The organism is Catellatospora sichuanensis (assembly GCF_007483665.1).
Classification (GTDB): domain Bacteria; phylum Actinomycetota; class Actinomycetes; order Mycobacteriales; family Micromonosporaceae; genus Catellatospora; species Catellatospora sichuanensis.
Map to the genome: position 1 here is coordinate 114,292 of NZ_ML660188.1, position 55,933 is coordinate 170,224.

Consider the following 55,933-nt stretch of genomic DNA (forward strand, 5'->3'; position numbering starts at 1 on the left):
GACAACATCTCGTGGGATCAGGGCGGGGTCGCGGCCGACCAGCGCAAGGCGGCCCGCAACGCGTTCGCGTTCCTGATGCTGTCGGGCGGCACACCGATGATGACCGGCGGTGACGAGACGCTGCGGTCGGTCAACTGCAACAACAACCCGTACAACGTCGACTCGTCGGCGAACTGGCTGGACTGGTCGCTGACCGCGGACGAGACCAACTTCAAGACGTACACGTCTCGGCTGCTCGCCTTCCGCAAGGCGCACCCGGCGCTGCGGCCGGCGAACTTCTACACCGCCGCCGACGGCAACGCCAACGGGATGGGGCAGCTGGAGTGGTTCACCCCGGCCGGGGTCGCGCCGGACGGCGCCTACTGGGGCAACGCGGGCAATCACGCGCTGGCCTGGCGCATCGACGGCACGGAGTTCGGCGACAGCGCGAGCGCGCTTTACACCGCCTACAACGGCTGGTCCGGCGACGTGGTGTTCACGCTGCCCGCCCCGCCGGCCGGAAAGCAGTGGTACCGGGTCACCGACACGTCCCCGTGGGCCGAGGGCGCGAGCCAGGTCGCCGCGCCGGGCGGCGAGGCCGTCATCGGCGGGGCCGGGACGGCGTACACGCTGCGCGGGCGCGCCGTGCTGCTGCTCATCGCGAAGTGACCGATCGTGGTGTCGGCCCCGGCCTGCCCGGGACGGGGCCGACACCACGGCTGTCTTCGCCGGGCGTCAGTCCGTCGGGAAGGCGAACGACGACGTCACCGCCCGGTGATCGGTCCCCGGGGTGCGTCGCACGCCCGCGTCGGTGGCGGTGAGGCCGCGGTAGAGGACCTGGTCGGGGCGCAGCACCGGCAGCGCGGACGGCCAGGTGAGGCCGAATCCCCAGCCCGCGTCGGCCTGGGCGTCGTGCAGCAGCGCGGACAGCGGGGCGAAGGCCCGGTCCTCGGCGGAGGTGTTCAGGTCGCCGAGCACCAGCACCCGGCTCGCGTCGTCGCCGCGTACCGCGTCGGCGAGGGCCTGGATGTTGCGGTCGCGGCTCGCGGTCTCGTTGAGGCGAGCGGAGCGCAGGTGCGCGACGTACACCGCGACGTCGCCCTGCGGCGTCTCGACCACCGCCCGCAGCCCGCGGATCCAGTTCGTTTCGCTGTCGAGGCTGCTCACCTGTCCGATCGGGTGCTTGCTGAGCAGGCCGACCGTGCCTCTGATCGCGTGGTACGGGTAGGACTCGCGCAGCCGCCCGGCGGCCGTCGCGGCGACTCCTTCGACGGCCTCCTGGATCGCGATGAGGTCGGGTCCGTCGGCGGCCAGCGCCTGGACGGTGGCGGCCGGGTCCGGGTTGTCGGCGTAGAGGTTCTGCGAGACGACCCGCAGCTCGGCCGGACCACCCTGGGGTGGCAGCAGCGCGCCGCCGAACTGTGCCGCCCACACGGCCGCCGGCAGCGCGACCGCGAGCAGCGCGGCCCGGGACCGGGCCGCCAGCGCGGCGAGCGCCAATACGGGCACCCCGAGGCCGAACAGCGGCGTGACGGAGTCGAGCAGGCTGCCGGCGCTGTAGACGTTGGGCACGAGGCGATGCCCGGCCAGCACCGCGCCCAGCGCGAGCGCGGCCAGGACCACCACGGCGGCGCGCCATCGCGGTCGGGAGGTGCGGGGTGCCGCCTTCACCAGCTGAGTCGTCACTGTGCGTACGCTACCGGCGGGACGCCCGGATTCCCGTCCCGTGCGCGGAGTCTGCCGTGTGACAAGAATCCACGCGCGATTAACGGTGTCTTAACACTGCTCCCGGTATGCAGGTAGCCGGACGTCGCCGTCCCCGTGGACCCTGTTCGAGCGAGCCCTGCCGACGAGCCCACCACCGCCTCGCGGTCACCGAGCGTGACCATCAAGCAAGGCATCTGTGACGGTAAGTCCGATAAACCTCATACAGCGGATATGCCGATTACATAGCATCGGCTGCATGAGGCCCGTGGTCGTCGGCATCGTCACCGCCCTGGTCCTCTGCGCGGTGATCTACCTGGGCAGCAGAAGGCTGCACGACTTCGACTCCGCGCTGGCCCCGTACGCCATCGCCAGCGTGTTCCTCGCCTTCGGCATCGCCTACCGATACACGGTGTGGATCTCCTCCCCCGGCGCCCGGCGGCTGTTCCGGAAGGGCTGGGGCGCCGCGCTGTCCTGGCAGAACCTGCGCCGCACGCCGACCGCGCTGCCCCGCATGATCGCCACCTACCTCGGCTTCCAGAAGTTCCTCGGCGCTCGCTCGCGCTCCCGCTGGGCCGCGCACCAGCTGATCTTCTGGGGCTGCCTGCTGGCTGCGGCGATCACCTTTCCGCTGACCTGGGGCTGGTTCACGTTCACCGCGAACACCGGGGCCGGACCGCAGTACACCATGAACATCTGGGGCTTCGGGGTGGCCGACTTCAACGCCCTGTCGGTGCTCGGGTGGCTGCTGTTCCACGGGCTGGACCTCGCCGCGGTGCTGGTCATCGCGGGCGCGACGTACTTCCTGATCCGGCGCATGCGCGACCGGGAGGCGAGCACCGGCCAGCGCTTCGGCTACGACCTGGTGCCGCTGCTCGCGCTGATCATCATCTCGGTGACCGGCCTGCTGCTGACGTTCTCCAGCGTCGCGCTGCACGGCGGCGGCTACGAGTTCCTGGCCGTGCTGCACATGGCCGCGGTGGTGCTGACCCTGCTGTACCTGCCGTTCGGCAAGTTCTTCCACATCGCCCAGCGCCCGGCGGCCGTCGGCATGCAGCTGTTCAAGTACACCGGGCACGGCGAGATCCGGCACTGCCGCAACTGCGGCGAGCCGATCGACACCACGGCGTACGTGGACAACCTGCGCGCCACCATGCGCGACCTGAAGCTGGACTTCGATGCCGTCGCCGAGGTGTGCCCGCGGTGCAAGCGGCTACGGCGCGGGCAGGCCTACCGCACGACCGTGAAGCCGGGGTTCTGACATGACCGTCCCGCTCGACCCGACGATCACCCCGCCCGGCACGGGCAGGTTCCGCGACGCGGGCGGGCTGCCGGCGGACCGCTGGCGGGCGATCCGCGGCGAGGAGACCCTGGTCGCCACCCACTGCTGCTTCTGCGGCGTGCAGTGCGGCATGTACCTGCGGGTGCACGACGGCAAGGTGTTCGGGGTCGAGCCGCGCGACCACGACATCAACCGGATGCGGCTGTGCCCGAAGGGCCTCAACGCGTACCAGCAGGTCAACCACCCCGACCGGCTGACCTCCCCGCTGCTGCGCAAGAGCCGTGCCGACGACCTGCGGCCGGTCTCCTGGGAGCAGGCCCTGGACGTGACCGCCGAGCAGATCCAGCGCATCCAGGCTGAGCACGGCCGTGACGCGTTCGGGATGCTGGGCGGGGCGAGCCTGTTCACCGAGAAGACGTACCTCGTCGGCAAGTTCGCGCGGGTGGCGCTGCGCACCCGGCACGTGGACTACAACGGCCGGCTGTGCATGGTCAGCGCGGCCGGAGCGAACAAGCTCTCGTTCGGCATCGACCGGGCGGCGAACCCGTTCGCGGACTGCCTGCTCAGCGACTGCCTGCTGATCGCCGGCTCCAATGTGGGCGAGTGCTTCCCGGTGATGACGCAGTACCTGTGGGGTGCGCGGGACCGCGGCGCGAAGCTGATCGTGATCGACCCGCGCGAGACCAGCATCGCCCGCACCGCCGACATCCATGTCGCGCTGCGGCCGGGCACCGACGCCGCGTTCTTCAACGCCGTGCTGCATGTGGTGGTCAGCGAGGGCCTGACCGACGAGGCGTTCCTCGCCGAGCACACGACCGGCTGGGACGAGGTGCGCGCGGCCGCCGCCGAGTGTCCCCCGGAGCTGGCCGCCGAGATCTGCGGCATCCCCGCCGAGCAGGTGACGCAGGTGGCGCGGATGTTCGCGACCGCGCCGAAGGCGATGGCCTGGCACGCGCGCGGCATCGAGCACCACACCCAGGGCGTGGAGAACTGCCTGACCGTGATCAACCTGTGTGTCGCCACCGGCAACCTCGGCAAGCCCGGGGCGGGCTACGGCACCATCACCGGCCAGGGCAACGGGCAGGGCGGGCGTGAGCACGGCCAGAAGTCGGACATGCTGCCGGGCGGGCGGTCCATCAGCGACCCGGTGCACCGGATGCAGGTCGCCGACATCTGGGGCGTCGACGTCGACGACCTGCCGCAGGCGGGCACCTCGATGATGGAGATGGTGCACCAGATGAGCCGCGGCGAGATCCGCGGGCTGTTCGGGCTGTGCAACAACCCGTTCGTGTCGCTGCCGAACTACACCGTGGTCAAGGCCGGGTACGACGCGCTGGAGTTCCACGCCCAGTGCGACTTCTTCCTGTCCGAGACCGCCGCCAACGCGCACCTGGTGCTGCCGGTGACCAGCTGGGCCGAGGACGACGGGGTGATGGCCAACGCCGAAGCCCGGGTGGTGCGCCACCGCAAGGCCCAGGAGCCGCTGCCCGGCGTACGCACCGACACGTGGGTGCTGTGCGAGCTGGCCGAACGGCTCGGCGTCGGGGACAAGTTCGACTACGCCGACTCCGAGCAGGTGTTCGAGGAACTGCGGATCGCCTCGCGCGGCACGGTCAACGACTACTACGGCATCACGTACGCGCGGCTCGACGAGACCGGGGGCATCGCCTGGCCGTGCCCGGACCTGAACCATCCCGGCACGCCGCGGCTGTTCGAGGGCGGGCGCACATACCACGCCGACGGCAAGGTGCACCTGCAGGCGGTGCGCTGGCACCCGCCCGCCGACCCGTACGACGACGAGTTCCCGATCACGCTGACGACGGGCCGGACCGTGGCGCACTTCCTGTCGGGCAACCAGACCCGGCGGCTCGGCGGGCTGGTGGAGCAGACGCCGCGGCCATGGGTGGAGGTGCACCCGTCGCACGGCTTCGGCAACGGCGACGCGGTCACCGTGGTCACCCGGCGCGGCGCGGCGACGTTCCCGGCGCTGGTCACCGAGGCGATCCGGCCCGACACGGTGTTCGTGCCGTACCACTGGCCGTATCCGGTGGCGGCCAACGAGCTGACCATCGACGCGCTGGACCCCCGCTCGAAGATCCCCGAGTACAAGGTGTGCGCCTGCCGGATCGAGCCGGCCGCAGCGGTCACGCCGGTGCCCGCGCCGCCGATGCCGCCGGGGCGCGAGCCGTACGCCGACACCCAGCGCTCGCGCGGCGAGCCGCTGCCACCGACCTCGTCGCAGGGAAGGGGCACGTCGCAGCCATGATGGGACGCACCATCGTGATCGACCCGGGCCGCTGCATCGGCTGCCAGGCGTGCGTGTCGGCGTGCCGGGAGTGCGACTCGCACCGCGGCAAGTCGATGATCCACCTGGACTACCTGGACCAGGGCGGCAGCGTCGCGTCCAGCCCGACCGTCTGCATGCACTGCGAGGACCCGGTCGCGCCGTGCGCGCAGGTGTGCCCGGCCGAGGCCATCCTGGTCACCCCGGACGGGGTGGTGCACGACGCGGACAAGAGCCGCTGCATCGGCTGCGGCAACTGCGTCAACGCCTGCCCGATGGGCGTGCCGAAGATCGACCTTGCGGCGAAGCTGCAGTTCAAGTGCAACCTGTGCTACGACCGCACGTCGTACGGGCTGGCCCCGATGTGCGCCACCGTCTGCCCTACCGGATCCATCTTCTACGGCACCCTCGAAGAACTGCGCACCGAGCGGCCCGGCGTCGAGGTCGCCAGCACGTTCGACTTCGACGGCTCGATCATCTCCACCGGCGTGGCGATGGTGGTCCCCAGGGGACGGCCGGTGGACGAGCCGCTGCCCGGCGGGGCGGGCGAGCACGCCCACGTGACCGGCAGCCCGCAACCGGCCGGGCACCTGGAGCCGTCGGCGGACAACGTGCTGGGGGAACCGCTATGAGTGTGGACGAGCGCGTCCCGCACACCGAGCAGGAGGTCGCGGCGCTGCGGGAGCGCATCGCGGCGGACTCGCTGACCAGCCGACGCGACTACCTGCGCCTGGCGGTCACCATGTCCGGTGGGCTGGCGGTGGGCGGGGTGGCGGTGGCCTCCGGGCTCTTCCACCGGCACGGCGAAGGAGCCGCCCCGCCGATGCTGGTCGCCGAGCAGCTGCCGCCGGGCGAGTCGGTGGCGTTCAGCTACCCCGGTGGGGAGGACCGGGCCGTGGCGCTGCGGATGGCCGACGGGACGCTGGTCGCGTACTCGTCGATCTGCACACACCTGGCCTGCGGCGTGCTCTGGCGGGCCGACCGCGGCGAGCAGGGCGAGCTGTACTGCCCCTGTCACGAGGGCGTGTTCGACCCCCGCACCGGCGCGGTCACCGCCGGGCCGCCGCCGCGGCCGTTGCCCCGGGTGCTGCTGGAGGAGCGCGACGACGGCATCTGGGCCGTAGGCACCCTGCGGTCCGGCGAGGAGGGGCAGGCATGACCGAGGGGCGATATCCGCAGATCAAATCCACCAGCGGGTACGCCGACCCGCGCGTACGCAGCACCGGACCGGGACCAGGCGCCGGTGGCGAGACCGACCCCGAACGCTCCTCGATGCTGTCCGGGCGGCTGGCGCTGGTGCTGTCCATCCTGGTCGGCCAGCTCTGGGCGATCGGGGTCGGGCTCAACGCCTGGATGATGGGCCGCACCACGGTGGCCTGGTGGGCTGCCGCGTTCGGGGTGGCCTCGTTCCTCGTCGCCCTGTGGGCGTGGCGGCTGGGCGAACGGCGCGACCGGTGAGCGCCCCGGCCCCGGCGGAGCGGGTGCCACGGGGGGCCTACGTGAACCTCGTGCTCGCCGCGCTGGGCTTCCTGCTCACCGCGTGGGCATGGGGCCTGATCTCGCCGCTGTCCTCCGTCTACAAAGAGCAGCTCGGGCTGTCGTCGGTGCAGCAGTCCATCCTGGTCGCGGTGCCGGTGCTGGTCGGCTCGCTGGGCCGGATCCCGGTCGGCGCGCTGACCGACGTGCTCGGCGCACGCGTCATGCTGCCCGCGATCGCGTTCCTGACCATCCTGCCCGTGCTCGCGCTGACCGTGGCCGGCGGCTCGTACGCGGCGATGCTGGTGGTCGGGTTCTTCCTCGGCATCGGCGGCACGCCGTTCGCGGCGGCGATCCCGCACGGCAACGGCTGGTTCCCGCCGTCGAAACGCGGCGTGGCGCTCGGCGTCATCGGCATGGGCATGGGCGGCACGGCCATCGCCGCACTGCTGACCAAACCGATGCGCGAGATCGGGCCCAACGCCCAGTTCTACCTGTGCGCGGTGGTGCTCGCCGTCTACGGCGTGGTGGCCTGGCTGGTGCTACGTGAGCCGCCCGGCCGCACCGTGCCCACCGAGCCGTTCGCGCACCGTTTCACCGAGGCCGCCCGCCAGCCCATGACCTGGCCGCTGTCCGCGCTGTACGCGGTCACCTTCGGCGGGTACGTGTCGTTCGCCGTCTACCTGGTCACCTACCTGCAGAGCCAGTACGGCCTGGAGCAGGGCGACGCCGCCCTCAAGGCCGCCGGGTTCACCCTGGTCGCGGTGGTGTTCCGGCCGCCCGGCGGCTGGCTGTCCGACCGGGTCGGGGCCGCCAAGGTGCTGGCCGTCTGCCTGGCCGTGCTGGCGGTGATGGCGGCCTGGCAGTCCTTCGCGCCGCCGCTGTATCCGTGGGCGACGATCACGTTCCTGATCATGGCGGCCATGCTGGGCGCGGGTGCGGGTGCGGTGTTCGCCCTGCTCGCGCAGGTGGTGCCGCGGCCGAAAGTGGGCGCGGTGACCGGCATCGTCGGCGCGATGGGCGGGCTGGGAGGGTTCGTGCCACCGCTGGTCATGGGCGCCGTCTACGGAGCCACCGGCCGCTACACCATCGGACTGCTGCTGTTGGCCCTGGTGGCGCTGGCTGCCCTCGCCTACACCTGGACCCAGCGCAACCGCCGTCCGCCCGCGGACGTGACAGCCCAGCCGAAGCTGAATATGCGATAAATCCTCCCGAAAGGTGCGTCGCGGATACGCTCAGAACACATACCGACGGGTCCGCGCGGTCCACCGCGACCTGATGAGACCGTGGCGGCCTTCGCTCTCCGCCGCGCCCCGGGACCCGCCCCTCTCAAGGAGTTGGTGCACATGCCCACGGCGACCGACCAGTTCTTCGCCGATCTCGCCCAACGTGGCGAGGAACCGTTACTACGGCGCAGCTCAGGCAGCATCCGGTTCGAAATCGGCGAGAAGGGCAAGGTCCAGCGCTGGTTCGTCACGATCGATCACGGCACGTTCTCGGTGTCGCGGCGCAACCAGAAGGCCGACTGCTCGGTCCAGGCCGACACCGACGTGTTCGAGCACATCGTCACCGGCAAGGACAACGCCTTCGCGGCGCTGCTGCGCGGCGCGCTCGAGGCCGGCGGCGACCCGGAGCTGCTGCTGCTGTTCCAGCGCGTCTTCAGCGGCCCGCAGCGCAGCACCCACCCTTCGGCGGTCGGCCGTGGCTGAACAGGTGCGCATCCTCAACGGCAACACCTTCGTCGTCAGCGACGAGCGGGGCGACATCGAGGCGTCCCGCACCGACCCGTCCGGGCTGTTCGCCTGGGACACCCGGTTCCTGTCGACCTGGGTGCTGACCGTCGACGGCCAGCGGCTGGGCACCCTGTCCGTCGACGACCTGCAGTACTTCGAGACCAGGTTCTTCCTCGCCCCCGGCGGCGGCACCGTGTACATCGACGCACAGCTGTCCGTGATGCGGCAGCGCACGGTCACCGACGGCTTCAAAGAGCGGCTGGCGGTGCTCAACCACGGCGAGAAGGCCGTCGACCTGACCATCCGCATGGAGGCGGGCAGCGACTTCTCCGACCTGTTCGACGTCAAGAACAACGAAGGCAAGAAGGGCGAGCTGTACCACAGCGTGGAGAAGGACCGGCTGGTCTACGGCTACCGTCGCGACACCTTCCACCGCGCCACGGAGATCACTTCGGAACCGCGCGCGAAGATGGACAAGCACGGCCTCACCTACAAGATCCGGGTCGAACCCCAACAGCCCTGGACGTGCGAGCTGCACGTCACGCCGATCCTGATCGGCCGCGACGGCAGGCGCACCCGGCTCGGCGGCCCCAAGGCGGCCGAGGACATGGGCGACGACCTGGACCGCTGGCTGGAGAGCGCGCCGAAGCTGGAGTGCGAATGGGGTCCGCTGCGGCAGACCTACCGGCGCAGCCTGATCGATCTCGCGGCGCTGCGCTTCTCCCCGCTGACCTCGGCCGGCCGCAGCCTGCCCGCGGCGGGACTGCCCTGGTTCATGACCATGTTCGGCCGGGACAGCATCTTCACCAGCCTGCAGTCACTGCCGTTCGTGCCGGAGCTCGCCGCCACCACGCTACGGGAGCTGGCGGCACGCCAGGGCAGCCGGTTCGACGACTTCCGCGACGAGGACCCGGGCCGGATCCTGCACGAGATCCGCTACGGCGAGTCGGCGGCGTTCCAGGAGCAGCCGCACAGCCCGTACTACGGCAACGCCGACGCCACCGCGCTGTTCGTGGTGCTGCTCGACGAGTACGAGCGGTGGACCGGCGACCGGGCCCTGGTGCGCGAGCTGGAACTGGAGGCCCGCGCCGCGCTGCGCTGGGTCGACGAGTACGCCGACCTGCTCGGCAACGGCTACGTCTGGTACCAGCGCCGCAACGAGAAGTCGGGCCTGGAGAACCAGTGCTGGAAGGACTCCTGGGACTCCATCTCCTACCGCGACGGCAGTCTGCCCGGGTTCCCGCGCGCCACCTGCGAGCTACAGGGCTACGCCTACGACGCCCGGATGCGCGGGGCGCGCCTGGCCCGGCTGGTGTGGAAGGACCCCGACTACGCGAACAAGCTGGAGAAGCAGGCCGCAGACCTCAAGCGCCGGTTCAACCGCGACTACTGGGTCGCCGACGGCGAGTACTACGCGCTCGCCCTCGACGCCGAGGGCAAGCAGGTCGACGTGCTGACCTCGAACATCGGGCACCTGCTGTGGAGCGGCATCGTGCCCCAGTCACGCGCCCGCGCGGTGGCCCGCCACCTGATGGGGCCCCGGCTGTTCTCCGGGTGGGGCGTACGCACCCTGGCGGTGGGCGAGAAGCGGTACAACCCGATCGGTTACCACGTCGGCACGGTGTGGCCGTTCGACTGCTCCTTCATCGCCTGGGGCCTGCGCCGCTACGGCTTCAAGAAGGAGGCGGCGCAGATCGCGGCCGGCATCCTCGACGCGGCCGAATACTTCGACGGCCGGCTGCCGGAGGCGTTCGGCGGCTACCCGCGAGAGGCCACCAAATACCCGGTGCAGTATCCGACGGCGTGCAGCCCGCAGGCCTGGTCGACGGGGGCTCCCCTGCTGCTGCTGCGGACCATGCTGGGGCTGCAGCCGCTGGAGGACAGCCTGGTCGTCGACGCGGCGCTGCCGTTGGGCATCGGGCAGATCGAGCTGCTGGGCATCCCCGGCCGCTGGGGGCGGGTCGACGCTTTCGGCCGCGGGCTGCTGCACACCGACCGCCAGGGCCGGATGCGGCCCGAACTCGGCACGGGCGCGAAGCGTCGGGCAAGGTCCGGCGTGGCGGCATGACCGGCGCCCACGCCATCGCACCGACGGAGCCGGGCACGCCGGTGTTCCGGCGGTGGGCGGCCGCCGAGGAGAGGCGGCTGGCCGCCTTGACGATTCACGCCTGCCGCACCCCGGCCCGTGCCTACGATGCAGGCACGGGCGCGGGGCGGGCGGTCACAACGCTGCTTGGGAGGCATACCGCATGAGTCAGACCGATGACGTGAGCGAGTTCGAGGAAATGGGCCCGATCGACTACGTGGTGATCGAGTTCCCGGGCAACCGGATGACCGGCGAGGGCATTCCGCTGCTGCTGGACCTGGTGGATCGCGGCGTCATCCGCATCCTCGACCTGGCCTTCATCCGCAAGGACACCGACGGCACGGTCACCGCCGTGGCCGTCGAGGACATGGACGCCACGGGCGCACGCGAGTTCGCGGTGTTCCAGGGCGCGGCGTCCGGGCTGCTCGACCGGGACGACCTGAACGAGGCGGCCAACGCGATCGAGCCGGGCAACTCGGCCGGGCTGATCCTCTACGAGAACACCTGGGCGGCACCGCTGGCCAGGGCTTGGCGGCGCGGCGGGGCGCAGATGGTCGCCAGTGGCCGGATCCCGGTGCAGGCGCTGCTGGCCGCGGCGGAGTCCGGCGCTTAGCGCACGTTACCGAAACGGGGGATGACCATGGGACTGCTTCGAGGGGTCGCACGCACGGCGGTCGTGGCCGGCACGGCGACGGCGGTGTCCAACCGCGTGTCGCGGCGGCAGGCCGGCCGATGGGCGAGCCAGGAGGACGAGCAGGCGGCGCAGCAGCAGGCGTACGCCGATCAGGCCGCGTACCAGCAGCAGCAGGCGTACCAGCAGCAACTGGCGCAGCAGCAGGCGTATCAGCAGCAGGCCGCGCCGCAGGCACCCGCCGGGGGCGGGATGGACGCCAAGCTCGCGCAGCTGAAGACGCTCGCCGATCTCAAGGCCCAGGGTGTGCTGTCCGACGCCGAGTTCGAGCAGCAGAAGGCCGCGATCCTGGCCGGCTGACCGCCGGCCCGGCCCGGTGAACGTGCCGAGTTCGGCGAGTGCACCCATGTGAGAGAGCGAGTCACCGTGACCGGTGATCAGAAGACCGCGCCCGCAGCAGACCGGTGGTACGCCAAAACGGTCCCGGAGGTGGCGGAGTCGTTGGGGGTCACTGTGGAACGCGGGCTCACCGCGGCGCAGGCGGCCGACCGGATACGCGAGCACGGGCCGAACCGCCTGACCGCGACGAAGAAGGAGTCGGCGGTCGCGGCGTTCCTGCGCCAGTACCGCGACTTCATGCAGATCGTGCTGCTCGCCGCGGCGGTGGTCAACCAGCTGGTCACCCGCGAGTGGGGCACCACCCTGGTGCTGGCCGGACTGACCGTGTTCAACGCGGTGGTCGGGCTGCGCCAGGAGGCCAAGGCCGAGGAAAGTGTGCGGGCCCTGGCCCAGATGCTCAAGACGGTGGCCCGGGTGCGCCGCGACGGCCAGGCCGTCGAGGTCGACGCCGAACAGCTGGTGCCCGGCGACGTCGTGCTCATGGAGGCGGGCAACCGGGTGCCCGCCGACGGGCGGATCTGCGTCGCGGCGACGCTGGAGATCGAGGAGGCGGCACTGACCGGCGAGAGCCTGCCGGTCGGCAAGAGCCCCGATCCCGTCGCCGGGCAGGACGTGCCGCTGGGCGACCGGGTCTGCATGGCGTACATGAACACCTCGGTCACCCGCGGCCGCGGCGAGATGATCGTGACCGCCACCGGGATGGGCACCGAGATCGGCCACATCGCCCACCTGCTCGCCGGCACCGAGCAGGACAAGACGCCGCTGCAGAAGCAGCTCGACAGCCTGTCGAAGATCATCGCCACGATCGCGGGCATCGCCCTGGCCCTGGTCGTGCTCATCGGCCTGGCCCGGGGCGAGTCCTTCGACACCCTGTTCATCACCGGCGTCGCGCTGGCCGTGGCGGCCATCCCGACCGGCCTGCCCGCGGTCGTCACCGCGCTGCTGTCCATCGGCACCCGCGAGATCGCCCGCCGCCACGCGATCATCAAACGGCTGCCCGCCGTGGAGACCCTCGGCTCGACCTCGGTGATCTGCTCCGACAAGACCGGCACCCTCACCCTCAACAAGATGACCGCGCGCGAGCTGGCCATCCCCGGACAGAACAGGTTCACCGTCACCGGCGAGGGCTACCGCACCGAGGGCGAAATCAAGCACGTCGGCGGCGAGCGCTTCGACCTGGACCCGTACCTGCTGCCCATGGCGCTGTGCGCGGACGCCGTGCTCGACGGCGACAACCTGATCGGCGACCCGACCGAGGGTGCGCTGATCGTGCTGGCCGCCAAGGGCGGGCTGGACCTCGACGAGACCCGCCGCGCCTACCCCCGCATCGCCGAGGTGCCGTTCGACTCCGATTACAAGTTCATGGCCACGTTCCACCGGATGGCCGGGGACGGCGGACAGCCGGTGGTCCGCTGCTTCGTCAAGGGCGCGCCGGACGTGCTGATCGCCCGCGCCACGTCGTACCGGAGCCCGGACGGGACCGTCGTGGCGGTCACCGACGCCAACCGACATCTGGCCAGTGAGGCCAACGACCGCATCGCGGCGGCCGGCGAGCGGGTCATGGTGGTCGCCCGGCGCGACTTCGACCCGGCGTCCTTCGACCCGTCCGGCGACCTCATCGGGCAGGTCCGCGACCTCACGCTGCTGGCCATGGTCGGCATCGTGGACCCGCCGCGGCCCGAGGCGAAGGCGGCCATCGCCGAGTGCCGCAGCGCCGGCATCCGGGTCCGGATGATCACGGGTGACCACGCGACCACCGCCGCGGCCATCGCCAGGGAGCTGGGCATCGAGGGCCGTGCCGTCACCGGTACCGAGTTCGCGGCGATGAGCGACGAGGAACTGCTGGCGCAGCTGCCGCAGCTCGGGGTGATCGCCCGGGTCGCGCCCGAGGACAAGCTACGGCTGGTCCGGCTGCTCAAGACCAGCGGCAACGTGGTCTCCATGACCGGCGACGGCGTCAACGACGCCCCGGCGCTCAAGGCCGCCGACATCGGCGTGGCCATGGGCATCACCGGCACGGAGGTCTCCAAAGAGGCCGCTGTCATGATCCTCACCGACGACAACTTCGCCACCATCGTCAAGGCCGTCGAGTACGGCCGCGGCCTCTACGACAACCTGCTCAAGTACCTGCGGTTCCAGATGTCGACCCTGGTCGCCTACATCGCGATCTTCATCGGCGCGGGCCTGCTGAACATCGCCGCGGGCACGCCGCTCAACCCGCTGCAGATCCTGTGGATCAACATGGTGATCGACATCCCGATCGCGATCGCGCTGGGATTCGACGAGCCGACCGCCGGCCTGATGCGGCGACCGCCCCGGCCGGTGGGCACACCGGTGCTGTCCGCGGCCGACTGGGTGCGGCTGTGCGTGCAGGGCTTCGTGATGACGGTCGGATCGCTGTGGGCGTACCAGATCGGGCATTCGCACGGCGGACCGGTCTTCGGCGCCACCATGCTGCTGACCACGCTGTCGCTGTTCCACCTGGTGGCCGGGCTGCTGTCGCGCGACCAGCACGGCACGATCTTCGACCGGTCCGCCATCCCGGGGCGGGCGCAGCTGCGCCGCTACGGCATCGCCCTGCTCGGGATCATCGCGGTGACCCTGCTCGATCCACTGGAGCGCATCTTCGGCACCACGAGCCTCAGCCTGCGGCTGTGGTGCACCGCCATCGGGATCGCGCTGACCCTGCTGGTCGTCGAGGAAGTCGTCAAGGCCGTCATCCGCCACCGCGAGCGGCAGACCGCACCGTCCCGACTCGAGCAGACGCCCACGACGGCGGAGAACCTGGCGGCCTAGGCCGTCGGGTCCGGGGCCCGGATCACCGGGCCCGGGTCACTGGTCGTCCCTCCCGGGCCGCTCCACCGCTCGGCGATCGGGATCGCCGACAGCCCATGGGCCAGCACACTGAGCAGGACCGTCGACATGATGAGACTGACTGCCAGTTGCGCCGGCACGCCGGTGAGCTGCTGCACGCCGATCAGCGCGAAGATCACGCTGGGCAGGCCGCGCGGGCCGAGCCAGGACAGCAGCCACACCTCCCGCGGGTAGCGGCGCAGCCCGATCAGGCTCAGCGCGACCGGCAGCATCCGCACGACCGTGAGACTCAGCACGGCGTACAGCAGGACGCGCCAGTTCGCGAGGTCGGCCAGCGCGTGCGGGATCAGCGAGCCGAAGGCGAACCAGACACCCGCCGACAGCAGAGCGACCACGTCGTGCGAGGTCTGCAGGTGCCGCTCGGGCAGGTCCCGGTCGACCGCCCGGACGGCCAGGCCCGCGACGAACGCCGCGACGATGCCGTTGCCGTGCAGCACATGGGTCGCCTCGAAGACCAGCACCCCGATCGCCAGGTAGGCCAGGCGCTCCGACCGCGCCGCGCTCCACCCCCGGCGGCGTGCCCAGCGGAGCAGCAGACCTGCGCCCGCACCCGCGGCCACGCCCACGACCAGCGCGATCACCAACTCGGTGATCGTGTGGACGAGCACCAGGCCGGAGCTGCGCTCCGTGCCCACGGCCGCGGCCGCCGCGGCGAAGAACAACACCAGCGGGGCGGCCAGGCCGTCGTTGAGGCCGCTCTCGACGGTCACCGCGGTCCGCAGGTCGTGCGGGATGCGCTCATCGCGCACGAGCACGGATGCCAGGCTCGCGTCCGTGGCGGTCAGTGCCGCTGCGACCAGGGCGATCACCCATACGCTCGCGTGCGGGAACAGCGCCATGCCGGTCACCAGGCCGGCTGCCACGGTCAGCGGGAAGCCTACGAGAAGCAGTCGCAGCGGCAGCCGGCCGGCCGACCACAGCCGTCGCAGGCTGATCTCGGTGGCGTCGGTGAACAGAATGAGGGCGAGCGTCAGCTGGAGCAGGTGCTGCACCGCCGACGAGAACACGTCCACGTCGACCGGCGGGTCGTCACCGCCCGCCAGCAACAGACCGGCCAGCAGCAACGCGATCGGGACGGTGACGCTGAACCGCGCCGCGCGCGCCGACACCGCCGCCCAGGCGATCAGGACCACCGCCAGGCCGATCAGCCCGTACACGCGCACCACACGGCAGGATCGGGTGATTTGCCCGGGAATGTCACCGGCTTATTGTGTCATCGGCGACTCCACCTGCGCGTACCCCCGTGGAAACGGCCACGGCCCGAGCGAACGGCCCGAGGCGACGGGAACCCGTCACCCGGGCCGTCTCGGCCTGCGACGGTCAGCCGTAGGTGGGGTGCTGCGGCCACCCGTCCGGGGAGTCCTCCCAGTCCTGCATGCGGCCGTACGGGGCCAGGTCCATGATGCTGTTGGCGAAGACGAGCCGGTCCACGCCGCGCGAGGTGGTGTTGTAGGTGCGGTAGACGTCGTCGCCGTCGCGCAGGAACACGCTGAGCATGAAGCCCCCGCCCGCGCCGCAGTCGTCGGAGAACGGCGTGCCGTGCGACGACACGAACGGCAGCGTCCAGCCGCGCTCGGCCTTGTAGGCCTCGATCTGCGCCAGCGGCATGTCGGACACCGTCATCCAGGTGATGCCGCGGTCGGCCAGCAGCGGCAGCGCGTGCACCGGCACGTTGTCGGTGAACCAGGTGCAGCCGGGGCAGTAGTGCTTCGGCCCGCGGTCCATGAACTGGTACACGACCAGCTCACCGCGGCCGTCGAACAGGTCGAGCAGGCTCCTCGGCCCGTCGGGCGTGTCGAAGGTGTACTCGCCGAACTTCATCATCGGCAGGCGGCGACGCCGAGCGGCCAGCGCGTCCTGCGCGCGGGTCAGCTCCTTCTCCGCCTTGAGCAGGTCGTCACGGACCTGCTGCCACTGCTCGGCGCTCACGATCTCCGGTTTGTCCATAACCGGCATCCTGCCCGCCCCCTCCGACACATCTGCGCACTCGCAGTGCGAAAGATCGCCCGACGTGCCCGGCAGACGGGTGAAAGGAGGCGCAGGATTCGCCCGGCGGTTCGGCTGGGCGGGCGCGGCCCCGCGTCAGGCGGCCGGGTCGGGGATGGCCAGCTCGGCGGCGTGGGGAAGTTCGTGGCCGACCGGCACGACCACGACAGGGCAGTTGGCCTTGCCGATGCACTCCTCACTGACCGAGCCGAGCACGGTGTGCATCAGCCGACTGGTCCCGTGGCTGCCGAGCACCAGCAGGTCGGCATCGGCGGCCGCGGCGGCGAGCACGTCGGCGGCCCGGCCCTCGACCACCTCGCCCGCGATCGCGACCCCCTCGCGCTGGAAGGACGGCAGCGCGCCCAGTTCCCGGTCGAGCATGGCGCTGGTGACCTCGTGCGCGGCCGAACCGATGACGTCGTCGTCGGTCTCGTCCCATCGCCAGGCGGCCACGGCCTGCACGGTGCCGCCACGGCCGGCCGCCTCGTGCACCGCCCAGCGCAGCGCGCGCCGACCGCCCTCGGAACCGTCGACCCCGACCACGATCCGGAAGTTCGTCATGCCGCGCCCCCTACCCCTCGACCGGACGGCGCTAACGCGCCACGACATGTCAGTGTGTGAGCCGTACCTTCTCCCTGGTCGCGCGCTGGATGTCGCCGGCGGCGACGACCAGCAGGCGGTGGCCGAGGTCGGAGAGCGCCCGCGCCACGGCGAGCTCGTCGCCGATCTCGGGGACGTCCTCGTCGTCCGGGTTGAGCTTCGCCCGCCCGACGCCGATCAGCCGGTCGCCGATCTCGTCGTCCTGCAGCCGGGCCTCGGCATACGTGCGGCCTTCGTCCTCGCCGACGAACACCTCGATGTTCCAGCGCTTGATCGCGGTCATTGCGGGTGCCTCCCTTCCAGGATGTGCGCGGAGCCCTCCAGCAGCGCCACGACCTCCTCGTCCGAGGTCTGCCGGAAGTCGGCGTAGCGCTCACCGACGGCCATGAAGAGCTCGGGGGTCTCCAGGCAGACCACCTCGTCGGCGACGGAGCCCAGCTCGGCGGCGGTGTCCGGGGCGGCCACCGGCACCGCCAGCACCACCCGGGACGCGCCCCGGGCGCGGGCGATTTCGCAGGCGGCGCGGGCGGTGGCACCGGTGGCGACGCCGTCGTCGACGATCACGACCGTGCGCTCGGCGAGCGACTCGGCGTCGCGGCCGTGCCGGAAGCGCTGCACCCGCCGTTCCAGCTCGACCCGTTCGGCCTGCTCCACGCGGTCGAGAGCCGCCGGCGTGATTCCGGCGGCGTCCAGCACGCCCGGGTTGAGCACCCGGACGCCCTCCTCCCCGATCGCGCCCATGGCCACCTCGGGTTGGAACGGCACGCCGAGTTTGCGCACCACGAGCACGTCGAGCGGGGCGCTCAGGGCGCGGGCGACCTCCACCGCGACGACGACACCGCCGCGAGGCAGCCCGAGCACGACGACGTCGGCGTCGTGGAGCCAGGTCAGGCGCTGCGCCAGGCGGTGCCCGGCGTCCGTGCGGTTCTGGAACATGGTGGCACCCTCCCCCACCATGGTCGTCCCGTTGGGCCCGCCGTGACCAGGACTTCCGCGACTCAGACGGAGGTTTGCGGGTGTTCGGCGCGGTACGCGGCCACGGCGGTGGGCAGGGTGTGGAAGATCCGGTCGCGGCCGACCGCCTCCGCGAGCCCGAATGACACCATTTCGTCCATCAGTTCCTGTTTGACGTGGGCCATGCCGAAGACGACGCCGCGCTGGGTCAGCTCGTTGCGCAGCTCTTCGACGGCCTCCATAGCGGTGATGTCGACCTCGACGATCGCCTCGGCGTTGAGCACGAACCACTTCACGTCCGGCGCCGCGCCGACCGCGGCCAGGGCCCGCCGCCGCAGGTCCTGAGCGTTGGCGAAGAACAGTGGCGAGTCGTATCGGTAGATCATCAGGCCGGGCACGGTGCGGGCCTGCGGGTAGTCCTCGATGTCGTGCATACCGGCCACGCCCGGCACGATGCCCAGCACCGCGTCATGCGGCCGGGCGACCCGGGCCAGCATCTCGGCGACCGACAGCGCCACCGCGGCCAGCACGCCGTAGAGGATGTCGAACAGCAGTACCCCGGCGAACGCGGCCAGCGCCAGCAGCAGCTCGCTGCGCCGGAACGAGGCCAGCTTGCGGAAGCCGGGCAGGTCGATCAGGCGCAGCGCGGCGTACACGATGATCGCGCCCAGGGCGGCGGTCGGGAACGCCGACAGGACCGGGCTGGCGAACAGCAGCGTGCAGATCACCAGCACCAGCGCCGTCAGCGAGTAGACCTGGCTGCGCGCGCCCGCGGCGTCGGCCAGCGCGGTGCGGCTGCCGCTGCTGCTGACCGGGAAGCCGCGCAGCACGCCCGACCCCAGGTTGGCCACGCCGAGCGCGAGCAGCTCCTGGTCGGCGTCGACCTCCTGCCGGTGGCGGGCGGCGAACGCGCGGGCGGTCAGCATGTTGTCGGTGTAGCCGACCAGCATCACGCCGACCGCGGGCAGCAGCAGGTCCGCGAAGTCGGTCAGGTCCGGCAGCGCGAACGGCGGCAACCCCGAGGGGATCTTGCCGATCGTCTCGATGCCGTAGTCCTGCAGGCCGAACAGCGCGGTCGCCGCGGTGGCCAGCAGCACGGCCAGCAGCGGGCCGGGCAGCCTCGGGAACTGCCGCTGCACCAGGTAGAGGAAGGCCAGCACGAGCGCGCCGAGCACGATCGTGCCCAGGTGGATCTGGCCCATGCCCTTGACGAACGCCCAGACCTCGCCGAGCAGGGTGCCGCCGTCGACCGGGACACCGGTCAGCCGCTCCAGCTGACCGATGATCATGATGATGGCGACGCCTGCCATGTAGCCGACGAGGATCGGCTTGGACAGCAGGTCGGCCACGAAACCGAGCCGGATCGCCCAGCAGACCAGGCACAGCAGGCCGACGATGACGGCCAGCCCGGCCGCCAGCGCGGCGTACCGGCCGGGGTCGCCCGCAGCCAGCGGCCCGATGACGGTCGCGGTCATCAGGGCGGTGGTCGACTCAGGCCCGACCGACAGCTGCCGCGACGAGCCGAGCAGGGCGTACAGCGCCAGCGCGGGCAGGGCCGCCCAGAGTCCCGCGACGGGCGGCAGGCCGGCCAGGCCGGAGTACGCCATCACCTGCGGAATCAGGTAGGCCGCGACCGTCGCTCCGGCGAGCACGTCCCCGCGCAGCCAGGTGCGGTCATAGGCGCGCAGCGTCACCACACCGGGCGCCTGCGGAATCCATCGTGGTCTGTCGGCCATGGTCACTTGTACCTCATGGCGCACCGCCGCGAAACCCCGCCACCGACGCCCGGCCGCGATCGGCTACGGTCGGGCGGTCCTACCACGACGGAGGTGCCCGGGCGGGTGGCCGGTCCTACATGCTCCCGGCGGTCGCCGCCCACGTGCCGCGCTGATCACCCCGCCGCGAGGACCGCCGCTGGCATGTGATCGAGTCGGATCATGACCAGGTCCGCCGAAGCGATCCGCCAGTACCTGCACGGCCAGGTGAACCAGGCACTGCGCCGGCCTGGCATGTACGGGGGCGAGGCGACGCTGTACGTGCTGCTCGACGCGCTGGCATACGCCGACGGCGTCGACGCCGAGCTGCACCGCGAACGTGAGGACCTGCGCGCGCGCTGGATGTCGCTGCCCACGGGCGTGCTCGGCGCGGTCGAGCAGGTGTTTCCGGAACATCCCAGGCCCGACACGGCCATGACGTCGGTGTACGCCGAGTTCGCCCACCGCGTCGGCTGGCTGGACATCGACCGCCTGTTGAGCGCGGCCGAGCACGGCGAGCTGCTCGCCCGGCTGCCCGGCTGGTGCACGGCCGACCGGACCATGTCCGACGTGACGGCGGCGTTCGGTGTGCCGTCCGTGGTGTTCGGCGGAACGAACCCCCACTGGCCGAAGACTTTGATCTACGCCGCGGGGCCCGGCCAGCCACTCGTCTGCCTGCACCTCTGGAACGAGATCACCGGGCCGGAACTGCAGACGGCGTACCCCGAGCCGACGCTGCTCGCCGCGCGCATCGGTGGACGGCCGTTCGACACGGCCTTCATCCTGACGCCCGAGGGCCGCCACCGTCGGCCGGGCGAGCCGGACTCGGAGGCGACCGCCGAGGCGAGGGCGTAGCGGCGGCTCACCCGGTCGCGCGGGGAACCACGAGCACCGGGCAGTACGCGTGGTGCAGCACCTGGTGGCTGACCGAGCCGAGCAGCAGCCCGGTCAGCCCGCCGCGCCCGTGCGCCCCGACGACCACCAGCTGAGCCTGCTTGCTCAGCTCGATCAGCACCTTCGCGGGCCGGCCGCGCACCAGGTGCTCGCGGGTGCGCACGTCGGGGTGGTCCTTGCGGACCTGGGCCAGTGCCTGTTCCAGCAGGTGGCCCTCCTCCTCCGCGACGGTGGCGCTGTCGTGTTTGTGGTCGTGGTGCTCGCCGTGGGCATGGCCGCCGGCGCGGGTCCAGCTGTGCACCGCGGTCAGCTCCGCCTTGCGCATCTCGGCCTCGACGAACGCGGCCTCGATCGTCGGCACGGAGTCCGACGAGCCGTCCGCGCCGACGACCACGGGCCCGGTCGAGCGCTCTTCGCCCCGCACGACCAGGACCGGGGTGCGCCCGTGCGAGGTGCACTGCACCGCCACGGAACCGACCAGCAGGCCGGTGAACCCGCCGAGGCCGCGGTCGCCGATGACGAGCAGCTCGGCGTCGCGGGCCGCGCGCAGCAGCACCGGCGACGGCGCACCGGTCATCAGGTCGGTGAGCACGGACACGGACGGGTCGGTCTCCCTGGCCACCGCGGCCGCCTCGGCGAGGGTCCGCTCGGCGTCGTGGCGCAGCCCGCCCTCCCCGGGGCCCGCCTCGGACGGCCCCATCGTGACGTGCATCAGCGGCCAGATGAAGGCGTGCACGATCCGCAGTGGCAGGTGCCGCCAGGCCGCCTCCCTGGTGGCGATACGCACCGCGGCCAGCGACGACGCCGAGCCGTCGGCCCCCACCACGATCGGGTGGGCGCCGCCGTCCTCGGTGTTCATCGCCGGTCCGGCGCCGGCGTCCAGACTGTTCATGCCCCGCCCCGCCCCGGCCAGGTCCAGTCGGTGATGTCGGGGGCGTCCTGGCCGTAGGCGCGGGTGTAGTCGCGGGCGCGCTGGCGCGAGTCGGTCATGTACTGGCGCAGCCCGGCCGCGGTCACGCCGAGCCCCGGCACCCGGTCGATGACGTCGATGACGAGCCGGAACCGGTCCAGGTCGTTGAGCATCACCATGTCGAACGGCGTGGTCGTGGTGCCTTCCTCCTTGTATCCGCGCACGTGCATGTTGGCGTGGTTGGTGCGGCGGTAGGTGAGCCGGTGGATCAGGCTCGGGTAGCCGTGGTAGGCGAAGATGACCGGCCGGTCGGTGGTGAAGATGGCGTCGAACTGCGGGTCGGGCAGGCCGTGCGGGTGCTCGGTGTCGGGCTGCAGCCGCATCAGGTCGACCACGTTGACCACACGCACCCGCAGCGCGGGCAGGTAGCGCTGCAGCAGGTCGACCGCGGCCAGGGTCTCCAGCGTCGGCACGTCGCCGGCGCACGCCATCACCACGTCCGGGACACCGCCGGCGTCGTTGCCGGCCCAGGCCCAGATGCCCAGCCCGCGCCGGCAGTGCAGGGCCGCGTCGGTCATGTTCAGCCAGGACGCCTGCGGCTGCTTGCCGGCCACCACCACGTTGACGTAATCCCGGCTGCGCAGGCAGTGGTCCATCGTGGACAGCAGCGTGTTCGCGTCCGGCGGCAGGTAGATCCGGGTGATCTCGGCCTTCTTGTTGACCATGTGGTCGATGAAGCCCGGGTCCTGGTGCGAGAAGCCGTTGTGGTCCTGCCGCCACACGTGGCTGGACAGCAGGTAGGTCAGCGACGCGATGGGCCGCCGCCACTCGATGCCCCGGGTCACCTTCAGCCACTTGGCGTGCTGGTTGACCATCGAGTCGATCACGTGGATGAACGCCTCGTAGCTGGTCAGCAGGCCGTGCCGGCCGGTGAGCAGGTAGCCCTCCAGCAGGCCCTCGCACAGGTGCTCCGACAGCACCTCGATGACCCGGCCGGTGGGCGCGAGGTGGTCGTCCCCGGCGAAGATCCGCGCGTCGAACTCGCGGTCGGTCACCTCGAACACCGCGCCGAGCCGGTTCGAGTTCACCTCGTCCGGGCCGAAGAGCCGGAACCGGTCCGGGTTGGAGCGGATCACGTCGCGCAGCCAGACGCCCAGCACCCGGGTCGCCTCCGCCGGCGGGGTGCCGGGCTGGGGCACGTCGACGGCGTATCCGCGGATGTCTGGCAGGACCAGGTCGCGCAGCAGCAGGCCGCCGTTGGTGTGCGGGTTCGCGCTCATCCGCCGCGAGCCGCGCGGCGCCAGCGGCGCGAGGAAGCCCATCGGCGCGCCGGTGGCGTCGAACAGCTCCTCCGGGCGGTACGAGCGCATCCACTGCTCCAGCTCGGCCAGGTGCTCGGGGTTGTCCCGGACGTGGGCCAGCGGCACCTGGTGCGCCCGGAAGGTGCCCTCGATCGGCACGCCGTCGACGACCTTCGGGCCGGTCCAGCCCTTCGGGGTGCGCAGCACGATCATCGGCCAGCGCGGGCGTTCGCCGTCGGCGCCCTGCCGGGCGTGCGACTGGATCGCGGCGATCTCGTCCAGGGCCAGGTCGAGGGCGTACGCCAGCTCGTGGTGCACCCGCACCGGGTCGCTGCCCGACACCAGGATCGGGTGGTAGCCGTACCCGTGCAGCATCGACATCAGGTCGGCCTCGGGGATCCGGGCCAGCACCGTCGGGTTGGCGATCTTGTAGCCGTTGAGGTGCAGGATCGGCAGCACCGCACCGTCGGTGACCGGGTTGATGAACGTGTTCGCCAGCCAGCTGCACGCCAGCGGCCCGGTCTCCGCCTCCCCGTCGCCGATCACGCAGGCCACCAGCAGCCCGGGGTTGTCCAGCGCCGCGCCGTACGCGTGCATCAGCGAGTAGCCCAGCTCGCCGCCCTCGTGGATCGAACCCGGCACCTCGGCGGCCACGTGGCTGGGGATGCCGCCCGGGAAGGAGAACTGGCGGAACAGCCGTGCCATCCCGAACTCGCTGCGGTCCACACTCGGATACAGCTCGCTGTAGGTGCCCTCCAGCCAGGTGTTCGCCACGATCGCCGGGCCGCCGTGGCCCGGACCGCAGATGAAGATCGCGTTGAGGTCCCGGTTGGTGATGGTCCGGTTCAGGTGCGCCCACAGCATGTTCAGACCCGGGCTGGTCCCCCAGTGGCCCAGCAGCCGAGGTTTGATGTGGTCTGCCCGCAGCGGCTCGCGCAGCAGCGGGTTGGCCATCAGGTAGATCTGACCCACGGTCAGGTAGTTGGCCGCCCGCCACCAGGCGTCGAGCCTGCTCAGATCGTCGTCCCGCAGATGCGTCACACCGGCGGTGTGCCCGGCGCCCGGTCGCTCTGTCACCGTCATGTGCCGATCCTCGCCCGCCGGAGCCTCCCGTGCAGGCAGAATGTCCGCTTTCCCGGAGCGTCTTCGCAGGTCCGCCGACTATCGCCATTCACCCCGAGGTGCCCGCCCAGCTGCTATAGCGTGACCTGAAGTGCGGGAACGGGAAGAGGAGGAGCGATGGTGGCTTCCCAGTTGCCGGACGCCGTGCAGGGACCAGGTCCGGTCGACGTGGTGCTCAACGTCAACGGGGCCACGCACGTGGTGCGCATCGAACCCCGGGTCAGCCTGCTGGACTGCCTGCGCGACCACATGAACCTCACCGGCGCGAAGAAGGGCTGCAACCAGGGCGCCTGCGGCGCGTGCACGGTGTGGATCGACAAGCGGCGCGTGGTGGCCTGCCTGACCCTGGCCATCGCCTGCGAGGGCCGCGAGATCACGACCATCGAGGGCATGGCCGAGAACGGCAGCCTGCATCCGATGCAGAAGGCGTTCCTGTCCGAGGACGCGTTCCAGTGCGGCTACTGCACCCCCGGGCAGATCATGTCGGCGGTGGCGCTGCTGGATGAGGGGCACGCCGGCTCCGACGCGGAGATCGGCGAGTGGATGAGCGGCAACATCTGCCGCTGTGCCGCGTACCCGAACATCCGCACCGCGATCCGGGACGTGCGCGACGGTGTCGGAGGTGTCCGCAGTGCGGCCGGTTAGCTACTCCCGTGTCACCGACGTGGCCACCGCCATCGCCACCGTCGCCGCCGACCCGACCAGCGCGTACCTGGCCGGCGGCACCACGAAGATCGACATGTTGCGCATCTACGCCGAGCCGTCGCAGCGCCTGGTCGACATCAACGCCCTGCCGATCGACCACATCGAGGTGCAGCCGGACGGCGCGGTGCGCATCGGCGGCCTGGCCCGGATGAACGACGTCGCGCTCGCCCCGGTCGTCGTCGACCGCTTCCCCGTGCTGTCCGAGGCGCTGCTGCTGGGCGCGTCCGCGCAGCTGCGCAACATGGCCTCGATGGGCGGCAACATGCTGCAGCGGGTGCGCTGCTCGTACTTCCGGGACGCGGAGGCGAGCTGCAACAAGCGCGAGCCGGGCACCGGGTGCGGCGCGCTGTCGGGGGTCAACCGGGGGCACGCCGTGCTGGGCACCAGCCCGCACTGCATCGCCACGCATCCGTCGGACGCGGCGGTGGCGCTGGTCGCGCTCGACGCGATGATCCACGTGCAGAACTCCGCCGGTCACCACGCCGTCGCGATCGACGACTTCTTCCTGCTGCCCGGGGACACCCCCGAGCGCGAACATCCGCTCAACCACGGCGACCTGATCACCGCGATCGAGGTCCCGGCGCTGCCGGCGGCCCGCAACTCGCTCTACCTGAAGGTGCGCGACCGGGAGTCGTACGAGTTCGCGCTCGCCTCGGCGGCCTGCGCGCTCACGGTCGAAGACGGCGTGATCGCCGAGGTGCGGCTGGCGCTGGGCGGCGTGGCCACCAAGCCGTGGCGGGCCCGCAAGGCCGAACACGTGCTGCGCGGCGCGCCCGCGACGCGGGAGACGTTCGCGCGGGCGGCGGCCGCGGAGATGGCCGACGCGGTGCCGCAGCCGATGAACGCCTTCAAGATCGAGCTGGCGCAGCGCACGATGATCCGGGCGCTGGAGACCCTCACCGCGCGAGGAGCAGCGTCATGACCACCGCGATCGGACGTCCGCTGGACCGGGTCGACGGGCACGCGAAGGTCACCGGCGCGGGCCGCTACTCGGCCGAGATCGCGCTGCCCGGCCTGGCGCACGCCGTGCTGGTCACCTCACGCATCCCCAGCGGCCGGGTGGAGCTCATCGACACGTACGACGCCGAACGGGCCGAGGGCGTGCTGGCCGTGCTGCACCACCTGAACCTGCCCAAGGGCGGCTCGGTGCCGCCGCTGCTGCCCTCGCTGTTCGGGGCGGCCGCGTCCGGGCAGACGTTCTTCCCGATGCAGGACGAAGTGATCCACTACGCCGGGCAGCACCTGGCCATGGTCGTCGCGGAGACGCTCGACCAGGCCGAGCACGCGGCGAGGCTGGTGCGCATCACCTACCAGGAGACGGCGTCGATCACCACCGTCGAGCAGGGGCGCGAGCGGGCGTACGAGGCGGAGAAGATCTTCGCCGGGTTCATCCCGGGGCGGATCACCCGCGGCGACGCGGCGGCGGCGCTCGACCGCGCACAGGTGACCGTGGAGAACAGCTACTACTGCGCGGCCAACCACCACAACCCGATCGAGTGCTCGGCGACGACCGCGGTATGGGAGGGTGACCGGCTCACCCTCTACGACGCCACCCAGGGTCCCAACGCCACCCTGCACACCGTCGCCGAGCTGCTCAACGTGATGCCCTCGCACATCCGGGTGGTCACCAACTACGTCGGCGGCAGCTTCGGCTGCAAGGCGATGATCTGGGACCATCCGGCGCTGGCCGCGCTCGCCGCGCGGGCCGTGCACCGTCCGGTGCGGCTCGCACTGTCCCGCGAGCAGATGTTCAGCTCCGTCGGGCACCGCGAGGAGCAGGAGCAGCGGCTGACGCTGGGCGCCGACCGGGACGGCCGGCTGACCGCGATCCGCCACCACAAGCTCTCCCCCACCTCGCACTTCGACGACTGGGCCGAGCCGTCGCTGGGTGTGGCGTCGCAGATGTACGCCTGCCCGAACTACGAGGGCGTCTACAACCTGATCAAGGCCAACACCATGACGCCGACGTTCACCCGCTGCCCCGGTGAGGCGTCGGGCATGTTCGTCATGGAGACGGCGATGGACGAACTCGCCGAGCGGCTCGACCTCGACCCCCTGGAACTGCGGCTGCGCAACTACGCCGAGACCGAACCGATGACCGGCCACCCGTGGTCCAGCAAGGGCCTGCGCGACTGCTACCGGCGCGGCGCGGAGCTGGCCCGCTGGTCCGAACGCGACCCGCGGCCGGGCACCGTACGCGACGGGAACTGGCTGCTCGGCTGGGGCATGGCCAGCTCCGGCTACCCGGTCACCCCGCCCGGCAACCCGCAGCGGGCCCGCGCCCGCATCTTCGCCGACGGCAGCGCAGTCGTGCAGTCCAGCTTCTCCGACATCGGCACCGGCTCGGCGACCGCGATGACCCAGGTCGCCGCCGACGGCCTGGGCGTGCCGCTGGAGCGGATGCGCATCCAGTACGGCGACAGCGACCTGCCCAACACCGCCGCCGCCGTCGGCTCCGCCGGGGCCGGCATGGTCAGCGCCGCCGTGCACATCGCCGCGACCGCGCTGCGCGACCAGCTCATCGCGCAGGCCGTCGCCGACGAGCACTCGCCGCTGCACGGCACCGACCCGCGGCAGGTGGCGGTCAGCGACGGCCGGATGGCGCTGCGCGACCGCCCCGGCACCGGCGAGACGTACGCCGAACTCCTGCAGCGGGCGTTCATGGCGGACGCGGAGGCGCTGGGCACGTGGAACCCGCCCGGCATGGACACCCCGTACGGCACGATGACGTTCGGCGCGCAGTTCGCACAGGTGGCCGTCGACCCCGACCTCGGCCTGTGCCGGGTGCGGCAGCTGATCGGGGTGTTCGACCCCGGCCGGGTGCTCAACCGCAAGACCGCGCACAGCCAGCTGATGGGCGGCATGCTCTGGGGCATGAGCCACGCCCTGCTGGAGGGCACGATCATGGGCCCGGACGGCCGCTGGGCCAACGCCAGCCTCGGCGAGTACCTGGTCCCGGTCAACGCCGACGCGCCCGACGTCGTCGTCGAGACGATCGAGACCACGGACACGGTGGTGAACCCGCTGGGCGTCAAGGGCGTCGGCGAGGTCGGTATGGTAGGCACCGCCGCCGCGATCGCGAACGCGATCTGGCACGCCACCGGCCGCCGGCACCACCGGCTGCCCATCACCATCGAATCCCTCATGTAGCCGAAGGGCCGCCGGTGACCGAGCCCGCTCCCGTGCCCGACGACGAACCCGTGTCTGTGCTCTTCACCTGGTCCGTCGTGCCCGGCCGGGAGGCGGACTTCGAACGCTGGCTCGAGGAGGTCAACGCGGCGTCCGCGCGATTCCCCGGCCACCAGGGTGTGACCTGGCTGCGCCCGCGGGACGCCGCCAAGGGCTCGGAGCCGTTCTACCACTGCGTGCTGCGCTTCCGTAGCGGACGCGACCTGAGCCGGTGGCTGACCTCGCCGGAGCGCGAGGTGGTCGTGCGCCATCTCGCGGGCATCGCCCACGAGGCCGAGCCGCGGGAGACCACCACCGGCATGGAGACCTGGTTCAGCCTGCCCGGCCGCCCGGTGCTGCCGCCGCCGCGGTGGAAGATGGCGATCGTGTCGTTCCTCGGGGTGTACCCGTGCGTGCTGGTCTTCCAGCTGCTCGGCGCGGAGCACCTGGGCGAGCTGCCGGTGCCGCTCGTGGTGCGCGCCGCCATCCTGCCCCTGCTGTTGTCCCCGATCCTGACCTATCTGGTCATGCCCTGGCTGAGCCGGACCCTGCGCGACTTCCTCTACGGCCGCCGCTGACGACACCTCGACCCACCGCGAACGTGGATTCGTCGGGACCATCGACTATCCTGAGCAGATGTTCGGCCGACGACACAACCTCTTCGTGGGGCACAGCCCCTACGACGCGTATCCAACGGCCGACGTCCTCGTCAAACTGATCGAAGCCTACGATCAGCCATCAATCATCTACCTGGCCGGCCACGGCAGTGACAACACCGCCGCCGCATTCGGACTCAAGCAGACGACACACGGCGCGACCGCCGTGTTCCAGCTCAAGCAGACGTCGCATGGCCTCGGTGGCCCTTCATCGAGTTGGAGCGGTTCCGCCATATGGCTGCTCAACGCGTGTTCGGCGGCGGTCGCCCTCCCCACTGACAGGCTCGTTCTCGGAAAATCAGAGTTCGAGCTTCGCCGCACCGTCGGCGGAGAGTCAGTACTTGTCTCCTCGGCAGGACGGGTACACACCCCGGGGATCTTGCAGGCACTTGTCCGCATTTCGAGGCAAGACGACCGAACGATCTTCTTCCGGTCGACTGGGCACGAGCAGGCCTTGCAGATCGCGCATGGCCCGACGGCGCATCACCTGACGCAGCAGCCGTCCCCCGATGAGGAAATCGCGGCTCGTATCGCCCGCCTGATCGTCAGGCGCCTACGCGACTGCAGAGTCCGGGCAGCCAATGGCCCGACGGCACGATTCTCCAGGCGGCGGCTGAAGGCAGGCTCGGGGGTGGAGTTCCTGCGCCGGGAAGTGCGCCGGCTTGCGCGCCTCGCGGTGCGCCGAGTGCTCGGCACACCGCAGCGCCACGGCACCGAGGCACCCGCGGCGGGCAGCTACCAACACCATGTCATCGACCACCAACACATCCGCGGACCTGACTCCGCCCGGAAGTGCCCGTCCATGGTCACCTTCCGGGAGTTGGCGTTGACGTAACCGCCGGGCTCCCGCCGTCTCGAGGGAGCCCTGTATGCCTGCCTGGGTCGTCGAAATCGCACAGAGGTCACCCTGGGTGGCCGGCTTCGGATTGGTCTGTTACTACGGCTACCGCGTCTTCTGCAAACTGCTGGACTCCCCCTTGGGCGTCGCCGCGCTGATCGCCTCGCTGGGAACCAAGGCACAACGCGAGGACGCAAGAGAGCTGGTAAGGCTGTTAGGGAAGCAGCGCAGCCCGGACGATCCGCTTACCGGCCCTCCTGACACACCCGAGTAGTCAAACGCTGTCACCGCTCCGGCATGTGCTGCGTTGCTCGACCGCATATTCTGGCCCGCGGCACAGGGCCGAATCGCCACGCATCATGGCAACTCTGTGCCTCCAGAACATTGGGTTACACGACGTCAGGGGAGCCAGACATGAGGCGGCGAATTCAACAGGTCCGCACCACCCGTCGGCGGCAGGTGATCACCCGGGGTCTGTTGATCGCCTTCGTGACCGTTTCGTTGGCAGCGTGCGCCTCGTCGCAGCCCCAGGCGAGGACGCCGTCGGCCGGGCCCTCGCCGTCGCTGTCCACCCTCGGCGAGACACCGCAGCAGCTCGCGGGCGGCTGGCAGGTCGTCGCAGCGGGAAACCGGGTGCTCGACCGGGCCCGCAACGCCTACGTCCCACTGGACCTGCCGCCAGACGCCATCCTCGACCCGACCGGCCGGCGCCACGCCACCGGCGGCGGGCAGCTGCGCATCGTCGAGCTGGCCGGGGGCAAGGTGACCACGGTGGACCGGTACCTGATGCTCGGCTTCGGCTTCGGCCTCGATCCCTGGTCGGCCGACGGCACCCGCCTGGTTGGCACGATCGACCGCAAGGACCCCTACGCGATGGGTTTCGCCGTGGTAGACGCGACGACGGGCAAGGTCGCCGAGCACTGGCTCCCGCGCGGCACCTACGACTGCAGCCTGTGCACGTTCGTCTTCACCCGTGACGGCAAGGAGGTCGCCATGGCGATCGCGGATCGATCGCTGGGTGAGGCGGCGGAGCTCGTGCGCAGCGTGCAGCTGTTCGACGCGCAGACGGGCAAGCCGACCCGGTCGCTGCCGGTCAAGGCCATGCCGCAGAGCCCGTTCGCCTGGTCGCCGGACGGACGCCTGGTCGTCGCGATCCCGGACCAGCACAAGAAGGAGAACGCCCAGCTGGTCGATACCACCACCGGCGAAGCGAAGCCGTTCCCGCACCTCGCGGTCTGGGCGACGGCCGACGCGCTGCTGGCCGAGTCCGACGACGGCGTGCTGACGCTGCGCCCCGACGGCACCGTCGTCGCCGACGCGAGCCTGACCGCCCCGCTGCACGCCCCGATCGTCCTCGGACCGCCCGCCGCCTGACCGTCGTCACGCAGAGTCTCGTCGACCGCACTCAAACAGGTCGTTTCGGACGACCGGGACGGGGTAGGTGCTCTCCGATGGAGAGGGGGCACGAGATGAGCTGGGCCGACAAGCCGAACTGGAACGACGTGCCACGGCGGGCCGGCGCGGCCGAACCCGCTCGCCGCGATTTCGACGGCGACTTCGCCGATCTGCGCCGGCGGGGCCGACACCTCATCGCGGAGATCCTCCGGTTGTCCCGCCAGTTGGCGGACCTGCAGCAGGTGATCGGGTCCCGCAACGGGACGCCCGGCGGGCCGCAGGGCGGCAACGCTTCCGGTGGGCGGTCGCGCTGATCCTCGGCCGAGTCCTGTCCGAACGCCGTCGTCCCGGGAGCCGTACAGGCGGCTCCCGGGACGGCGGGTCTCAGTAGGACTTCAGGGTGATCGCGTCGGCCTTGCCGGCCTGGATCTGCAGCAGGCGGGAGAACGGGCGGCGGGTCATCACCCGGGTGCTGACGTCGCGCAGCCGGATCGCGGTCGCCGACATCGGCAGCATGCCGTTGACCCCGCCGGGCGGCAGCTTCTGGCACTGCGTCACGTAGCCGCGCATCTGCTCCTCGTACGCGGCGTACGCGGTCACGTGCTCGCCACCGGCCGCGGCCAGCTCCCCGGCGAGCACGTACGCGCCGACCAGGGACAGGCTCGTGCCCAGGCCGCTGATGGGCGAGGCGCAGTAGCCCGCGTCGCCGAGCAGCGCGACCCGGCCGCTGGTCCAGTGCGGCATGTGGACCTGGCCGACGACGTCGAAGTAGAAGTCGGGGGCGTCCCACATCGCGTCGAGCATGGCCGGCACGCGCCAGCCGTCGCCCGCGTACACCTGCGCCAGCAGGCGCTTCTGCGCGTCGGCATCGCGCTGGTCGACGACGTGGTCACCGGTGCGGAAGGTCAGCATCGCCTTGGCGGTGCGGTCGTTCTCGGGCCGGATTCCCGCGCAGCGACCGCCCGGCGCGCCGTGCATGAGGAACCAGCGCGGGTCGAGGCCGGGCTGGGCGGGCATGGTGAAGTACGCCGTGTACGCGCCCAGCTGCTTGATGAACCGCTCCTCCGGACCGAAGGCCAGCGCGCGCACCCCGGAGTGCACCCCGTCGGCGCCGACGACCAGGTCGTAGACCTCGGTGCGGCCGCTGCGGAACTCCACCTTCACCCCGTCCGCGCCGTCGGCCAGCCCCGTGATCCGGTCGCCGAAGCGGTATTCGACGTCGTCGCGGGTGAGGTCGTACAGGATGTCGGCGAGGTCGCCGCGCAGGATCTCGTACTCGGCGACGATGCCCTCGCCGCCCGCCAGCGTCGCGGGCATCTCCGAGGTGCGGCGGCCGGTCGTGTCGACCCAGGCGAAGCCCTCCTCGTGCACCCGGTCGCGGGTGATCTGGGGCATGATGCCCATCCGCGCGCAGACGTCCTTGGCGACACCGCGGATGTCGACGGCGTGCCCGCCGGGCCGGATGCCGGGCGCGCGTTCCACCACGGTCACCGCGAAGCCATGCTGGTGCAGCCAGTACGCCAGAGCCGGTCCGGCGATGCCGGCACCTGAGATCAGTACGGTGTTCTTCTTCATCGGTCTCTCCCCAGTTTCTGTGTACGCTGTACGCATCACTGATAACACCGTAGGGAGGCGAAGCTTTGAGCTGCAACAAGGCTTTACGTGTACTAGTACGCTACCTAGTACACCGGTCGAGGTGAGCGCGGTGAGCGACAGCTTGGACGGATCTGGTGTACTAGTACGCGTGAGTACCGAGCCGCCCTACCGGCAGATCGTCGGGCAGATCCGGGCACAGATCGACGGCGGGCAGCTGCGCCCCGGCGACCGGGTGCCCTCGGCCCGGCAGATCACCGCCGAGTGGGGCGTGGCGATCGCCACCGCGACGAAGGTCCTCGCGACGCTGCGCACCGAAGGGCTGGTCGAGGCGGTACGCGGGGTCGGCACCGTCGTCGCCGACCGTGGCGAACCCGCCGAACCCGTCCGTCGCGAGCGGCGACCGCGCCCCGCTTCCGCCGAGCCGACCCGCGAGCAGATGGTGCGCCGCGCGATGGCGCTCGCCGACGCCGAGGGCCTGGAGGCGGTCTCCATGCGCCGCCTGGCCACCGAGTTCGGACTGGCCACGATGAGCCTCTACCGCTTCGTACGCGGCAAGGACGACCTGGTCCGGCTGATGATCGACGCCGCGTTCGCGGAGGCGCCGTTGCCCGCCGTACCGCCGAAAGGGGTGCATGCGCAGCTCACGCTGGTCAGCCGCCAGCTGTGGGGCATCTTCCGCCGGCACCACTGGCTCGCCCCAGCGATGTCGATCACCCGCCCGGAGTTCGCGCCGCACGGCATCAAGTACACCGAGTTCGCGCTGGCCGCACTGGACCCGCTCGGGCTGCCGATCACCGAGATGATGCACATCCACCTGTCCGTCTTCGCCTTCGTCCGCGGCCTGGCGATGGGCTTCGCCACCGAGGCGCAGGCCGCTCAGCACACCGGCATGTCCAGTGACGAGTGGATGGAGCGGCAGGGCCAGGCCTTCGACGACCTGCTCGGCTCCGGCCGCTTCCCGATGGTCGCCCGCATCGCCGCGATCCCCGACTTCGAGCTCGGCCTGGACGCCGTCTTCGACTACGGCCTGCCCCGCTTCCTGCACGGCATCCTGCCGAAGTGATGGGAAGGGCACCTTCTACAACACATAGCGATGTGAAGGTGCCCTTCCTTCGCTCAGGACTGGTAGGGGTTGGACGTGTAGGTGCGGGAGAGGCCGCCGGGGACGGTGAAGTACTCCACCGCGACCTTCGCCGGGTCGGTCGCGAGCTGGCCGCGGCCCGGCAGGTCGTTGCCGTCGTCCCAGCCCCACGGCGCATTCGCCGAGTTGGTGGTGCAGTCGTAGGTGCCCGCGCCGCAGTCGCCGGAGTCGTCGCCGGCGAAGGTTCCCGGGCTCGCGAACAGGCCGGTGTTGGCCCGCTGCGCCCACAGCCCGCCGGAAGCGAAGATGTCGATCAGCTGGTAGCGCACGTCGCGGTCGTTGCCACTGGCGGGGGTCTCGGCGACGGTCGACGGGTAGTAGACGAGGCCGTCACCGTCGATGTTGTACTGCGGGTAGGCCTTCAGCCCGTGGCCCTTGGCCTCCTGTGCGGTGACCGGGTGCAGGAATCCGTCGTGCGGCGAGGACTGCAGTTGCAGGGTGCCGTCGACGCTCTCCCGGCCGCTGGACCAGGTGCTGCCGGACGGGGTGTAGGAGAAGAAGTCGCTGTGCGCCACCGTCACCGCGGCGCGCAGCACGCCGTAGTCGGAGCCGTCGCGCTCGACGACCAGCAGCACGCCCTCGCCGTCGTTCTCGTGCTCGGTTTCGAAGAACGGGTGGTCCGTCCAGTCGCGGGGGTGGAAGAAGAGGTAGGTCAGGTACCAGTGGGTGCCGGTCTCCACGACGGAGAAGTAGGCGTGCGCGGCCAGCGAGACTCCCGCCTGACCGGTGCGGTCCCAGTTGTTGCGGCCGTTGAGGTCGCCGTCGAAGTCGACCTTCGTGATGTAGTCCGACTTCCCGCTCAGCGCGTGGCTGCCCGTGGCGTCGACGTCCTGGTAGTGGATCGGCGCCCAGCGCAGCGCCAGCTGCTCCCGGGTGACCGCCGCGCCCGCCGGCGTCGGCGCGATCAGCCCCGTCGCGGTGAGTGCGGTCGCCAGCGCGGCTACCACCAGGGATCTCCCGGTGACCCTGAACCTGTCGAGCATGGTTGCTCCCTCATCCGTTTGGCATCGATGAGTGGAGATGTTATGCGGTCCAGAGCGGACAGAGCATGGCCGAGCGGCGAATGATCAGTAGCTCTTGCAAGACGATTCGCGCCGGGAGCGGCACTGCCGCTCCCGGCGCGGCCGCCTCAGCCGAGCGCGACGTGCAGGATGCGCTCGTTGCTGTTGTTCGGCACGCTGTCCTTGTCCCCGGTGTTCGAGGTGGTCAGCCAGACGCCGCCGCTCGGCGACGGCTCGACGGTGCGCAGGCGGCCGTACGTGCCGACGAAGTACGACTGCACGTTGGTCAGGCTCGTCCCGCTGATCACCGCCCGGTACAGGCGCGTGCCGCGCAGGCAGGCCACGTACAGCGCGTCGCGCACGATGGCGATGCCGCTGCACGAACCCTCCGACGTCGGGTAGGTGCGCTTGGGCGCGACGAACCCCGCCGTGCCGCACGTGCCCGTGGTCCCCTCGCAGGTCGGCCAGCCGTAGTTGCCGCCCCGTTCGATCAGGTTCGTCTCGTCCATGACGGTGTTGCCGAACTCCTGCTCCCACAACCGGCCCTGGGAGTCGAACGCCAGGCCCTGCGGGTTGCGGTGCCCGTAACTCCACACCAGGTTGCCGAACGGGTTGTCGGCGGGCACGGTGCCGTCGGGGTTGAGCCGCAGGATCTTGCCTTCGAGCCGGTTGCGGTCCTGCGCCCAGGACCCGTTCTGCGCGTCGCCCGAGGAGGCGTACAGCTTGCCGTCCGGGCCGAAGCGCAGCCGCCCGCCGTCGTGGTACTTGTTGCGCGCCATGCCGCTGACCAGCACGGTGAGCGTGGCGGTGTCGAGCCGGTCGTTCACCACCCGGATCCGCACGACACGGTTGTCGGTCGGCGAGGTGTGCATGATGTACAGCCATCCGTCCGTGGCGTACGTCGGCGCGACCGCGATGCCCAGCAGGCCGCCCTCGCCCTCGGTGCTCTGCACGTTGGGCACGGTGCCCAGGGTCGTCTTCGCGCCCGTGGCCGGGTTGAGCCGGATGAGGTCGTGGGCGTCACGGCGGGAGTACACGATCGAGCCGTCGGGCAGCGTCGCCAGGCCCCACGGGATGTCGGTGTCGGTGGTCACCTGCGTCACCGTGCAGACCGTGCAGCCGCCGGTCGTGGCGACCGTGGCGGTGTTGCTCGGCGGACCGGCGTTGCCCGCCGCGTCACGGGCCCGGACCTGGTACTGGTAGGTGGTGTTCGCGGCGAGCCCGCTGTCGATGAACGTCGTCGCGGGCGGGTTGCCGCTGACCGTGCCGACGACGCTGCCGCCGCGGTAGACGTCGTAGGCACGCACGCCGACGTTGTCGGTCGCGGCCGTCCACTGCAGCGTGACCGTGGTGCCCGAGGCGGATCCGGCGAGTTGGGTCGCGGCCGTGGGCGGCGTGGTGTCCGTCTGGCACAACGGCGGCGTGATGGTGACCGTCGAGCTGGCCTGGGACACGTTGCCGGCGGCATCGCGCGCGTTGACGTACAGGCCCCAGGTCGCGCCGGGCACGACGGTCAGGTTCGCCGACAGCGTGCCGCCGCCGACCGAGGTCATCTGCTGCCCGTCGTGGTAGATGTCGTAGAACGCGACACCCACGTTGTCCGTCGCGGCGTTCCAGGCGAAGTTGACCGCGTTGCAGGTCAGGTTACTGATGCGGGCGTTGCCCGGCACCGTCGGCGGCTGCGTGTCCCCGGGTGCGGGCGACGACGGGGACGGCGTGGTCGTGCCCGTGCAGGCGACGCCGTTCATGGTGAAGGCGGTGGGGACCGGATTGGTGCCGGTCCAGCTGCCGTTGAAGCCGAAGGCGGTGCTCGCGTTGGTGGCCAGCGCCCCGTTGTAGGGGGCGTTGCGCACCGTGACCTGGCTGCCGGACTGGGTGTGGGTGCCGTTCCACAACTGGGTGACGGTCTGCCCGGCCGCGAAGGTCCAGCCGAGCTGCCAGCTGCTGACCGGGTCGCCGAGGTTGGTGACGCTCACGTTGGCACCGAACCCGCCGGACCACTGGCTGGAGATCGTATAGGTCACGCGGCAGCCCGCGGCCGCCTGCGCACTGATGGCGGTCACGGCGCCGGCCGCGACCAGGACGGTGGTGGCGGTCAGCAGGACCGCCAGTCGGCGTCTCGAGGTTCTCATGGGGTCTCCGTTGACGAACAGGGCATCGCGGGCGAAGGCCACGACGACATCATGGACCGGTATCGGGGGTCGGCGACGGAACGGCACGTCACCGTCGGTCGAGCGGCAAGCAGGTGTCGCCGGCACCGTCTCTTCGTCAGCCGGCGGAGGAACGCGTATGCCCTGTACGCGACCGGCGTCCACGCTCATTGCAGCGCGGCAAAGACTCCCGTTCGGAGCTTAAGGGACACAATGGGCTCACACAAGCGAAGCGCGTCGATGCCGCAAAGCGATCAGAAGCTCGACCCGGACCCGCTGTCGCCGCTGCCGCCGCCCCCGTCGCTCCAGCTCCCGCCGTCGCCGAAGGTCTGCGAGTGGTGCTCACCGGCCGAGCCGACGCCGTCCCCCGACGCCGACGACGGCCTGCCTGAGCGCACGTTCGACCACACGATGAACACCATGATCGCCAGCCAGCCGCCGGGAATCACGACGAAGCAGAGCAGCGCACCGAGATCCATGAATCCTCCCCGCCAGCGATCATGGCACAGCGATGGGACGGCGACGACCGCTCACGCGGGCTCCGCGACGACCTCCGACGCACCGCCGCCGGGCAGCCAGCGCACCGCGGCCAGCCCGACCAGGACGATCGGCACGGCGAACAGGGCCGCGAGCGGCGCGATGCCCAACCACAGTGAGCCGAACCCGAAGCATCCGTACACGGCCAGTGCACCCAACTGCGCGCCGAACCCCGACACGGACAGCACGGTCGCCCGGGTGTGTCCGCTCATCGTGTGCTGCAGCCGCGCCTCCGTCAGCACCCGGGTCAGCTGCAACAGTCCGAAGCAGACCGCGATCGGCACGAGCCCGGCCAGTCCCCCGGCCAGTGCGCCGATCGCCAGCGCCACCCCGGCCGCGGCGATCGTCGAACCGGTCGCCAAGGGCGTCGCCCGCCAGCGCTCGGCCAGCGCGCTGCCCAGCGCCATCGCCGCGATCAGCGCCGCGATGACCAGCGGCACCCCGGCGGTGGCCACGCCCAGGTCGCGGACCAGCAGCGGCCCGTACTCGTCGAGCGCGCTCAGGCTCGGCACGGCCGCGGCGATCAGCACCGTGTGCCACACCCGCCGGTCGGTGCGCACCTCGGCGATACCGTCCCGGAGATTGCGCAGGTAGGCCCGCCCGCCCGTGGACCGTTCGCGGCGCACCCGGGGCCGCTCGGGCATGGCCAGCGCCGCCGCGGCACTGCCCAGGCAGGCCAGCACACTGCCCGCGGCGATGAGTCCGTAACCCCCCAGGGCGTACACCGGCCAGGCCAGCGCGCTCGCGGCCAGCATCGACACCATGGCCACGGTCGCGGCCCGCCCCGCGAGCGCGGTGTAGCGGTCCGTCGCATCAGCCGCCGCGAGCTCGTCGAAGAGCAGCGCCTCCTTGGTGCCGGAACTGATCGCGCTGCGCACGCCCCACAGCACGAACCCGACCGCGAACCCGGCATACGTCGGCCACAGGAACCAGGTGGCGAACCCGACCGCCCGCATGAGCGCGCCGAAAGCGAGCAGCCTGCGCCGGGAGTAGGTGTCCGCCCACGCCCCCGACGGCACCTCCAGCGCGAATGCGACCGCGCTCCAGATGACGAAAAGCGAGGTCACCTGTGCGGTGGACAGGCCCGAGTCGGCCATCAGCAGCGCGTAGAACGGGAAGAACAGCACACCCTCGTCGCAGGCCCGCAGCGCCGCGTAGATCCGGCCCAGCCTGCGCACCGGCGGCGTCACCGCGGTCCCCCTGTGGGTCACCATTCGTCCACCCTGCCGGGATGCCCGCGCGTACGCAATCCGGTTGCCCGCACGCCCCCGCCCGGTAGGTTGCGGAGCATGATCCCTGCCGACGTTCTCTCCTCGTTGGCTGGTGGACCGGCCACCCTGCTGACCCTCGAGGCCCGGCCGCTCGGCGGCGACGGCGCGGCCACCGCCGCGGTCACGCTGCTGACCGGGACACTGCGGCACGGCCCCGACGAGCGTTCGTTCTCCCTGGTACGCAAGCAGTTCCGCCCCCTCGCCACAGGCCGCCACGCGGTCGGCTCGCACGACGAACGGCACTGGGCGTACTGGCGCCGCGAACCGCTCGCGTACGCCTCGGGGCTGCTGCCGACCGGCCCAGGCCTGGCCGCGCCGCGCTGCCTCGGCGTCACCGAGGACGCGGTCTACCTGGCGCACGTCACCGGCCCGCGCGAGGACCCGCGCACGGCCGCTCAACGGCTTGCCGTTTGGCAGGCCGGCATCGCACCACCGGACCTGCCCTGGCTGGCCGGGCACCAGCTGGCACAGCGGATCGCGGTGAGCGACCTCGACTGGACGGCCGTCGACGCCCTGCCGCAGGCGGTCGCGATCTGGTCGCGGCGGCGCGAACTGCTCGCCGAACTGGACGCGGTGCCGTCGGCGCTCAGCCACGGCGACTTCCACCGCGACCAGCTGGTGGCCGCCGGGGACGTGACCGTCGTGCTGGACTGGGGCACGCTGGGCGTCGCCCCGGCGGGAGCCGACGTCGCCCACCTCGCGCTGAGCACCCTGGACGGCAGCCTCGTCGATGCCTATCTCGCCGCCGCCGGGCACCGGCTCGATCCGGAGGCCGTTCGCCGCGGCTACCAGCTCACCCTGGTCCTGACCGCGGTGAGTCGGCTGCACTGGATGCTGACCCGCGGCGTGCGGCCTCCGCCGGGATACCTGCGGTTTCTGACCCGACAGATCGACGCGATCAGCTGACGGCCGGCCGGCCGGTGACGGCGTGGACCCTTGCGGCGGGCACTTCGACTGACGGCCCGGTCGGCAGCCCACGGGTGGGCCGCCGACCGGACGTCCGGGCGGAGTGGTCAGTTGGGCGTCCGGCCTGCCGGCGGCGTGGGACGGGCCAGGCAGGAGGGCACCGTCATGACGACGACCGGACGCACCATCGTGCTGCGCCCGTCCGCGAGATGATCGATGGCATAGCCGATCACCAGCGTGTCCGCGGCCGGGAGGTACTGCGGCCGGATGATGATGAAGACGCCGTCCTCACGCAGCTGGTACTCGAGCGGAGTCGTGGCGTGCTCGGGGGTGCCCGGGACCGGCAGCTCGTACACGACGTCGTACGCGGGCTCGCCGGTGCACTGGCCGTCGGGCACCATGCCCATCACGACGGTGCGCGCACCGGCACGTGCCAGCGCGGCGTTCAGCTTCGCGGGGTCCGTCAGCTCGGCTGCATCGAAGCTGACCTCGACCGACCCGTCGGCATTCGTGCCGACGGAGTACGCCTCGGCCGGTTCGGCCCAGGGTTCGGCTACCGCCAGCACGCCGGCGGCCGCGAACACGGCCGCCCCCGCCAACGCCATCGCCAGACGGCGGCGAGCCGGGCGGGGCCGGGTCGGCGGGGTCCCGTGTGCGGTCAGCACGCGGTCGAGCATGGCGCGGGCGTACGGGTCGTGCGGGTCGGGGGCGGGCGGGGCCGGGTCGGCGGCTCTCAGCCGGGCCAGGGTGTCGCTGCTGCGGTCGTTCATGAGCTGGTGTTCCCTTCGGCGACGATCGACGGCATGGGCAGGCGGGTTGTCGCATGGGCGCCGGTTTCCTCGGTGGCCAGCAGCCGGGCCGCGAACCGGCGCCGGGCGCGGTGCAGACGCACCTTGACCGCGGTACGGCTGCAGCCCAGGACGAGGGCCATCTCGGCCACGTCCAGGCCCTCCCACTCGGTCAGGCGCAGGACCTCCTGATCGGCCGGGGACAGCCCGGCCAGTACGGCCCGCACCCGCAGGTGCTCGTCTACCTGCCCGGCGTGGTCCGCCACGGTGGCGTCGGCCCCGACGGCGGCTTTGGCGGACAGCCGGTCCCTGCGGGCACGGGCCCGCAGCTCGTTGGCGATCACGTGCCGGGCGGTGGCGTACAGCCAGGCCCGCGGGTGTTCGGCGGGCAGCTGCGCGAAGCGGCGCCATGCGACGAGGAACGTGCCGGAGACGACGTCTCCGGCCGCGTCGGGGCCTACCCGACGGGTGGCGAAACGCGTCAGCTCCGCGTAATGGGCGTCGAACAGCTCTTCGAAGCGCTCTCTGGCGGCCGCGTCGTCTGGTTCCATACCCGGGAATGTCCACCTGTCGCGCTCGGGTTACCGGTCGCCGCCGATCATCTCGCGCCACGTGTCCGGCCGGCCTGGAGGGCCACCGCAGATGAGGGCGCCCCCACAGGACGCCACCGCCAGGGCCACTCAAATGGGCACAGCGCCTGCCTGCGCGCTTCCGAACGCCGACGTCGAGGTCCATGTGGTCCCAGGGGTCGGGCACAGCGTCCTGCGCCAAGCTCCCGGTGCGGCGTTCGCCCTGGTCCGTAGATTCCTGAAGGGGCTGGACACCACCGGGTGAAGCGTATGCCGGCGCACCCGAGCGGTTGCCGATATGCGCGCGTGCGGCATTCGTTGATGCCGATGATGCCCGGCGTCGGTACCCTCCGACTGACGACAACCGCCTATGCCACCCGAACCACCCGGCGACGACCACGTCCACAGAGTGCCCACCGAGGGAGATCTGGCGATGGATCAGCTGCGATACCGCTTCATTCAGCTCAACGTCGCAGTGGTCGCATTCCACGTGGTCACGACGGTGATCTGTGTGGCGTTGCGCTGGCCGGCGCAGTTCGGCGGAGCGGGCGATCCGGACAATGTGGCTGCGGAGATGTGGTTGCGAGGCACCGCCATCGGCGCACCGGTGGTCCTGACCATCGTCCTTGCGCTGGCGACACTCGCCGCCGCCAGTCCCGGCCGGACCGGCACCGCGGGCACCATGGTGATCGTCATCGTGTCGTTGATGATCATCATCGGCGGCAGCGGCGAGGCGTTCGGGGTACCCAGCCCGGACGTGCCCACAGCCGTACTGATCTTCAGCGGGGCAGCGAACGTCCTGCTGAGCATCGTCACGCTCTACCTCGCGTACCGGCTTCTGCGCGGCCACCCCCACGTTGAGCAGCACATGCGACCCACGCCGGACACACGCCCCGGAGGCACGGCCGAATCCGACGCCTTCGACGACGGCACCGCTCGCCGGTGAGCACGATCCGGTGAGCACCCAGGCGCCACAGGCGCGCCTGCCGCAGCTCAGGCCTGCACCGCGGCGAAGACGACACTGGCCGCCAGCAGCACGAACGCCAGCACCAGGACCAGCCGTGTCACCAAGGCATGACGCATTGCCGGCTCCCGCTCAGACCCAGTTGAAGCGTTCGGTATGGATGCGTGCGGGAGCCACGCCCAGTGCGACGAGGGCGTCCTCCATGGCGTCCATCATCGGATCGGCTCCGCACACGAAGAACTGCCAGCGTTCGTGACCGGGCGGCAGGTGGCGGCGCAGCATGTCCGCGGTGACGCGGCCGGTCTCCCCCGTCCAGCCGGGCGGCGGCTCGTCCAGAGCGTGCACTACCTGCACGTCGGGCCGGGCGGCGAGCTGATCCAGCTCCTCGCGGAAGGTGACCTCGTCCCAGCTGCGGTTGGCGATGAAGGCGACGACCGGTCGACGGTCTCCGCGGTCGGCGAAGGTGCGCAGGATGCTCACCATCGGGGTGACGCCCACGCCGCCGGCGATCAGGCAGAAGCCCGGCCCCTCGTAGTGGTCCGGGCTGAACACGCCGTGCGGACCGTCGAGATACGCGGTGGTGCCGACGTCGAGGTCGGCCACGGCGGAGGTGAAGTCGCCGAGCGCCTTGATGCTCACGTCGACGACATCGGCCGACTCGCCGCTCGACGAGAGCGAGAACGGGTGCTTCGTGAGCGAGAACGGTGACCGGCCGATCGCGAACCACGCGTACTGGCCGGGTGCGAACCGGAACCCCGGGTGGCCGTCGGCGCGCAGCGTGAGGGTCGTCGTCCGACCCCGCTCCGGCGTGACCCGCTCGACGGTCCACGGCCGGCGGCGCAGCATCAGCGGCTTGCCGATCCGTACCCACACCAGCAGGGTGAGGAACGCGGCGGACATGAGGACCCACAGCACACGTTTCCACGCGACGTCCAGGTAGTGGTCGACGAGCAGCGCGTGCATCAGCGCCGCCACGATCACCACCACGGCGAGCACGGTGTGCAGCGCGTGCCACACCTCGTACGACAGCCGCAGGCGCTTGCGCCACAGCGACGACGCGACCAGCACGAGCAGCGCGATCGTCGAGAGCAGCGCCCAGCGGACCCGCGCCGGCGTGTCGTCGGCGAACGGCCGGACGACCAGGTCCCACGGTGCCGAGATCGCCACATGCACGAGCACGAAGACCAGGCCGACCAGGCCCATCTCGCGGTGGAACTGCACGAGCGCGTCGGTGCCGAACGGGGCCGCGACGGCCCGGAACCGGGCGACGAGGGCGAACTCCAGGCCCATGAGGGAGAGCCCGACGAAGCCGAGCGCGGCCGAGAACTCGGTCGCGAAGCCGCGGCCCGGACCGGTGAATCCGATCACCGCGAACACCAGCGGCGCGATCGCGACACCGAGGAACAGCCCGATCCACAGCGCGCCCCGCACGACAAGGCGCATCCCGTCACCTCCAGCTTCGCCGGTACGGCCCAGCCGGCGGAACCTGTGTACACCTTTGGTCGCTTTGTCCCGCCATTGTGCACCGTACCCTGCTCGTCAGGCCGATCCGTCCGGTTCGGCCAGGCTGAGCCGCCAGGCGTCGACCAGCGGGGCGAAACGCTCCGCGGCGTCGAACAGCGCGTCCGGACCGAGCCGGTGCGCGTCCAGATGGGACAGCATCTCCATGCCGAGATAGAGCGCGACCGCCGCGGTGGCGACCTCGCGCACCGGGATCAGCTCGGCCAGCGGTGTGCCCGCCAGCAGGCGCTCGATGATCCCGGCGGCGAAGTCCTGCCACACCGCGGTCTGCACCTTCACCTGCTCCGCCAGCCGGGCGTTCGCATTCGCCGCGGCGACCAGCTCCTGCACCGCGGCGATGTGCCCGGCCGCGCCGTCCTCGTCGTACAGGCGGCGCAGCCGGGCCAGGGTGTCCGAGGCGGTGGCGACGCCGTCGAGTTCGGCCCGGTAGCGGGCCAGCCGGGCCTCGCTGGTGAACTGCGAGGTGGCCACGAACAGGTCGTCCATGTCGGTGAAGTGGTAATAGATGACGCCGGGCGCGAACCCACCGGTCTTGGCGATGGCGCGGGCGGTGCAGCGGCCGTATCCCTCGTCGGCGAGGGTGCGGGCGGCCGCGTGCAGCACCCGCGCCCGGGTGTCGGCGCGTGGCGGCATCAGATGACCCGGACCGGGCGCACGCCCGCCGCGGACAGGTGCGGGTCGAGGCGGCGGGCCAGCTCGGGCAGCCGGTGGCTGGGGATCTGCGGGTACAGGTGATGCTCCAGGTGGTAGGTCAGCTCGAGGAAGATCGCGGGGATGACCCTCCCGCGCAGCGTACGCGTCTGCGTGAGCGGCTCGTCGCCGTAGTCGTGGTGCGGCAGGTAGACGGTGAGCAGGGGGTAGACCCAGCTGCCCGCGATCGCCATCACGGCGTAGGCCAGCAGCGCCGGGGTGACCGGCCACAGCAGCACGCCCCCGGTCAGTGCGGCGAAAGGCATCACCGCCTCGACCAGCAGCCAGGTCCGCAGCCCGCGGTCGCCGCGGGCGCGCCGCCACGACCACCACCACAGCCGGCCGAGGAACACCGGTCCGTAGAGGACGGCCCCGAACAGCGACAGGTCCGCCGGGTAGCCCTCGGGGTCCTCGTCGCTCGGGAACAGCCGGTGATGCTGCAGGTGCGTGGACCGGTACGCGTGCCCGCTCTCCAGCAGCACGAGCCCGGTGAAGAACAGCGCCCACTCGGTCTGCCGGGGCGTGAGTCCCAGGGCGCGGTGCACCACGTCGTGCGTCACCGTCACCACGGACACGAACACCCCGAACACCACCAGCGGCGTCAGCCACCACCAGCCGGCCCAGGCGACCAGCACGAAGACCCCGATCATCGCGTACGGCCGCACCAGCGCGACCCGCGTGCGCCACGGCGACACGGCCAGCAGGTCCGTGCCGACCTCGCTCAGGCTCGGCAGCTTCGTGCTCACGACCGCGCCCCCGCCGGCGCGTGGCGCAGCACGTCCTCGGCGACCAGGCGGCTGCCCAGCACGCAGGCCACGGTGCCCAGCCCGGGCCACGTCGTGTCGCCCACCTGCCAGAACCCGGGCAGCGCGGTGCGGTGCGGCACGGCGAACTGGTTGGAGTTGCGCAGCGTCTGCCGCACCCCGCCCACCGCCCCCTGGGGCCGCCAGGTGAACCGCTCGTAGCTGCGCGGTGTGCCGACCTGCCGGACCACGGCCTGCTCCCCCAGCCGCGGGTAGACCCGCCGGGCGTGCTCGATGAGGCGCTGCCCGATCTCCTGCTTGCGCGCGGCGTACTCCGGCTCGGACAGTCCTTGCCAGCCGGCCAGCTCGGTGTGCGTGGAGATCATGACGGCTCGGTGGCCGGGTGGCGCGCTGACCTCGTCGCCGGGCGAGGACACGGACACGAACATGTTGTTGCCCTCACCGAGCGGCCGCGCGTAGTCCTGCATCAGCTGGTGGTGGGTGAACTCCTGCCCCACGACCTCGTGCTCGGGCACGCCGAGGAACACCACGACTGCGCCGCCCAGGTCGGGCTCGTCGCGCTCGAGATATGGCCGCAGCCCCGCCGCGACCGGCGTGCCGGCGGCCACCTCCGCCGTGATCGGCGCCGGCAGCGCACTCACCACGACGCCCGCCTCGACGCTGCCGCGCGTGGTGTGCACGGTGTAGCCGCCGACGCCACTCTCGCTACGGTGTCCTAGGAGGCTGCGCTGGCGCTCCCCCGCTCCCCGGCCGGTGACGTGCTGGACGCGGCAGCCGGTGCGCAGATCGCCGCCGAGTGCGCGGTAGTGCGCGACCAGCGCCCGCCAGAACCCGTGCATGCCGCCGCGATGGCGGGTCAGGCCCGCGCCGCGGATGGTCACCCCGAGCGCCGCGTTGATCAGCGGAGCCCGGTCGACGGTGCTGTGCACGGTGTCCTCGACCAGCATGCCGAGCAGTGACACCAGGGAGTCCTGGTCCCGCAGGCCGTGCGCGCGCAGCGCGTCGCCCATGGTCCGGCCGAGGTGGCGGACCAGCGGAAGGTGCCGTAGCCCGACCGCGCGCAGGTCGTGCAGCGCGTCGGCGGGCGTGCGCATCGGCAGGCGGATCCCGGCCCGGCTGGCCGCCCAGAACACCTCGGCCAGCCGGTCCAGCTCGGCCCAGAAGCGCCGGTGCGCGCGGGTGTCGCCGAGCGTGCGCAGCCGTTCGGCGTGCCACCGGGACTGCTCGCGATGCAGCGTGACGACCCGGTCGGGCAGCCAGGCGACGTATCCGGGCAGCTGCTCGGCGTCGAGCGCGGGCGCGCCGGTCGTGGCGAGCAGCTCGTCGCCGACGCCGCCGGGCGCGAAGTCGACCAGGGTGGTCGCGCCGACGTCGAAGGAGAAGCCCCGGTGACGGAAGTAGCCCGCGCAGCCGCCGGCGTGACCGTGCGCCTCGAAGACGATCGTGGAGAGGCCCGCCGCCTGCAGTCGCAGCGCGGTGGCGAGCCCGGCGAGGCCGCCGCCCAGCACCACGACATCGCAGCGTCCGGGCAGGTCACGGGTCCGGGTTAGGGTCGGTGTCCGGGAAAAGCCCACGGGCGCATCATGATTCTGAACATCTGTTCTGAACATATGTTCAAATTAGAGGGGCTGACCGATCGAGTCAATGCCATGTATCGAACACGCTCCCGACCAGCGGATCGTCGCCGCACGCGCGGATGTTCAGCTGACTTTCGCGCGGTTGTCAGGTCACTTCGTGGATCAAGGGTTAGGGTCGCGCCGATCACAGCAGCGTGGCGACCCCGTCAGGAGGCGTCGGCGCGGCTCTATGATCGGCTCCGTCACCGTCGACTTCCTGGAGAGTTCATGTCGAGCACCGCAGGCCGCTGGTTCCGCTACGCCGCCATCGCCGAGACCTTCTCCTGGGTCGGCCTGCTCATCGGCATGTTCTTCAAGTACATCGTGGTCAAGAACGACATCGGCGTGTTCGTCTTCGGCCGGGTGCACGGCGCGATGTTCGTCTTCTACCTGGTGACCTTGCTGTGGACCGCCCGCGTGCACCGCTGGAGCTTCGGCCGCCTGGTCATGGGCGGCGCGGCGTCGATCCCGCCGTTCCTGGGGCTGCTGTTCGAGCGCTGGGTCGCCAAGCGCACCCCGGACGCCGCCCCGGCCGAGCCCGCGGTCGCCGCGGCCCGCTGAGCTACTCCAGCACGTCCGCGCCCGCCGGGGCGCGGCGGTGCATGAAGACGCCGAACGGCACCGTGATCAGCCACATCAGCACCGCCCCCAGCGTGCTGACGAAGGCCACCGGGATCGAGACCAGGAACGCCACCACCGGCGCCAGCGACATGATCGAGCCCCAGCGCATCACCTCCGGGGTGACCTTCACCCGCAGCAGGCCGGCCTTCCACGCGTAGCGCAGCAGCACCACCTCCAGGCCGCTGACGATCGCGCCGGTGACGGCGTACGCGACCACCGCGAGCGGGTTGTCGAAGTAGTCGCCCAGCAGCGCGGTCGGAAACGGCATGAACGCGATGAACGCCAGGTAGAAGAGGTTGCGCGAGATCAGGCCGTAGTCGGCGCCGCGCAGCACGCTGAACATCTGGTGGTGGGCCACCCAGTACTTGCCGATCAGCGCGAACGACAGGAAGAAGCCGACGAAATCCGGCACCAGGTCCCCGAGCCTGCCCAGCAGTTCGCGGACGCTCCCGGTGTGGATCATGTGGGGCACGGCGACCTCGACGATGAGCAGTGTCATCGCGATCGAGAACAGCCCGTCGCTGAACGCGGTCACCCGGCCGAACTCCACCGTGTCGCGCCCCCAGACACGTGCGGAGCCCCGGACCACATGATCACTTTAAGCCGCGAGCAGGCTGTGAGCGGCCGAAATCCGGCATACGCCCACGATCACCGACGGGCCTGGGCCGAACTGGCCGGCCCAGGGACACGACGGTCCGGCTCGGCGCGGGCCGGTCGCCGGATCACGCTTCCCGCGCGGCCCGTCGGCCGCCGCGCCACTTGGCGACATACGGCAGCGCGAACAGGTACAGGCCGCTGAACAGGAGCAACACCAGCGGGAGCAGCGGCACGTAGGAGACCCAGATGACCGGCTCCTCCTGCGCCAGGGCGACGAACGTGGCGATGACGCTCACCGTGAACGCGATCGACAGCCAGCGGTGGACCTGCCGGATCCACTTGTTCCAGTTCACTGCGACCTCCTGAGGCGACGGGCAGACCTGATCCCCGACGACCTGCGGGGGCATGGCGGCCACGCTAGTTGCGGCCGCCATGCCCGCGCTTCTCGATTCCTGACCGATCCGGTCCGCCGACCCGCCCGGGGTCAGACGTGGATCTGGCGGGTGATCGTCGGGTCGGTGATCGCGGCGTCCCGAGCGAGCAGCATCGCCTTGCTGAGGATGACCGAGAGCACCCGGTCGCCGTCGAACGGCAGGAACACCCCGCCGGTGCCCGCCGCGGAGCTCTGGTTCGGCACGATGCACAGGTACTGGTCGTTCGGGCTCATCAGGATGTTGCCCGAGCCCAGGTGGATGCGGTAGGTGCGCAGGTCGCCGCGTACCACCAGGAAACGGTCCTCGACCGTGGCCCGGTCGGCGATCGCCAGCCGGGGCACGATCCTGGCCAGCAGGTCGCGGCGGGTCTGCGCGGTGCCGGACAGGCCGCCGAAGCTGTACGAGTTCCAGTAGTCCTGGAACCGCCCCTCGGGACCGCCGTCCTGCCAGGTCGGGTCGTTGCCGACGCTGGCGACGCCGACGAACAGGTCCACGTCGCGCATGATCTCGCTGAACACCAGCGGAGGGATCTCGGCGAGCGGCAGCCCGTCGGCCGGCGGGTGCTGCCAGCCGTGGCTGTATCCGCCGCCGGAGGCGTGCGCCGTGTGCTCGCGGGCCCCGATGGCGTAGAAGCGCACCTGGTCGGTGACGATGCGCAGGTAGGCGCCGGTCTCGGTGGTGTCGTCGCCGCCGTAGCCGTCGCCGACGCCCTCCACCCAGTACTCGGCCCGCAGGCCCCATTCGGGCAGGTCCCGGGTCGCGGGCGGGTACTCGTCGTCGACCATCAGCCGCAACTTGTTGCGCCAGCCGCGGGTCGCCGCGAGGGCGTGGAACTGGTGCTGGCGCAGCACGTGCGCGGCATACCGGTTGGAGTAGGTGCCGGTGTTCTCCTCCGCGGCGGTGAGCACGTACACCTCGCGGTGGGCCTGCTTGAAGGGCTGCACCACCTGGTCGCGCTCCAGGCGCTCACGCCAGGCGAGCACCTCCTCGACCGGACGGCCGATCGGATGCCACAACCGCACCGCCGCGTCCGGGCCGGCCACCACCGGGGTGCCGTCCAGGCCGGTCAGGGCCTGCTCGGCCCATGCGCAGGCCTGGTCGTCGACCGTCCAGATCAAGCGGCGCGCGATCGTGCCCAGCAGCGGGTGGTCGAGGTGGCGTTCCCGCCAGGCCGCGAACCGCCAGACACGCTGGGCGAGGAACTGCCGGTCCAGGCGCTCGGCCTGGGCGGACAGCATCTTCTCGAGATCCTTGACGGCCGCCTTCAGCTCGCCGAGGTCCTCGGCGTGGTCGCGGCGCACCGAGGTGGGCGGCGACTTCACGGGCCGCCCACCTGCACTGAACCAGGTGGTGCGCACCCCGGCCGCGCCGACGGTCGTCTCCGCGCGCACGTCGCCGAAGGCGTCGATCCGCCGGCCGACCTCCGTCAGCCCGTATGCGGGCACGGCCAGTTCCTCCACCTCGTCCCGGGTCAGGCCGAGCGCCGCCGCGCGCGCATCGAGGGCGGTGGTGAGCTCCTTGAGCGTGCCCTTGTAGGTGACCCGCGCGGACAGCCGGGCGAGCTGCGCCAGCGCGGCCTCGGACCCGCACCGCGCCAGCATCTGCACCGCCGTGTTGGCGATCTTCGGGTTGCGCGGGCCGATCCCGGCCGCCTTGCGCAGCGACGTCTCCACCAGCGCGCCCAGCAGCCGGGCGGTGTCGTCGTGCGCGGGCAGCAGGCCGATCAGCCAGACGAGCCCGCGCAACGTGATCGTGTTGTACGGGTCGTAGGCCTCGTTGACGTCCGGCTCGTAGCCGCCGCGCACGAGCCGCTGCGTGCGCGGGCGTCCGACCAGCGACAGCCAGCCGGTCAGCACCGTCCGGGCGGCCTCGTCACCGACCGCGGCCAGCAGCCGCCGACCGGGCTGCTCGAATTTCGAGGTCATCTTCGCGCTGGTGGCGGTCGCGGCATGAGCCACGACGGCGGCCCACGGCTCACCGAGTTCGGCAAGGTCTTCCAGCGCCCGGTCGGCCCAGGCCTCACCCGGGTTGAGCAGCGGCGCGTCGAGTCCGGACAGCATCTCGTCGAGCTTGGCCATGCCGTGATAGCTCATCTGGCTGGTACGGCGCATGGCCGCCACGTACGGCAGCGGCACCGGCCGCCCCAGTTCGACCAGTTTTCGGGCGTCGAGGAGGTTGACCGCGTCGTGGGTGCTCCACCGCGTGCCCGCGATGTGCAGCGCCAGCTCGATCCGGTCCACCTCGTCGGGCAGGTGCAGCGTGCGCCTCAGACGCGTGACGAGTTCGAGCAGGTTCTCGTTCACGCCCGCCCGGGTCTCCCCGCGCATGTACGCGATCAGGGCGAGCACCAGCTCGTGGCGGCCCGGCACGCTCATCGGCCGCAACACGTCCTCCGCGGACGGGTTGGCGAAGCCCCAGGCCCCGCTGTTGACCTCGACCATCTCGACGAGCCGGGCCACGATCCCGTCCACGCCACCGGTGTCGACGGCCGCCTGCAGTGCGGCGACCTGCCCCGGGTATTCAGCCAGCTGCGTCATCAGCCACCGACCAGCGGCACGAGCTTCAGGAACGTGATCTCGACACCGCGGTGCAGTCGAAGGTCGGCTTCGAGGTCCTCGACCTGCCGGTCGTCGACGAGCACCACGAACCCGTTGCGGGAGAACGCGTCCACCGCGCGGCTGAACTGCTCCTCGGCATCGACCTGCCGGTGCTTGCTCATCCGGAACCCGCTGCGCGTGTGCTCGGTGCCGCCGGGCTGCACCAGGCCGCGGAAGTGGTCGCCGCCGGCCGCGTTGTGCTCGGCTACCTCCTGGAACACCCGGCGCCGGATGATCTCGCGCAGGGTCAGCTGCTGCTCGGAAATCTCCAACTGCCACGCTGTGCCGCGGTCGCCCGCGGTCGTCTCGTCGACAAAGGTCACCATCGCCATGGCCGCGGAGTCTAGGGCGGTGCGCCGACATCCGCGCTCCCGCCACCGCTCGGACCTGTCCGACGGCGACCGGCCGAACGCGACGTCCGTGAGGTCTTGGCAGCGCATCGGCGGGCCCAAGTGGACCGGCTCCAGCCGTTCTCGGCACGTGTCGGGCGTTCAGGAGGAAACATCTGGAGCAGGGTGCGGCGGGAGGGGCGGCGATGGCGGAGTCGGGCGGCGTCCCGTACCGGACGTCCCGCTCGCTGCGCCTGATCGTGCTGCTCACGATGGCCGCCGGGTTCCTCGACGCGTACACGTTCCTCGGCCGCGGCGGGGTGTTCGCGACCGCGCAGACCGGCAATGTGGTGCTGCTGGGCGTCCAGGCCGCGCAGGCGCAGTGGGCCGAGGCGCTGCGGCACGTGCCGCCGATCATCGCGTTCGTGGTCGGGGTCTGGGTGGCCGAAACCATCCGGCAGCCGCGGGTCGCCGTGGCACTGCGCAAACCGGCGCGGGCCGCGCTCGTGCTGGAGATCCTGGTGCTGGTGGTGGTCGGCGTGCTGCCCTCCGGTGTATCCGACGACCTGGTCGCCGTCATGATCGCCTTCGTGGCCTCGGTGCAGATCACGTCGTTCGGGCTGATCGGCAGGTGGTCGTTCAACACCACGGTCACCACGACCAACCTGCGCAACGCCGCCCAGGCCCTGTACGGCGCGGCGGTGCGCCGTGACCGCGACGCGGCCGCGCAGGCCCGCAGCCTGTGGCCGGCGATCGTTTCGTTCGCTGTGGGCGCTCTGCTCGGCGGCCTGGTCACGGCACGCGTCGGCGATCGGGCGGTATGGGTGGCGACGGGGCTCCTGCTCGCCGGACTGGCGCTGTTCCTGGCCGACGACCGCCGACGCGGCATCGCCTGAGGCGAAGGACACGGGTGGCCGTGGCCCGGCACCTGTCGGTCGACCCGAACCGCGTTCACCGCGGCTCCGGGTTCGGCCGGTGACCGGCGGCGTGCCTGCTTGCCGCAGCCTCGGGTGGCAACGAGACTCGCATCATGATCACTGTAGTGGGCGTGCCGATCGACTGCGTCGGCGTGCCCGAGGCGGGCGACCCGCCGTTCGGGACCGAGCTGTCGCCCGGCGCCCTGCGCGCCGCCGGCCTCGTCGCGGCCGTGAGCGGCCGGGACGGCGGGGACCTGCCGGTACGCCTGGTCGGCAGGGTCCGCGACGCGCACACCGGCGTGATCGCCTGGCCGTCGGTACGCACCATGACCGACGTCGTACGCCGCCACGTGCGCCAACTGCTCACCGCCGGTCACCTGCCGTTGGTGGTCGGCGGCTGCTGCACCCTGCTGCCCGCCGTGCTCGCCGGAGCGCGGGACGCGCAGGGCGGCGTCGGGCTGGCGTACCTCGACGGCCACCTTGACCTCTACGACGGACGCACCTCCCCCACCGGCGAACCGGCCGACATGCCGATCTCCGTGGTCACCGGGCACGGGCCGGTGGACTGGGTGGAACTGGTCGGCGGTCGCCTGGTCACGCCGGACCGGCTGCGGCTGCTCGGGCCGCGCGACCGTGCCGAGGCGATCGAGTACGGCTCGGTGCTGCCCGAACAGCTCGGCTACCGGCCCGAGTCCACCCCCGACGACCTGCAGCACCAGGGCATGGCCGAGGCGGGTGGGTCCGCCCGCGACGCACTGGCCCGAGGCGGCTCCTACTGGGTCCACCTGGACGTCGACGTCCTCGACCAGCAGGCCTTCCCCGCCACCGACTACCTGATGCCGGGCGGCCTGCGGCTGGCCGAACTGCGGGAGTTGATGCGCCCGCTGACCGCCTCCGAGGCCCTGGCCGGAGTCTCGGTCGGCTGCTACAACGCCACGAAGGACCCCGACGGCTCCTGCGCGACCGCGCTGGTCGACCTGTTCGGCGACCTCCTGCGGCCGCGCTGACGCCATCGAGGCCCCGGCGGCCCGGGGCGGCGGGCTCAGGCTCGCTCGGCGGCGCGGGCGATGTTGCGGGCCATGTCGCCGAAGATCATCGAGTGCAGCGGGGCGATGGCCCGCCAGTAGAGGTGCCCGGCCAGGCCGCGGGGCACGAAGACGCTGCGCTGGGAGTACCGGCTGCCCCGCGGGTCGTCGTCGACCCGCATCTCCAGCCAGGCGCGGCCCGGCAGCTGCATCTCGGCCCGCAGCCGCAGCAGCCGTCCCGGCTCGACCTCCTCGACCCGCCAGAAGTCGACCGTCTCCCCGGCGCGCAGCACGGCGGGATCGCGGCGTCCGCGGCGCAGGCCGATACCGCCGAAGGCCTTGTCGAGCAGGCCGCGCGCGGTCCAGGCCAGGTCGGATGAGTACCAGCCGTTGTCCCCGCCGACACCGGAGACGACCTCCCACAGCGCTGACGGCGGTGCCTTGACCCGCTCGGTGTGCTCGTCGACGTAGAGGGTGCCGCCGGACCAGTCCGGGTCAGTGGGCAGCGGCTCGGCCGGGGCCCGCGTCCATGACGCGGTCGACCAGTGGGTCTGCACCTCCGCGTCGCGGATCCGCAGCAGCGCCAGCCGGACCGCCTCGTCGAACGGCTTCAGGCCGCCCGTCGGGTCGGTGACATACCGGGTGATGTCGTGCTCATGGCAGACCGCCTCGTGGATCAGGCTCTCCACCAGCGGGGTCGCGATCGCGCCCGGGACCGGGGTCACCAGACCCACCCACAGCGAGGACAGCCACGGCGACAGCGGGGGAACCGGGACGACGACCCGGCGGTTGAGCCCGGCCACCCGGGCGTAGCGGCTCATCATCTCCCGGTACGTGAGCACGTCCGGGCCGCCGATGTCGAAGGAGCGGTTCACGTCGCCGGGCACGCTCGCCCAGCCGACCAGGTAGTGCAGCACGTCGCGGACCGCGATGGGCTGGATGCGGTTGCCGACCCAGCGCGGCGTCACCATGACCGGCAGCCGCTCGGTCAGGTGCCGCAGCATCTCGAAGGACGCCGATCCGGAGCCGATGATCACCGCGGCCCGCAGGGTGACCGTCGGCACGCCCGACGTGGTGAGAATTCGAGCGACCTCGTCGCGGGAGCGCAGGTGCGCCGATGCCCCGGCGATCTTCTCCGGGGCGGGGCCGCCGAGGTAGACGATCCGCCGCACGCCCTCCTGCTTGGCCGCGTCGGCGAAGGTCCGGGCGGCACGCCGGTCGATGTCCTCGAACCCGGGCGAGCCGAGCGAGTGGACCAGGTAGTACGCCACCTCGATGCCGCGCAGGGCCCGCCGGGTCGAGGCGTGATCGAGGACGTCCGCCTCGACGATCTCGGCCTGGGCGGCCCAGGGCACGTCGCGCAGCCGGGCCGCCGACCGGGTCAGGCAGCGGACCCGGTGTCCCGCCTCGATGAGCCGCGGGGCGAGCCGTCCGCCGATGTACCCGGTCGCCCCGGTGACCAGCACCCGCCGGCCGTCACCGGCCCGCCCGACCATGAGCCCAGCCTAGGCCCGGCGGGGCGGTGCGCAGGCCCGATTCAGCCGTGCCGCACGATGCTCCCGACGAGGTCGACCTCGATGCCCGCGGCGTAGACGCACTAATCGGCTATATCGGACCGCTGATCTCGATACTCTCGCGGAGGACGACGCGAGCCCAGATCGCGGCGATCGGCCACCGGCGTTCGTCCGCTTGACGGCGTCCCCCGCGACAGGAGCGCACATGGTCACCGTAGGCCTCTTGGCGACACTGCACGCCGCCCCCGGCATGGCCGACGAGGTGGCCACGTTCCTCACCGGTGGTCTGCCGCTGGTCCAGGCGGAGCAGGGCACCGTGGCATGGTTCTGCTTCCGCATCGACGAGTCGACGTTCGGCCTGTTCGACGCGTTCGGCGACGAGGCCGCGATGCAGGCCCACCTCGACGGTGACCTCGCCGGCGCGCTGATGGGCCACGCGGGCCAACTGCTCAGCAAGCCGCCGGAGATCCGCCGGGTCGAGCTGCTGGCCGCCAAGCTGCCCGACTGAGTTCCGCCGAAGTTCAGGAGCGCAGGTATGCGAGCACCGCAAGCACGCGGCGGTGCTGGTCGGCGTCGGGGGCCAGGTCGAGCTTGGCGAAGATGTTGCCGATGTGCTTCTCCACGGCCCCGTCGCCGATGACCAGCGCGCGGCCGATGGCGGTGTTCGAACAGCCCTGCGCCATCAGTTCCAGCACCTCGCGCTCGCGCGGGGTCAGGGTCTGCACCGGATCCCTCCTGCCACGCATCATCAGCTGGGCGATGACCTGCGGGTCGAGCACCGTCGCACCGGATCCGACCCGGTCCAGCGCGTCCAGAAAGCCGTCGACGTCGACCACCGCGTCCTTGAGCAGGTAACCGACGCCGCCGCGGCCGTCGGCGAGCAGCTCGTCGGCGTACGCCAGCTCCACGTACTGCGACAGCACCAGCACCCGGGTGCCCGGGACCGACCGGCGGGCCTGCACCGCGGCGCGCAGGCCCTCGTCGGTGTGGCTGGGCGGCATGCGCACGTCGACGACCGCGACATCAGGGGTCTGCGCGGCGATGGCGGCGACCAGGGCCGGCCCGTCGCCCACCGCGGCGACGACCTCGTGACCGGCCTCGATCAGCAGCCGGACGATGCCCTCGCGCAGCAGCACGCTGTCCTCGGCGACGACGACGCGCATCGGCTCACGCCACCGGCACGGTCGACGGCGCCTGCGCGACCAGGATCGTGGGCCCGCCCGCCGGGGAGTCCACGGCGAAGTCCCCGTCGACCGCGCGCAGCCGGTCGGCCAGCCCGGCCAGGCCGTGGCCCTTGGCCAGGTGCGCGCCGCCCGCGCCGTCGTCGCTCACCATCAGGTACACGCGACCATCCTGCTCGGTCACCTCGATCCGGGCGGAGGCGGCCCCGCTGTGCTTGGCGATGTTGGACAGCGCCTCGGCCGCGGCGAAGTACAGGGCGTTCTCGGCCGCCGCGGGCAGCCTGCCCTCGACGGCCAGGTCCAGCGTCACCGGCACCGTCGAGCGTTCGGCCAGCGAGGTCAGCGCGGCGGCCAGGCCCCGGTCGGCCAGGATCGGCGGCGCGATGCCCCGCGACAGCGCCCGCAGCTCGTCCAGGGTCTCCTTGGCCTGCCCGAGCGCGCCGTCGATGGTGTCCCCGGCGGCGTCCGGGTCG

55 protein-coding genes (2 of these 55 running past the window's edge) are annotated in these 55,933 nt (G+C 71.5%); 28 read left to right on the forward strand and 27 right to left on the reverse strand.

Annotation, left to right across the window (positions count from 1 at the left end; all coding sequences use genetic code 11):
• Positions 1-648, forward strand: partial view of an isoamylase gene (locus FLL47_RS09410; protein WP_144120067.1) — the end only. It extends 1,653 nt beyond the left edge of the window; 648 of the gene's 2,301 nt are visible here — the last part of the coding sequence; the start codon falls outside the window, past its left edge; its stop codon occupies positions 646-648.
• A gap of 66 nt (positions 649-714) precedes the next feature.
• On the opposite strand, the gene FLL47_RS09415 is transcribed toward FLL47_RS09410, so the two are convergent.
• On the reverse strand, positions 715-1,665 hold the full coding sequence (locus FLL47_RS09415; protein WP_246157703.1) for an endonuclease/exonuclease/phosphatase family protein: 951 nt from the start codon (positions 1,663-1,665) through the stop codon (positions 715-717).
• 277 nt (positions 1,666-1,942) lie between these two features.
• Between FLL47_RS09415 and FLL47_RS09420 the strand changes: the two genes are divergently transcribed.
• The 11 genes from FLL47_RS09420 to FLL47_RS09470 all read left to right on the forward strand — a co-directional run bounded on the left by FLL47_RS09420 (position 1,943) and on the right by FLL47_RS09470 (position 14,370).
• Positions 1,943-2,944, forward strand: coding sequence for an MFS transporter (locus FLL47_RS09420; protein ID WP_144120068.1), 1,002 nt, complete (start codon positions 1,943-1,945; stop codon positions 2,942-2,944).
• Between the two features lies 1 nt (position 2,945).
• Entirely contained in the window at positions 2,946-5,231 is a 2,286-nt protein-coding gene (locus tag FLL47_RS09425) for a molybdopterin oxidoreductase family protein (protein ID WP_144120069.1), read from the forward strand.
• Positions 5,231-5,881 (forward strand): 4Fe-4S dicluster domain-containing protein, encoded by a 651-nt coding sequence (locus tag FLL47_RS09430; protein WP_222106011.1) that lies wholly within the window; start codon positions 5,231-5,233, stop codon positions 5,879-5,881. Before FLL47_RS09425 ends, FLL47_RS09430 begins: the two co-directional genes overlap by 1 nt.
• Positions 5,878-6,408 (forward strand): QcrA and Rieske domain-containing protein, encoded by a 531-nt coding sequence (locus tag FLL47_RS09435; protein WP_144120071.1) that lies wholly within the window; start codon positions 5,878-5,880, stop codon positions 6,406-6,408. The genes FLL47_RS09430 and FLL47_RS09435 overlap by 4 nt, the downstream gene beginning before the upstream one ends.
• Complete coding sequence (locus FLL47_RS09440) at positions 6,405-6,707, forward strand: DUF6755 family protein (protein WP_144120072.1); 303 nt, start codon at positions 6,405-6,407, stop codon at positions 6,705-6,707. Before FLL47_RS09435 ends, FLL47_RS09440 begins: the two co-directional genes overlap by 4 nt.
• A 41-nt stretch (positions 6,708-6,748) precedes the next feature.
• The gene (locus tag FLL47_RS09445) at positions 6,749-7,930 is read left to right on the forward strand and encodes a nitrate/nitrite transporter (protein WP_246157705.1); all 1,182 of its coding nucleotides are present in this window, start codon (positions 6,749-6,751) and stop codon (positions 7,928-7,930) included.
• 141 nt (positions 7,931-8,071) lie between these two features.
• A complete protein-coding gene (locus FLL47_RS09450) occupies positions 8,072-8,434 on the forward strand; it encodes an SCP2 sterol-binding domain-containing protein (protein ID WP_144120074.1) in 363 nt (120 codons plus the stop codon).
• Positions 8,427-10,526 carry an amylo-alpha-1,6-glucosidase gene (locus FLL47_RS09455; RefSeq protein ID WP_144120075.1) on the forward strand — a complete coding sequence of 700 codons (2,100 nt, stop codon included), beginning with the start codon at positions 8,427-8,429 and terminating at the stop codon, positions 10,524-10,526. Before FLL47_RS09450 ends, FLL47_RS09455 begins: the two co-directional genes overlap by 8 nt.
• A 181-nt stretch (positions 10,527-10,707) precedes the next feature.
• Positions 10,708-11,157, forward strand: coding sequence for a DUF6325 family protein (locus tag FLL47_RS09460; protein WP_246157706.1), 450 nt, complete (start codon positions 10,708-10,710; stop codon positions 11,155-11,157).
• A 27-nt stretch (positions 11,158-11,184) separates the two neighbouring features.
• A complete protein-coding gene (locus tag FLL47_RS09465; RefSeq protein ID WP_144120076.1) occupies positions 11,185-11,535 on the forward strand; it encodes an SHOCT domain-containing protein in 351 nt (116 codons plus the stop codon).
• Positions 11,536-11,601: 66 nt separating this feature from the next.
• Positions 11,602-14,370 (forward strand): cation-translocating P-type ATPase, encoded by a 2,769-nt coding sequence (locus FLL47_RS09470; protein WP_144120077.1) that lies wholly within the window; start codon positions 11,602-11,604, stop codon positions 14,368-14,370.
• Here FLL47_RS09470 and FLL47_RS09475 read toward each other — a convergent pair.
• From FLL47_RS09475 to FLL47_RS09500, 6 genes are all read right to left on the reverse strand, one after another.
• Entirely contained in the window at positions 14,367-15,611 is a 1,245-nt protein-coding gene (locus FLL47_RS09475) for a cation:proton antiporter domain-containing protein (RefSeq protein WP_186315628.1), read from the reverse strand. The genes FLL47_RS09470 and FLL47_RS09475 overlap by 4 nt on opposite strands.
• A gap of 157 nt (positions 15,612-15,768) precedes the next feature.
• The gene (locus FLL47_RS09480; protein WP_144120079.1) at positions 15,769-16,395 is read right to left on the reverse strand and encodes a DUF899 family protein; all 627 of its coding nucleotides are present in this window, start codon (positions 16,393-16,395) and stop codon (positions 15,769-15,771) included.
• A gap of 135 nt (positions 16,396-16,530) precedes the next feature.
• On the reverse strand, positions 16,531-16,995 hold the full coding sequence (locus tag FLL47_RS09485; protein ID WP_144120080.1) for a universal stress protein: 465 nt from the start codon (positions 16,993-16,995) through the stop codon (positions 16,531-16,533).
• Between the two features lie 49 nt (positions 16,996-17,044).
• Positions 17,045-17,317: a DUF1876 domain-containing protein gene (locus tag FLL47_RS09490; protein ID WP_144120081.1), complete on the reverse strand. Its 273-nt coding sequence runs from the start codon at positions 17,315-17,317 to the stop codon at positions 17,045-17,047.
• Positions 17,314-17,970: a phosphoribosyltransferase gene (locus FLL47_RS09495; protein ID WP_144120082.1), complete on the reverse strand. Its 657-nt coding sequence runs from the start codon at positions 17,968-17,970 to the stop codon at positions 17,314-17,316. The genes FLL47_RS09490 and FLL47_RS09495 overlap by 4 nt, the downstream gene beginning before the upstream one ends.
• A 62-nt stretch (positions 17,971-18,032) precedes the next feature.
• Positions 18,033-19,724 (reverse strand): SulP family inorganic anion transporter, encoded by a 1,692-nt coding sequence (locus FLL47_RS09500; protein WP_144120083.1) that lies wholly within the window; start codon positions 19,722-19,724, stop codon positions 18,033-18,035.
• 201 nt (positions 19,725-19,925) lie between these two features.
• Between FLL47_RS09500 and FLL47_RS09505 the strand changes: the two genes are divergently transcribed.
• Complete coding sequence (locus FLL47_RS09505; protein ID WP_144120084.1) at positions 19,926-20,597, forward strand: hypothetical protein; 672 nt, start codon at positions 19,926-19,928, stop codon at positions 20,595-20,597.
• Between the two features lie 7 nt (positions 20,598-20,604).
• On the opposite strand, the gene FLL47_RS09510 is transcribed toward FLL47_RS09505, so the two are convergent.
• Both FLL47_RS09510 and FLL47_RS09515 read right to left on the reverse strand, forming a co-directional pair.
• Positions 20,605-21,528 (reverse strand): universal stress protein, encoded by a 924-nt coding sequence (locus tag FLL47_RS09510; RefSeq protein ID WP_246157709.1) that lies wholly within the window; start codon positions 21,526-21,528, stop codon positions 20,605-20,607.
• A complete protein-coding gene (locus FLL47_RS09515; RefSeq protein ID WP_144120085.1) occupies positions 21,525-23,930 on the reverse strand; it encodes a phosphoketolase family protein in 2,406 nt (801 codons plus the stop codon). The genes FLL47_RS09510 and FLL47_RS09515 overlap by 4 nt, the downstream gene beginning before the upstream one ends.
• A 159-nt stretch (positions 23,931-24,089) precedes the next feature.
• Here FLL47_RS09515 and FLL47_RS09520 point away from each other — a divergent pair, with 159 nt between their 5' ends.
• From FLL47_RS09520 to FLL47_RS09555, 8 genes are all read left to right on the forward strand, one after another.
• Positions 24,090-24,614 (forward strand): (2Fe-2S)-binding protein, encoded by a 525-nt coding sequence (locus FLL47_RS09520; protein ID WP_425457671.1) that lies wholly within the window; start codon positions 24,090-24,092, stop codon positions 24,612-24,614.
• Positions 24,601-25,596 (forward strand): FAD binding domain-containing protein, encoded by a 996-nt coding sequence (locus tag FLL47_RS09525; protein WP_144120087.1) that lies wholly within the window; start codon positions 24,601-24,603, stop codon positions 25,594-25,596. The genes FLL47_RS09520 and FLL47_RS09525 overlap by 14 nt, the downstream gene beginning before the upstream one ends.
• The gene (locus tag FLL47_RS09530) at positions 25,593-27,824 is read left to right on the forward strand and encodes a xanthine dehydrogenase family protein molybdopterin-binding subunit (protein WP_144120088.1); all 2,232 of its coding nucleotides are present in this window, start codon (positions 25,593-25,595) and stop codon (positions 27,822-27,824) included. The genes FLL47_RS09525 and FLL47_RS09530 overlap by 4 nt, the downstream gene beginning before the upstream one ends.
• Before the next feature lie 14 nt (positions 27,825-27,838).
• On the forward strand, positions 27,839-28,420 hold the full coding sequence (locus FLL47_RS09535; RefSeq protein ID WP_222106012.1) for an antibiotic biosynthesis monooxygenase: 582 nt from the start codon (positions 27,839-27,841) through the stop codon (positions 28,418-28,420).
• Between the two features lie 58 nt (positions 28,421-28,478).
• Entirely contained in the window at positions 28,479-29,333 is an 855-nt protein-coding gene (locus FLL47_RS09540) for a hypothetical protein (RefSeq protein WP_144120089.1), read from the forward strand.
• Between the two features lie 34 nt (positions 29,334-29,367).
• Entirely contained in the window at positions 29,368-29,610 is a 243-nt protein-coding gene (locus tag FLL47_RS09545; RefSeq protein ID WP_144120090.1) for a hypothetical protein, read from the forward strand.
• Between the two features lie 140 nt (positions 29,611-29,750).
• Positions 29,751-30,710: a TolB family protein gene (locus FLL47_RS09550; RefSeq protein WP_144120091.1), complete on the forward strand. Its 960-nt coding sequence runs from the start codon at positions 29,751-29,753 to the stop codon at positions 30,708-30,710.
• Positions 30,711-30,787: 77 nt separating this feature from the next.
• Positions 30,788-31,045: a hypothetical protein gene (locus FLL47_RS09555; protein WP_144120092.1), complete on the forward strand. Its 258-nt coding sequence runs from the start codon at positions 30,788-30,790 to the stop codon at positions 31,043-31,045.
• Between the two features lie 70 nt (positions 31,046-31,115).
• Here FLL47_RS09555 and FLL47_RS09560 read toward each other — a convergent pair whose 3' ends face one another.
• Positions 31,116-32,306 carry an FAD-dependent monooxygenase gene (locus FLL47_RS09560; RefSeq protein WP_144120093.1) on the reverse strand — a complete coding sequence of 397 codons (1,191 nt, stop codon included), beginning with the start codon at positions 32,304-32,306 and terminating at the stop codon, positions 31,116-31,118.
• A 169-nt stretch (positions 32,307-32,475) separates the two neighbouring features.
• Between FLL47_RS09560 and FLL47_RS09565 the strand changes: the two genes are divergently transcribed.
• The gene (locus FLL47_RS09565) at positions 32,476-33,390 is read left to right on the forward strand and encodes a GntR family transcriptional regulator (RefSeq protein ID WP_246157711.1); all 915 of its coding nucleotides are present in this window, start codon (positions 32,476-32,478) and stop codon (positions 33,388-33,390) included.
• Positions 33,391-33,443: 53 nt separating this feature from the next.
• Here the strand turns inward: FLL47_RS09565 and FLL47_RS09570 are convergent, their stop codons facing one another.
• The 4 genes from FLL47_RS09570 to FLL47_RS09585 form a co-directional block, all read right to left on the reverse strand.
• Positions 33,444-34,451: a hypothetical protein gene (locus FLL47_RS09570; RefSeq protein WP_144120095.1), complete on the reverse strand. Its 1,008-nt coding sequence runs from the start codon at positions 34,449-34,451 to the stop codon at positions 33,444-33,446.
• A 146-nt stretch (positions 34,452-34,597) separates the two neighbouring features.
• Positions 34,598-36,601, reverse strand: coding sequence for a PQQ-dependent sugar dehydrogenase (locus FLL47_RS09575; protein WP_144120096.1), 2,004 nt, complete (start codon positions 36,599-36,601; stop codon positions 34,598-34,600).
• Between the two features lie 272 nt (positions 36,602-36,873).
• The gene (locus tag FLL47_RS09580; protein ID WP_144120097.1) at positions 36,874-37,098 is read right to left on the reverse strand and encodes a hypothetical protein; all 225 of its coding nucleotides are present in this window, start codon (positions 37,096-37,098) and stop codon (positions 36,874-36,876) included.
• 51 nt (positions 37,099-37,149) lie between these two features.
• Positions 37,150-38,370, reverse strand: coding sequence for an MFS transporter (locus FLL47_RS09585; protein ID WP_246157713.1), 1,221 nt, complete (start codon positions 38,368-38,370; stop codon positions 37,150-37,152).
• Between the two features lie 75 nt (positions 38,371-38,445).
• Here FLL47_RS09585 and FLL47_RS09590 point away from each other — a divergent pair, with 75 nt between their 5' ends.
• Positions 38,446-39,333 (forward strand): phosphotransferase, encoded by an 888-nt coding sequence (locus FLL47_RS09590; protein ID WP_144120098.1) that lies wholly within the window; start codon positions 38,446-38,448, stop codon positions 39,331-39,333.
• A gap of 107 nt (positions 39,334-39,440) precedes the next feature.
• On the opposite strand, the gene FLL47_RS09595 is transcribed toward FLL47_RS09590, so the two are convergent.
• Both FLL47_RS09595 and FLL47_RS09600 read right to left on the reverse strand, forming a co-directional pair.
• Positions 39,441-40,103 (reverse strand): hypothetical protein, encoded by a 663-nt coding sequence (locus tag FLL47_RS09595; protein ID WP_144120099.1) that lies wholly within the window; start codon positions 40,101-40,103, stop codon positions 39,441-39,443.
• The gene (locus tag FLL47_RS09600; protein WP_144120100.1) at positions 40,100-40,672 is read right to left on the reverse strand and encodes an RNA polymerase sigma factor; all 573 of its coding nucleotides are present in this window, start codon (positions 40,670-40,672) and stop codon (positions 40,100-40,102) included. Before FLL47_RS09600 ends, FLL47_RS09595 begins: the two co-directional genes overlap by 4 nt.
• Before the next feature lie 508 nt (positions 40,673-41,180).
• On the opposite strand from FLL47_RS09600, the gene FLL47_RS09605 reads away from it, so the two are divergent.
• Complete coding sequence (locus FLL47_RS09605; RefSeq protein WP_144120101.1) at positions 41,181-41,636, forward strand: hypothetical protein; 456 nt, start codon at positions 41,181-41,183, stop codon at positions 41,634-41,636.
• A 150-nt stretch (positions 41,637-41,786) separates the two neighbouring features.
• On the opposite strand, the gene FLL47_RS09610 is transcribed toward FLL47_RS09605, so the two are convergent.
• The 4 genes from FLL47_RS09610 to FLL47_RS09625 all read right to left on the reverse strand — a co-directional run bounded on the left by FLL47_RS09610 (position 41,787) and on the right by FLL47_RS09625 (position 46,203).
• Positions 41,787-43,097, reverse strand: coding sequence for a ferredoxin reductase family protein (locus FLL47_RS09610; protein ID WP_144120102.1), 1,311 nt, complete (start codon positions 43,095-43,097; stop codon positions 41,787-41,789).
• A 96-nt stretch (positions 43,098-43,193) separates the two neighbouring features.
• A complete protein-coding gene (locus FLL47_RS09615; protein WP_144120103.1) occupies positions 43,194-43,808 on the reverse strand; it encodes a TetR/AcrR family transcriptional regulator in 615 nt (204 codons plus the stop codon).
• Complete coding sequence (locus tag FLL47_RS09620) at positions 43,808-44,611, reverse strand: fatty acid desaturase family protein (RefSeq protein WP_246157714.1); 804 nt, start codon at positions 44,609-44,611, stop codon at positions 43,808-43,810. The genes FLL47_RS09615 and FLL47_RS09620 overlap by 1 nt, the downstream gene beginning before the upstream one ends.
• Complete coding sequence (locus tag FLL47_RS09625) at positions 44,608-46,203, reverse strand: phytoene desaturase family protein (protein ID WP_246157715.1); 1,596 nt, start codon at positions 46,201-46,203, stop codon at positions 44,608-44,610. The genes FLL47_RS09620 and FLL47_RS09625 overlap by 4 nt, the downstream gene beginning before the upstream one ends.
• A 270-nt stretch (positions 46,204-46,473) precedes the next feature.
• Here FLL47_RS09625 and FLL47_RS09630 point away from each other — a divergent pair, with 270 nt between their 5' ends.
• Positions 46,474-46,806, forward strand: coding sequence for a DUF3817 domain-containing protein (locus tag FLL47_RS09630; protein ID WP_144120105.1), 333 nt, complete (start codon positions 46,474-46,476; stop codon positions 46,804-46,806).
• Between the two features lies 1 nt (position 46,807).
• Here the strand turns inward: FLL47_RS09630 and FLL47_RS09635 are convergent, their stop codons facing one another.
• The 4 genes from FLL47_RS09635 to FLL47_RS09650 all read right to left on the reverse strand — a co-directional run bounded on the left by FLL47_RS09635 (position 46,808) and on the right by FLL47_RS09650 (position 50,826).
• The gene (locus FLL47_RS09635; protein ID WP_144120106.1) at positions 46,808-47,455 is read right to left on the reverse strand and encodes a TMEM175 family protein; all 648 of its coding nucleotides are present in this window, start codon (positions 47,453-47,455) and stop codon (positions 46,808-46,810) included.
• Positions 47,456-47,588: 133 nt separating this feature from the next.
• The gene (locus FLL47_RS09640) at positions 47,589-47,897 is read right to left on the reverse strand and encodes a hypothetical protein (protein ID WP_246157716.1); all 309 of its coding nucleotides are present in this window, start codon (positions 47,895-47,897) and stop codon (positions 47,589-47,591) included.
• 50 nt (positions 47,898-47,947) lie between these two features.
• The gene (locus FLL47_RS09645) at positions 47,948-50,434 is read right to left on the reverse strand and encodes a DUF4132 domain-containing protein (protein ID WP_246157717.1); all 2,487 of its coding nucleotides are present in this window, start codon (positions 50,432-50,434) and stop codon (positions 47,948-47,950) included.
• The gene (locus tag FLL47_RS09650) at positions 50,434-50,826 is read right to left on the reverse strand and encodes a hypothetical protein (protein WP_144120107.1); all 393 of its coding nucleotides are present in this window, start codon (positions 50,824-50,826) and stop codon (positions 50,434-50,436) included. The genes FLL47_RS09645 and FLL47_RS09650 overlap by 1 nt, the downstream gene beginning before the upstream one ends.
• Before the next feature lie 203 nt (positions 50,827-51,029).
• Between FLL47_RS09650 and FLL47_RS09655 the strand changes: the two genes are divergently transcribed.
• Both FLL47_RS09655 and FLL47_RS09660 read left to right on the forward strand, forming a co-directional pair.
• Entirely contained in the window at positions 51,030-51,719 is a 690-nt protein-coding gene (locus FLL47_RS09655) for a YoaK family protein (protein WP_144120108.1), read from the forward strand.
• Positions 51,720-51,853: 134 nt separating this feature from the next.
• Positions 51,854-52,747: an arginase family protein gene (locus tag FLL47_RS09660; protein WP_144120109.1), complete on the forward strand. Its 894-nt coding sequence runs from the start codon at positions 51,854-51,856 to the stop codon at positions 52,745-52,747.
• Positions 52,748-52,782: 35 nt separating this feature from the next.
• Here the strand turns inward: FLL47_RS09660 and FLL47_RS09665 are convergent, their stop codons facing one another.
• Positions 52,783-54,261, reverse strand: a complete 1,479-nt coding sequence (locus FLL47_RS09665; RefSeq protein ID WP_144120110.1) for an SDR family oxidoreductase — start codon at positions 54,259-54,261, stop codon at positions 52,783-52,785.
• Between the two features lie 223 nt (positions 54,262-54,484).
• Here FLL47_RS09665 and FLL47_RS09670 point away from each other — a divergent pair, with 223 nt between their 5' ends.
• A complete protein-coding gene (locus FLL47_RS09670) occupies positions 54,485-54,787 on the forward strand; it encodes a putative quinol monooxygenase (RefSeq protein WP_144120111.1) in 303 nt (100 codons plus the stop codon).
• Between the two features lie 13 nt (positions 54,788-54,800).
• Here FLL47_RS09670 and FLL47_RS09675 read toward each other — a convergent pair whose 3' ends face one another.
• Positions 54,801-55,442, reverse strand: coding sequence for a response regulator transcription factor (locus tag FLL47_RS09675; RefSeq protein WP_144120112.1), 642 nt, complete (start codon positions 55,440-55,442; stop codon positions 54,801-54,803).
• 4 nt (positions 55,443-55,446) lie between these two features.
• On the reverse strand, positions 55,447-55,933 hold the end of the coding sequence (locus FLL47_RS09680; protein WP_144120113.1) for a sensor histidine kinase. The gene runs 773 nt beyond the window's last position; the window shows 487 of its 1,260 coding nt (coding positions 774-1,260); its start codon lies off the right edge, out of view — the gene reads right to left on this strand; it ends in the stop codon at positions 55,447-55,449.

What these genes read in the sequence shown, in the direction of transcription:
- FLL47_RS09420 (WP_144120068.1), top strand. Translation starts at nt 1,943, where the DNA reads ATGAGGCCCGTGGTCGTCGGCATCGTCACCGCCCTGGTCCTCTGCGCG.
- FLL47_RS09425 (WP_144120069.1), top strand. Translation starts at nt 2,946, where the DNA reads ATGACCGTCCCGCTCGACCCGACGATCACCCCGCCCGGCACGGGCAGG.
- FLL47_RS09430 (WP_222106011.1), top strand. Translation starts at nt 5,231, where the DNA reads ATGGGACGCACCATCGTGATCGACCCGGGCCGCTGCATCGGCTGCCAG.
- FLL47_RS09435 (WP_144120071.1), top strand. Translation starts at nt 5,878, where the DNA reads ATGAGTGTGGACGAGCGCGTCCCGCACACCGAGCAGGAGGTCGCGGCG.
- FLL47_RS09440 (WP_144120072.1), top strand. Translation starts at nt 6,405, where the DNA reads ATGACCGAGGGGCGATATCCGCAGATCAAATCCACCAGCGGGTACGCC.
- FLL47_RS09450 (WP_144120074.1), top strand. Translation starts at nt 8,072, where the DNA reads ATGCCCACGGCGACCGACCAGTTCTTCGCCGATCTCGCCCAACGTGGC.
- FLL47_RS09460 (WP_246157706.1), top strand. Translation starts at nt 10,708, where the DNA reads ATGAGTCAGACCGATGACGTGAGCGAGTTCGAGGAAATGGGCCCGATC.
- FLL47_RS09465 (WP_144120076.1), top strand. Translation starts at nt 11,185, where the DNA reads ATGGGACTGCTTCGAGGGGTCGCACGCACGGCGGTCGTGGCCGGCACG.
- FLL47_RS09480 (WP_144120079.1), bottom strand. Translation starts at nt 16,395, where the DNA reads ATGGACAAACCGGAGATCGTGAGCGCCGAGCAGTGGCAGCAGGTCCGT.
- FLL47_RS09485 (WP_144120080.1), bottom strand. Translation starts at nt 16,995, where the DNA reads ATGACGAACTTCCGGATCGTGGTCGGGGTCGACGGTTCCGAGGGCGGT.
- FLL47_RS09490 (WP_144120081.1), bottom strand. Translation starts at nt 17,317, where the DNA reads ATGACCGCGATCAAGCGCTGGAACATCGAGGTGTTCGTCGGCGAGGAC.
- FLL47_RS09495 (WP_144120082.1), bottom strand. Translation starts at nt 17,970, where the DNA reads ATGTTCCAGAACCGCACGGACGCCGGGCACCGCCTGGCGCAGCGCCTG.
- FLL47_RS09500 (WP_144120083.1), bottom strand. Translation starts at nt 19,724, where the DNA reads ATGGCCGACAGACCACGATGGATTCCGCAGGCGCCCGGTGTGGTGACG.
- FLL47_RS09505 (WP_144120084.1), top strand. Translation starts at nt 19,926, where the DNA reads ATGACCAGGTCCGCCGAAGCGATCCGCCAGTACCTGCACGGCCAGGTG.
- FLL47_RS09510 (WP_246157709.1), bottom strand. Translation starts at nt 21,528, where the DNA reads ATGAACAGTCTGGACGCCGGCGCCGGACCGGCGATGAACACCGAGGAC.
- FLL47_RS09515 (WP_144120085.1), bottom strand. Translation starts at nt 23,930, where the DNA reads ATGACGGTGACAGAGCGACCGGGCGCCGGGCACACCGCCGGTGTGACG.
- FLL47_RS09530 (WP_144120088.1), top strand. Translation starts at nt 25,593, where the DNA reads ATGACCACCGCGATCGGACGTCCGCTGGACCGGGTCGACGGGCACGCG.
- FLL47_RS09540 (WP_144120089.1), top strand. Translation starts at nt 28,479, where the DNA reads ATGTTCGGCCGACGACACAACCTCTTCGTGGGGCACAGCCCCTACGAC.
- FLL47_RS09545 (WP_144120090.1), top strand. Translation starts at nt 29,368, where the DNA reads ATGCCTGCCTGGGTCGTCGAAATCGCACAGAGGTCACCCTGGGTGGCC.
- FLL47_RS09550 (WP_144120091.1), top strand. Translation starts at nt 29,751, where the DNA reads ATGAGGCGGCGAATTCAACAGGTCCGCACCACCCGTCGGCGGCAGGTG.
- FLL47_RS09555 (WP_144120092.1), top strand. Translation starts at nt 30,788, where the DNA reads ATGGAGAGGGGGCACGAGATGAGCTGGGCCGACAAGCCGAACTGGAAC.
- FLL47_RS09560 (WP_144120093.1), bottom strand. Translation starts at nt 32,306, where the DNA reads ATGAAGAAGAACACCGTACTGATCTCAGGTGCCGGCATCGCCGGACCG.
- FLL47_RS09570 (WP_144120095.1), bottom strand. Translation starts at nt 34,451, where the DNA reads ATGCTCGACAGGTTCAGGGTCACCGGGAGATCCCTGGTGGTAGCCGCG.
- FLL47_RS09575 (WP_144120096.1), bottom strand. Translation starts at nt 36,601, where the DNA reads ATGAGAACCTCGAGACGCCGACTGGCGGTCCTGCTGACCGCCACCACC.
- FLL47_RS09580 (WP_144120097.1), bottom strand. Translation starts at nt 37,098, where the DNA reads ATGGATCTCGGTGCGCTGCTCTGCTTCGTCGTGATTCCCGGCGGCTGG.
- FLL47_RS09585 (WP_246157713.1), bottom strand. Translation starts at nt 38,370, where the DNA reads ATGGTGACCCACAGGGGGACCGCGGTGACGCCGCCGGTGCGCAGGCTG.
- FLL47_RS09590 (WP_144120098.1), top strand. Translation starts at nt 38,446, where the DNA reads ATGATCCCTGCCGACGTTCTCTCCTCGTTGGCTGGTGGACCGGCCACC.
- FLL47_RS09595 (WP_144120099.1), bottom strand. Translation starts at nt 40,103, where the DNA reads ATGAACGACCGCAGCAGCGACACCCTGGCCCGGCTGAGAGCCGCCGAC.
- FLL47_RS09600 (WP_144120100.1), bottom strand. Translation starts at nt 40,672, where the DNA reads ATGGAACCAGACGACGCGGCCGCCAGAGAGCGCTTCGAAGAGCTGTTC.
- FLL47_RS09610 (WP_144120102.1), bottom strand. Translation starts at nt 43,097, where the DNA reads ATGCGCCTTGTCGTGCGGGGCGCGCTGTGGATCGGGCTGTTCCTCGGT.
- FLL47_RS09615 (WP_144120103.1), bottom strand. Translation starts at nt 43,808, where the DNA reads ATGCCGCCACGCGCCGACACCCGGGCGCGGGTGCTGCACGCGGCCGCC.
- FLL47_RS09630 (WP_144120105.1), top strand. Translation starts at nt 46,474, where the DNA reads ATGTCGAGCACCGCAGGCCGCTGGTTCCGCTACGCCGCCATCGCCGAG.
- FLL47_RS09640 (WP_246157716.1), bottom strand. Translation starts at nt 47,897, where the DNA reads ATGGCGGCCGCAACTAGCGTGGCCGCCATGCCCCCGCAGGTCGTCGGG.
- FLL47_RS09645 (WP_246157717.1), bottom strand. Translation starts at nt 50,434, where the DNA reads ATGACGCAGCTGGCTGAATACCCGGGGCAGGTCGCCGCACTGCAGGCG.
- FLL47_RS09650 (WP_144120107.1), bottom strand. Translation starts at nt 50,826, where the DNA reads ATGGCGATGGTGACCTTTGTCGACGAGACGACCGCGGGCGACCGCGGC.
- FLL47_RS09655 (WP_144120108.1), top strand. Translation starts at nt 51,030, where the DNA reads ATGGCGGAGTCGGGCGGCGTCCCGTACCGGACGTCCCGCTCGCTGCGC.
- FLL47_RS09660 (WP_144120109.1), top strand. Translation starts at nt 51,854, where the DNA reads ATGATCACTGTAGTGGGCGTGCCGATCGACTGCGTCGGCGTGCCCGAG.
- FLL47_RS09665 (WP_144120110.1), bottom strand. Translation starts at nt 54,261, where the DNA reads ATGGTCGGGCGGGCCGGTGACGGCCGGCGGGTGCTGGTCACCGGGGCG.
- FLL47_RS09670 (WP_144120111.1), top strand. Translation starts at nt 54,485, where the DNA reads ATGGTCACCGTAGGCCTCTTGGCGACACTGCACGCCGCCCCCGGCATG.
- FLL47_RS09675 (WP_144120112.1), bottom strand. Translation starts at nt 55,442, where the DNA reads ATGCGCGTCGTCGTCGCCGAGGACAGCGTGCTGCTGCGCGAGGGCATC.